Consider the following 54,040-nt stretch of genomic DNA (forward strand, 5'->3'; position numbering starts at 1 on the left):
TTCTGACCCCACCCGCATTGGGGCGCCCGCGCTACTCCCGGTGCTCCGCGGGCTAGCCTACGAGGGCTGGGCCATGGCAGGCGTGGTCAACTGGCTGGCAGAGGGCGGAGGCAGAGGCAGTGCGCGGAGGCAGAGAGCGGAGGCAGAGGCAGTGCGCGGAGGCAGAGAGCCGGGGGCCGGGAGCTTGGAGCGGGGGTCTGCGAGGCGCATGACCAGCCACCAGCCAGTACGCGGAAAGGGCCGGCCGTCACCTGGAGCGGGGCGTGGAGGGCCCTGGACGGGCACCGAGGATCCGGGGTGCCGGGCGGCCGGGTCGCGCGAGAAGCGGCACGAAGAGCCGCACCACGAACAGGAAGAGGGCGCGGCGCGCAGAGTGCGCGACGCGAACCCGCCGAGGGGGGCGGCACGAAGTAGGCGCGACGGGAAGAGGGGGCGGGGCAAGGAGAGGGCGGCGCGACGTAGGCGCGACGTGAAAAGTGCGCGGCGAGGAGGCGGCACGAAAAAGCGGCACCCCCGAGGGGATGCCGCTCAGTCGCGGGAGGGCGGGCCTACCAGCCGCGCTCGGCCAGGCGGTGCGGCTGCGGGATCTCGTCGACGTTGATGCCGACCATCGCCTCGCCGAGGCCGCGCGACACCTTGGCGACGACGTCGGGGTCGTCGTGGAAGGTGGTGGCCTTGACGATCGCCGCCGCCCGCTTGGCGGGGTCGCCCGACTTGAAGATGCCGGAGCCGACGAACACGCCCTCGGCGCCCAGCTGCATCATCATCGCGGCGTCGGCGGGCGTGGCGATGCCGCCGGCGGTGAACAGCACCACGGGCAGCTTGCCGGTCTTGGCCACCTCGACGACCAGGTCGTACGGCGCCTGCAGCTCCTTGGCCGCCACGTACAGCTCGTCCTCGGGCAGCGAGGTGAGGCGCTTGATCTCGCCCCTGATGGTGCGCATGTGGGTGACGGCGTTGGAGACGTCGCCCGTGCCCGCCTCGCCCTTGGAGCGGATCATGGCGGCGCCCTCGGTGATGCGGCGCAGCGCCTCGCCCAGGTTCGTCGCGCCGCACACGAACGGCACGGTGAACTGGTACTTGTCGATGTGGTTGGCGTAGTCGGCGGGGGTCAGCACCTCCGACTCGTCGATGTAGTCGACGCCCAGCGACTGCAGGATCTGCGCCTCGACGAAGTGGCCGATGCGGGCCTTGGCCATGACGGGGATGGAGACGGCGTTGATGATGCCGTCGATCATGTCGGGGTCGCTCATCCTGGAGACGCCGCCCTGCGCGCGGATGTCGGCGGGCACGCGCTCCAGAGCCATGACGGCGACCGCCCCGGCGTCCTCGGCGATCTTCGCCTGCTCGGGGGTGACGACGTCCATGATGACGCCGCCCTTGAGCATCTCGGCCATGCCGCGCTTGACGCGCGCGGTTCCGGTGACGGGGCTGGTAGACACGGTCTTCCTCACAACGGCAGGTCGGTAAGTTCTCAAGCCCATCGTAGGTCCTTAACACCCCACGACCGGACACACCACCATGTCAGGGTCGAGGCGGGATTTTGTACGTTAAGGAATGACGGGCTTGCGGCTGGCGAGAGCGATCCACACCTGGCCAGGCGCGAAGTTCATCGGCTCACCGCTCTCAGTGGTGAACGTCGTCCCCTCTTCCTCCGATTCCCGCGACCACTTGGCCTTGTAGGCCTTGCCGTCGCGGAGCACGATGGCCGATCCCTTGCCGACGGAGTGGACCAGCGGGGTGTAGCTCTGGTTCTTGTCGTGGAACTGCGAGCGCTCGGTCTTGGTGTACTGCACGACGATCGTGGGGGCGCCGAGCTGGCCGCCCTCGGCCGCCATGTCCTTCTTGCCGTCCTGCCAGACGAGCCACTGCTTCTTGGCCTCCGACCAGGCGAAAGTGAAGCGGGCGGCGGGCCATCTGACCGTCCACGACTTCTTCGGCACGCCGCCCTCGGCGGGGGCCTCGCCGAAGGTGAAGCCGATGTCCTTGGCCTGGCTCGCCTTGGGCGCCTTGGCCAGCAGCTGCTTGGTGTTGGCGAACAGGTTGTAGGGGGCGAAGCGGCCCGGCTGGCGGAAGAACGCGCCGGGGTTGCGGGTGTCGCCGACGTCGAACAGCGACGCCTCCGCCATGAACGGCAGCATCTTGGACTGGACGCCGGAGTAGGCGAAGGCCGGCTTGCCGAACTGCGGCGTGATGTGCAGGTCGGAGATGCGGGCGCTGCGGACCGGGCCGACCTTGGGCGGCAGCTTGGAGGAGAAGACCGCCATCAGCCGGGTGAGGCCGGCCTCGACCTGCTCGACGTAGACGATGTCCGCGCTCTTCAGCCCCATCTGGGGCTTGCCCGCCGCGGTGTTCTCGATCTTCACCGCCAGGACCGGTTCGAGCTCCTCGTACGGCAGGCCCGTGAAGGGGTGCTTGCTCACCTCGGGCGTCGGCGTGGCGGAGACGGGGGCCGCCTGCGGAGCCTTCGACGGCGAGGCCGCTCCGCCCCCGCTCGAGCAGGCCGCGACAGGAGCGAGCACCGCCAGCGTCACCGCGATCGTTCGGGCTACCCGCACCTGCTCAACTCCTCCGCTCGGCCACGAAAACGGAAGGAAGCTTACCGGGCTCCCCTAAAACGGGTCATTCGGTTGCCATGGTCTCGGGCGGATTGTCATCGATCTCAAAGAATTCGGGATACTCGGTGCGTCCGGCCAGGCGCAGGCTGCGGGCGAGCCAGCGGCGCTGGGCGGTGCGGGTGACGGCGACCGCGTTGTTGTAGAAGCGGCGGGCGTAGACGACCTTGGCGACGGCGGCGTCGAGCTCCTCCAGCAGCGACAGGCCGCCCGGCGACTCGCTGATGCGTTCCCTGAACCTGTCCTGGTCGACGGCCGCGCGCAGCGCCCTGGACAGGTCGCTCTCGGCGTGCTCGCGCTCCTCCGGGCCGGCCGTACGGGCCTCGTGGGCGGCCGCGGCCAGGACCAGGGAGGTGGCGGGGTCGAGCAGGCGGGATCCGGCCAGTTCGAGCACGACGGCGGCGCGCCGGACCAGCGCGACGTCGAGCGCCTCGCGGGCCAGTTCCAGCCTGATGTGCAGCCGGTCGAGACGCCCGGCCCGCCAGGAGACGTAGACGGCGGTGAGCACCATGAGGATGCCCACGAGCAGGACGATGATCGTGGTGCTCATGCGACGGTGTCTTCCTCCACTCGTCCCGCCGCGGCCGTGACGGTCTCGTAGACGCGCACGACGTCGCGGGCGACCGTGGACCAGTCGTACTTGCGCACGGCGAGCAGCGCCTCGTCGGCCAGCTTGGCCCTGCGCTCGGGGTCGTCGAGGAGGGCGCGCGCCTCGCGGGCCAGGGCGGCCGCGTCGCCGTTGGGGAACAGCGCGCCGGCCTGCCCGTCGCCCAGCACCCGGCGGAAGGCCGGGATGTCGCTGGCCAGCACGGTGGCTCCGGCCGACATGGCCTCGGCCAGCACGATGCCGAAGCTCTCGCCGCCGGTGTTGGGCGCGACGAAGACGTCGACGGAGTGGTAGGCGCGGATCTTGTCCTGCTCGCTGACCATGCCGAGCAGCGTGACGCGGTCGCGGATCGACTTGGGGATCTTCACCTCGCCGGGGCCCGCGACGAGCAGCCTCGCGTCGGGCACCTGCTCCAGCGCCTCGAGCAGGACGGGCAGGCCCTTGCGCGGCTCGTCCATCCTGCCGAGGAAGCCGAGCGTGCGCCCGTCGGGGCCCCAGCCGGGCAGCGGCTCGGCCTGGGTGTAGCGGCTGACGGTCACGCCGTTGGGGATCAGCACGCTGTCGCCGCCGAACTGCTCGACCAGGCTCTTGCGGGCGGCGTCGGAGACGGCGATGCGGCCGCTGAGCTTCTCCAGCGCGCTGCGCAGCATCGGCTCGGCGATCGCGATGGCCCGCGAGCGGTTGAAGGAGGCGTGGAAGGTGGCCACGATCGGCCCCTTGGCCGCCCAGCAGGCCAGCACGCCCAGGCTGGGCACCAGCGGCTCGTGGATGTGGAGCACGTCGAAGTCGTTCTCGCGGATCCAGCGCCGCACCCTGGCCGCCGACAGGAAGCCGAACGACATCCGCGCCACCGAGCCGTTGTACGGCACCGGCACCGCCCTGCCGGTACCGGTCACGTACGGCGGCAACTCGGCGTCCTCCTCGGCCGGGGCGATCACCGAGACCTGGTGCCCCTGGGCCGTCAGCGCCTGCGCCAGGTCGTCGATGTGCTGTTTGACACCGCCCGGCACGTCCCAGGAGTAAGGGCAGACGATGCCGACGTTCACTTCAGGTCCTCCAGCCACAGGCGCTGCAGCATGTGCCAGTCTTCGGGGTGTTCGGCGATGCCCTTCTCGAACACCGTCACCAGGCTCTGCGCCACGGCGGCCGTGCGCTCCTGGAGGGTGCCGGAGTCGGGCACCTCGACCTCCTCGTGGATGCGCAGACCCCAGTCGGGGCCCTCGAACCACATGGTCGCCGGCAGCAGCGCGGCGCCCGTCTTGACGGCCAGCAGCGCGGGGCCCACCGGCACCTTGGTGGTGGCGCCGAAGAACTCCACCTCGACGCCGCCCTTGGTCAGGTCGCGCTCGGCGGGCAGGCAGACGATGCCGCCCTTGCGCACCCGCTGCGCGAGGACGCCGAAGGTGTGCCCGTCGCCGCCGGTCAGCGGCAGCACCTCCATCCCGAGGCCCTCGCGGAAGGCGACGTAGCGGCGGAACAGCGACTCGGGCTTGAGCCGCTCGGCCACCGTGGTGAAGGGGTGCCCGCAGCCGACCAGCCATGCGCCCGACTGGTCCCAGTTGCCCATGTGCGGCAGCGCGAGCACCACGCCGCGCCCCTCGGCCACGGTGTTCCAGATGTGCTCGTCGCCGGTGACGTGGGTGCGCCGCACGACCTCGTCGACGGGCATCTTCGGCAGCCTGAAGACCTCGTGGAAGTAGCGCAGGTAGGAACGCATGCCCGCGCGGCTGAGCGCCCGCAGTTCGGGGCTGTCCTCGGCCAGCCCGGTCACCCTGGCCAGGTTGTGCTCGAGGCGGCGCACGCTCTTGCCCCGCCGGCGCCAGGCCCGGTCGGCCACGAGGGTGAAGGCGGCCGCGGTCAGCCGTTCCGGCAGGTACGGCAGCAGCGTCCAGCCCGCCGCGAAGCCCGCGGCGACCGCACGGTCCTGGAGGGAGGTCATCGGGCTCCAATCTGGCGACGGACGTGGACGATCCGCTGGACGACGGTGACGGCGCTGGCGGCCGCCAGCAGCCACATGCCGAAGGCCAGGATGTACGGCACGCCGAGGCCGGACAGGCCCGCGGACACGAGCCCCACGACCAGCCGCTCGGGCCGCTCGGCCAGGCCCACGTCGCAGCCGACTCCCAGCCCCTCTGCCCTGGCCTTGACGTAGGACACCAGCGCGCCGGCGACCAGGCAGAACAGCGTGACCCCCGCCATGAGCAGGTCGCGCTGGAGGAAGAAGTGGATGATCAGGCCGGAGAAGACGGCCGCGTCGGCCACCCGGTCGAGCGTGGAGTCGAGGAAGGCGCCCCACGTGCTGCCGCCGCCCCCGCCCATCCGCGCCACGACGCCGTCGAGCAGGTCGAACAGCACGAACACGGTGATCGCCAGCGAGCCCCACCACAGCTGGCCCATGGGGTAGAGGACCAGGGCGCACACCACGGTGCCGGTGGTGCCGATCGCGGTGACGGCGTTCGGGCCTATCCCGCGGCGGACGAGTGCCCTGCCCAGCGGGGTGAGTATCCGGGTCATGGCCGGGCGCAGGAGTTTGAGCATCGCGCTCCGATCGTAGGCCATGCAGGCCGCCACCACTTCTTTGCCTCGCCCCCCTTGTGATATTCGCCACACGGGTATTTGGTGAACTAACCGCGTCCTTTGCGGTAATTCCGCTGGGCGGCGGCACTGAATCGAACGACGATTTGGGCGGCGCGCGCCGTACCCTGCGGGCTCCGTCCCACGGAAGCGGAGGCGATGTGGCTGACAAGCACCACGGCGCGGCCATGGGAGCCGCGGGCAGGGCACCAGCGGCCGAGAGGGCGGACGCGATACGCAACGTCGTCCTGGTCGGCCATTCGGGAGCGGGCAAGACCACCCTGGTCGAGCAGTTGCTCGCGGCCACGGGCACCATCCCGCGGATGGGCCGCGTGGAGGACGGCAGCACGGTCAGCGACTTCGACGAGGTCGAGGTGCGCCAGCAGCGCTCGGTGAACCTGTCCGTCGCGCCGATCGTCCACAACGGGATCAAGATCAATCTTCTGGACACGCCGGGCTACGCCGACTTCGTGGGCGACCTGCGGGCCGGGCTGCGCGCCGCGGACGCCGCGCTGTTCGTGGTCGCGGCGACCGACGGCATCGACGGGCTGACGCAGATGCTGTGGGAGGAGTGCGCGCAGGTCGGCATGCCCAGGGCCGTGGTGATCACCAAGATCGACCACCACCGCGCCGACTTCGACCAGGTCCTGGGCGAGTGTCAGGAGATCTTCGGTGACGGGGTCGCGCCGCTTTACCTGCCCGTGGTGACCAACGGGAAGGTGGCGGGGCTGATCGGGCTGCTGTCGCAGAAGTTCTACAACTACGCCACCGGCGAGCGGGCCGAGAAGGAGCCGGGCGCGGAGTACGAGGCACGGATCGAGGAGTACCGCGGCAGCCTGATCGAGGGGATCATCCAGGAGAGCGAGGACGAGTCGCTCATGGAGAGGTACCTGTCGGGCGAGGCCATCGACTCCAAGGTGCTCATCGACGACCTGGAGAAGGCGGTCGCCCGCGGCACGTTCTATCCCGTGCTCGCCAGCGGCGCCGGCATCGGCGCGCAGGAACTGCTCGAGGTGATCACCCAGGGCTTCCCCTCGCCGCTCGAGCACCCGCTTCCCGAGATCACCACCCCGGACGGCAAGCCCGTCCAGGTCAGGGCGTGCGACCCGGACGGGCCGCTGGTGGCCGAGGTGGTCAAGACGACCAGCGACCCCTACGTGGGACGCATCAGCCTGGTGCGCGTCTTCTCGGGGACGCTGCGCCCCGACATGACCGTGCACGTCTCCGGGCACGGCCTGGCCGACAGAGGGCATGAGGACCACGACGTCGACGAGCGCATCGGCACGCTGACGGGCCCCCTGGGCAAGCAGCAGCGCACCATCGCCAAGGGCATGGCGGGCGACATCGTCGCGGTGGCCAAGCTGTCGCGGGCCGAGACCGGCGACACGCTGTCGGAACCGGAGCGGCCGCTGCTCATGACGGCGTGGAGCATGCCCGACCCGCTGCTGCCGGTGGCGATCAGGGCCAGGTCGAAGGCCGACGAGGACAAGCTGTCGCAGGGCCTGGCCCGGCTGGTGGCCGAGGACCCGACGTTGCGGCTGGAGAACAACGCCGAGACCCGGCAGCTGGTGCTGTGGTGCATGGGCGAGGCGCACGCCGACGTCCTGCTCGACCGGCTCGCCAAGCGCCACGGCGTCGAGGTCGAACGGGTCGACCTGCGGGTGCCGCTGCGCGAGACGTTCGGCGGCAGGTGCCAGGCCATGGGCCGCAACGTCAAGCAGACCGGCGGCCACGGCCAGTACGCGATCTGCCACCTCGAGGTCGAGCCCCTGCCCTCCGGCGGGGGTTTCGAGTTCGTGGACAAGATCGTCGGCGGCGTGGTCCCCCGCCAGTTCATCCCGTCGGTGGAGAAGGGCGTGCGCACGCAGATGGAGCGGGGGGTGCTGGCCGGGTACCCGATGGTGGATCTGCGGGTCACGCTCTACGACGGCAAAGCGCACTCGGTCGACTCCTCCGACATGGCCTTCCAGATCGCCGGCTCGCTGGCGCTGAAGGAGGCCGCCGCCAAGGTGCCGACGCTGCTGCTCGAACCGGTCGACGAGATCGCGGTGCTGGTGGCCGACGAGCACGTCGGCTCGGTGATGTCCGACCTGTCCTCGCGGCGTGGCCGGGTGCTGGGCACCGAGCCCGTGGGCACGGGGCGGACGCTGGTGAAGGCCGAGGTGCCGCAACTGGAGATCACCCGCTACGCGATCGACCTGCGGTCCATGTCGCACGGGACGGGCACCTTCCAGCGCACGTTCCTGCGCTACGAGCCCCTGCCCTCGCATCTGACCGAGAAGGTGACGGCTCAGGACTGACGCCCCTCGACGGGGGGAGGGTAACGCCCTCCCCCTGAGTCACACTAGGATCACAAATCCATTGCGATTTTTGGTCGAAGCACCCCGGTGGCGATGTCACACTGGGGGACTATGCGTACCGGACGACCTCTTCTCGCCGCCGCCGCTGTCGCGATCGCCGCCACCGCCGCCGCCTACTCCTTCGGCGGACCAGGAGCCGAGGCCGCTGCTCCCCAGACGAAGGCCAAGCCCGCCACCAAGGCGGTCAAGAAGTGCGTCGCCGACGTCAGATACCCCAAGCGCCAGCTGCGCGGCGTCTGGATCGCCACGGTCAAGAACATCGACTGGCCCTCCGCGACCGGCCTCAGCCCCGCCCGGCAGCAGGCCGAGTACGTCAAGATCCTCGACAACGCGGTCAAGCGCAACCTCAACGCGGTGTTCGTGCAGGTGCGGCCCGCCTCCGACGCGCTGTACCAGTCGCCGCACGAGCCGTGGTCGCAGTACCTCACCGGCACGCCGGGCAAGAACCCCGGCTGGGACCCGCTGCCGTTCCTGACCGCCGAGGCGCACAAGCGCGGCCTGGAGTTCCACGCGTGGTTCAACCCGTACCGCGCCGCCTACGACGCCAACCTGGGCCGGCTGCCCGCCGCCCACCCCGCCCGGCAGCACCCCGACTGGCTGGTGAAGTACGGCGAGCAGTACTACTACAACCCGGGCCTGCCCCAGGTCCGCGAGCACGTCGTCAAGGTCGTCACCGACGTGGTCAAGCGCTACGACGTCGACGGCGTCCACTTCGACGACTACTTCTACCCCTACCCGGGCGCGGCCCCCATGTTCAACGACACCGCCGCGTTCCGGAAGTACGGCAAGGGCGCCAAGCTCGCCGACTGGCGCCGCGACAACGTCAACACGCTCGTCGCCCAGGTGCACAAGGCCGTCCACGACACCAAGAAGGACGTGAAGTTCGGCATCAGCCCGTTCGGCATCTGGCGCAACAAGGCGCAGGACCCGACGGGCTCGGCCACCTCCGGCATGTCCGCCTACGACTCGATCTACGCCGACGCCAGGGCGTGGATCAAGTCCGGCACCGTCGACTACGTCATGCCGCAGCTCTACTGGCCGCGCGGGTTCAAGGCGGCCGACTACAACGTGCTGGCCGCCTGGTGGGCCAACGAGGTCAAGGGCACCGACGTGCGCCTGTACATCGGCCAGGGCCTCTACCGGGTCGGCGCGCGAGACGTCGCGACCTGGACCAAGCCGGGTGAGATGCCCGCGCACCTGGCGTTCAACCGCAAGTACCCCGAGATCGACGGCGACGTCTACTTCAGCGCCAAGAACGTCCTGGCCAACCCGCTGAAGGCCATGGACCGCCTGTCCAAGGAGCACTACGCCCGTCCGGCCCTGCTGCCGGCGCCCAAGGGCGGTGACGCGCCGGCCAAGCCGTCGGGGCTGAAGGCGTCGGGTGCGGCGCTGACCTGGAGCCCGGTGGAGGGCGCCCGTTCCTACGCCGTCTACCGGGTGCCCGCCTCGGGGCAGAGCTGCCAGTCGACCGACTCGCGCAACCTGGTCGCCATCGTCACCGGCACCTCCTACACGGCCCAGAAGCCCGGCACCTACCAGGTCACGGCCCTGGACCCGCTGACCCGTGAGAGCAAGCCCGCCGAGGCGGCGGTCTCCCCGGCCTGATCCGTCCCCGGATCCGCCGGTACGGCCGGCAGGCCGCGCCACGCGCCCGCGTGGCGCGGGAACCCCGCCACGAGAGGCTCCCCGGACGCGCGGGCTGGCCCCGCGCGGCCCGGCGCCCGAGCCGTGCGCGGGGGCGACACCCCGGTGCGCGTGCGCGCCCGCATAGGGTGGCGGTGTGCCGAGCTCGTCACCTGACAGCGACGAGCCGGTGTAGCGTGCCCTCCGACGAAGTCGAGTCTCGGGAGGTCGTGCGTGAGGCGGACCCTGCTGATGCTGGCCGTGCTGGTCAGCCAGATGCTGCTGGGGTGGGCCCCCGCGCACGCGTCGGACCGCGCGCAGGCTCCGGACGGCGAGCGGGTCGCCCTCATCGGCGTGTCCGGCCTGCACTGGAACGACCTGTCCCAGGCCGACACGCCCAACCTGTGGGAGCTGGCCCGCGGCAGCGCCATCGGCTCGATGTCGGTGCGCACGGTCGGCAACATCACCTGCCCCTACGACGGCTGGCTGACGGTGTCGGCGGGCATCCGCTCGGCCTCCGGCTACCGGTGCGGACCGCCGCCCATGCCCGAGCAGCAGGGCAGCGGCGCGGTCATCCCCGACTACGACTACCTGCACGAGGTGGCCGGGCAGCGCTACGCGGGACTGCTGGGCGACACGCTGGCCAAGGCGGGCCGGTGCGCGATCGCCGTCGGTCCCGGCGCGGCCCTGGGGCTGGCCGACGGCAAGGGCGCCGTGGCCACCTACTACGCCTCTCCCCTCGCGGTGAAGGCGGCCGATCTGGAGCGCTGCCGCCTGGTCGCCATGGACGTCGACGACCTCATCAGGCCCTACATCTCCGACGACGGCAAGCTGCCGACCGTCCCGGACAAGCTGTCGGCCCAGGAGCGGCGCGCGGCGCTGCGCCTGGCCGACGCCAAGGCGGGCGCGCTGCTGGCCGTCCTGCCCCAGGACACCACGATCCTGCTGGTGGGGATGTCCGACCACGGCTCCGTGCCGCACCTGCGGGTCGCCGCCCTCCGGCAGCCGGGCGCGCAGGGGCACGCGCTCGGCGCGGCCTCGACCCGGCGCGAGGACATCTCGATCCTGCCCGACCTGACCACCACCGTGCTGACCAGGCTGGGCGTCCCCGTGCCCGACAGCGTCGTCGGCCAGGTCATGCGGGTCAACGGGCCGGGCGCCACGTTCGAGCGGATGGCCGAGTCCGACCAGACGGCCCAGACGATGCGCTCGGTGAAGGGCTACTACTTCATCGCCCTCGCGGTGCTGCAGGTGCTGTTCTACGCGGTGGCGTTCGTGCTGCTGCGCCGCCGTAAGGGCCTGTCCTGGGTACGGCTGGCGGCGGTGACGCTGGCGGCGATCCCCATCACCTCGATCCTGGTCAACCTGCTGCCGTGGTCGACCCATCTGGAGCTGTTCGGCGGCATGCTGGCCTGGCTGGTGGTGATCACGGTCGCGGCCTTCGCCGGGCCGTGGCGGCGCAGCCCGCTCGGCCCGCTGGCGGTGGTCGCGGGCGTCACGGCGGTCACCCTGGCCGGGGACCTGCTGACCGGCACCACCCTGCAGCTCAACAGCTTCATGGGCTTCAGCGCCGAGCAGGGCGCCCGCTACTACGGCCTGGGCAACATCCCGTTCGCGCTGCTGGCCACCGGCACGTTGCTGACCTCCACGGTGATCGCGCACCGGCTGTCACGGCCGTGGGGGGCGGCGGTGGTGGCGGTCCTCGGCACGTTCGCGATGGTGCTGGGCGGCTCGGGCATGGGCAGCGACTTCGGCGGGGTGATCGCGTTCGTGCCCGGCATCGCGGTGACCGCGCTGCTGATCCTCGGCAAGCGGATCTCGCTGTGGAAGCTGGGCGCGTTCTGCGTGGCGGGCGGCGTGACCGTGATGGGTTTCGCGGTGGCCAACTACCTGCGCCCGGCGGCCGAGCAGTCGCATCTGGGCAGGTTCGTCGGGCAGGTGATCAGCGGCGAGGCGCTCGACGTGATCGTCCGCAAGCTGATGGCGATGCTCGGCACGCTGCTCAGCCCCACCCTGATGCCGGTGGTGATCGCCGCGGTCGCCTTCCTCGTCTACGCGATCATGCGGCCGGACCAGGCCACCGCGGGCGTGCTCCCGGCGGCCTTCGACTACTCCCCCGCGCTCAAGGCCGGGCTGATCGGCACGCTCATCAGCGGCGTGGTCGGCACCCTGGTCAACGACTCGGGCGCGGCGGTGCTGTCCATGGCGCTGGCGCTGGCGATCCCGCTGGTGCTGTCCGCGGGCATCGCGGCGCTGCCGGGGGCGGCGGCCGCCGAGGAGCGCCCGCTCGCCAAGGTTTAGGCGGCCACGCGCTCCCCGGGCACCGCCAGGGGAGCGCGTGGCCATCCCGGCTCAGGCGGGGGCGTGCCAGGCGTCGGCGAGCATCGTGCGGGTGTCGCGCAGCAGTTGCGGCAGCACCTTGGTCCTGGCGACCACGGGCATGAAGTTGGTGTCGCCGCCCCACCGGGGCACGACGTGCTGGTGCAGGTGGGCGGCGATGCCCGCGCCCGCGACGTGGCCGAGGTTCATGCCGACGTTGAAACCCTGGGCGCCGCCGGCCCGGCGCAACGCGCGCAGCGCCCGCCTGGTGAAGTCGCCCAGCTCGGTCATCTCCTCGTCCTTCAGCTCGTCGTAGTCGGAGACGTGCCGGTAGGGGCAGACCATCAGGTGGCCGGAGTTGTAGGGGTAGAGGTTGAGCACCGCGAACACCGTCTCGCCCCTGGCGACGACCAGGCCGTCCTCGTCGCTCATCTTGGGGATCTCGCAGAACGGGCAGCCGTCGCCCGCCCCCTCGCCGCTCGGCTTGTTCTCCCCCTTGATGTAGGCCATCCGGTGCGGTGTCCACAGCCGCTGGAAGTTGTCCGGCGACCCCGCCCCAGCCTGCTCCATCGGTTCGCTCTCCTGCATGTTCTGCAGCATATGACCATGGCGGGCAGGGTCGGCGGGGAGCACCGTCCTCCTGCGGTGCGGAGAACCTGGTCGGGATCGTTACGCTTGCCGTACCCCGAGAACAATCATGGAGGAGCCGATGGCCGAGCAGCTGGCACCCATGCCCCAGGACTGGCGACGCGCGCTGGCGATCGTCGCGCATCCCGACGACCTGGAGTACGGCTGCGCCTCGGCCGTCGCCTCGTGGACCGCCGAGGGGCGGGAGGTGGCCTACCTGCTCGTGACGCGTGGCGAGGCGGGCATCGACACCGTCGACCCGGCCAAGGCGGGTCCGCTGCGCGAGCGGGAGCAGCGCGCGTCGGCGGCCGTCGTCGGGGTGGACCAGGTGGAGTTCCTCGACCACCCGGACGGTGTCATCGAGTACGGCCTGCCGCTGCGCCGCGACCTGGCCGCCGCCATCCGCAGGCACCGGCCCGAGCTGCTGATCACCCTGAACTTCGGCGACACGTGGGGCGGGAGGTACTGGAACACCCCCGACCACCGGGCGGTGGGCAGGGCGGTGCTCGACGCCGCGGGCGACGCCGGCAACCGGTGGATCTTCCCTGACGCCGGCCCCGAGCCGTGGGACGGCGTGCGCTGGGTGGCCGTGGCGGGCGCCGACGAGCCCACCCACGCGGTGGACGTCACCGACACGCTGGAGGTGGGCGTGCGCTCGCTGCTGGAGCACCGCGCCTACATCGAGGCCCTGACCGACGAGAACCCCGAGGCGTACTGCAGGGCCTTCCTGGAAGGCGTCGCCCGCCAGGCCGCCGAGCGGTTCGGCGGCCGGCCCGCCGTCACCTTCCAGCTGTTCGCCCGCTGAGCGGTCGCCGGCACGGGACCGCCCCTGCCGCGGGTGGCGGCAGGGGCGGTCGTGGACGCGTCAGTCGCACGGGATGTAGACGAGCGCGGTCGCGTTGTCCTCGTCGTCCTCGAGGTTGACCCGGTCACTGTCGTCGACGGAGACGATCTCCTCGGCGAGTGTGTTCGGTGCGCCGTTGGGCTGGAAGACCGAGAAGAGCGTCACGGTCGAGCCGGTCCTGTTCCTGACCGAGCTGGCCCTGCCGAGATAGCCGGTGCCCAGGCCGTGGACACCGCACTCGCTCTCCTGCCAGAACAGCGTCGCCCCGTTGGCCTTGTCGTACAGGCAGGCGTTGCCGTTCGAGCACTTCCACTTGGGTGCCGCCGTGCTCGACGCCTGCGCGGCGCCGGTCACCGCCGTGAGGACGGCGAGGCCGAGCCCGCCCGCCACCAGGATGCGCGTGAGTCGCATGGATGTTCCCTCCCCAGGAATCGCTTCCCGAGGAGGGTCTCCCGGCGCGGGCGGCCGTGCATGAGTAGACCCCTACTCAGACCTGGACCGCTCAGACCTGGACGCGGCGCTCCACGGCGTTGACGATCTCGGCGACGGCCTCGTCGATCGGGACGCCGTTCTTCTGCTCGCCGTTGCGGTAGCGGAAGGACACCGCGCCGTTGGCGATGTCGTCGTCGCCGGCCAGCAGCATGAAGGGCACCCTCGCCTTCTGCGCGTTGCGGATCTTCTTCTGCATGCGGTCGTCGGCGGTGTCGACCTCCACCCTGATCCCCCGCTCGCGCAGCCTCTTGGCGACGTCGAGCAGGTAGGGGGCGTGGGCGTCGGCGATCGGGATGCCGACCACCTGCACCGGGGCCAGCCAGGGCGGGAAGGCGCCGGCGTAGTGCTCGACCAGCACGCCGAAGAAGCGCTCGATAGAGCCGAACAGCGCCCGGTGGATCATGACGGGCCGCTGGCGGCTGCCGTCGGCCGCCTGGTACTCCAGCTGGAAGCGCTCGGGCAGGTTGAAGTCGAGCTGGATGGTCGACATCTGCCACGAGCGGCCGATCGCGTCGCGGGCCTGCACGGAGATCTTCGGGCCGTAGAAGGCGGCGCCGCCGGGGTCGAGCACCAGCTCGAGCTTCTCGCCCTCGGCGACCTCGCGCAGCGTGCGGGTCGCCTCCTCCCAGACCTCGTCGGAGCCGACGAACTTGTCCGGGTCCTTGGTCGACAGCTCGAGGTAGAAGTCCTCGAGGCCGTAGTCGCGCAGCAGGCTCAGCGTGAAGCGCAGCGCCGAGGCCAGCTCGTCCTTCATCTGCTCGCGGGTGCAGTAGATGTGGGCGTCGTCCTGGGTGAGGCCGCGCACCCTGGTCAGGCCGTGGACCACGCCCGACTTCTCGTAGCGGTAGACGGTGCCGAACTCGAACAACCGCAGCGGCAGCTCGCGGTAGGACCTGCCGCGCGCCCCGAAGATCAGGTTGTGCATGGGGCAGTTCATCGGCTTGAGGTAGTAGTCGGCGCCCTCGACCTCCATGGGCGGGAACATGCCGTCGCGGTACCAGTCGAGGTGACCGGAGACCTCGTACAGGTGGCCCTTGGTGATGTGCGGGGAGTTGACGAAGGAGTAGCCCGCCTCCTCGTGCCTGCGCCTGGAGTAGGTCTCCATCTCCCTGCGGATGATGCCGCCCTTGGGGTGGAAAACCGGCAGGCCCGAGCCGAGCTCTTCGGGGAAGGAGAACAGGTCGAGCTCGGCGCCCAGCTTGCGGTGGTCGCGCTTCTCGGCCTCCTCCAGCAGGTGGAGGTACTCCTCCTGCTTCTCGCGGCTCTCCCACGCGGTGCCGTAGATGCGCTGCAGCTGCGGGTTCTTCTCGCTGCCCCGCCAGTAGGCGCCGCCCGAGCGCATCAGCTTGAAGGCCGGGATGACCCTGGTCGAGGGCAGGTGGGGACCCCTGCACAGGTCCTTCCAGCACAGCTCGCCGGTCTTCGGGTCGAGGTTGTCGTAGATGCTCAGCTGGCCCTCGCCGACCTCGACGCCGGCGCCGTCCTCGGCGGCCGCGGCGCCGCCCTTGAGCCCGATCAGCTCCAGCTTGTACGGCTCGGCCGCCAGCTCGGCGCGCGCGGCGTCGTCGGACACCTCGCGCCGCGCGAACAGCTGCCCCTGCTTGACGATCTCGCGCATCCGCTTCTCGATGCGCTTGAGGTCGTCGGGGTGGAAGGCCTGCTCGACGTCGAAGTCGTAGTAGAAGCCGTTCTCGACCGGCGGGCCGATGCCCAGCCTGGCCTCGGGGAACAGCTCCTGCACCGCCTGCGCCATGACGTGGGCGGTGGAGTGGCGCAGGATGGCGCGGCCGTCGTCGCTGCCGATCTGGACCGGCTCGATCACGTCGCCGTCACGGACGGGTGCGGCCAGGTCGCGCAGCTCGCCGCCGACGCGGGCGGCGATGACGGTGCGGCCGTCGGCCTCGAGCGCCTCGCCGTACGTCGTGCCGGCCGCGACCACACGCTCGGCTCCGGCGAGGGTGATATGCAGCTCGGCTGACACGGTGACTCCTTGAATAGCACGGTTTCGACGGTGAACACCGATGCTATCGCGGGTGATACCCCAGCCTGGTCAGGTCCTGGCGGCTGCCGTGGAAGACGTCGCGGTCCACGGGGACGTTGGCGTACTGGTGGATGGCCCACTCACGCCACGGCCGGGGCACGACGGGCTCCCCCATCGCCTTCCCGGGCGCGGCGATCCAGAGGGGATGGTCGCCCAGGCCGGCGCAGTTGCCCTCGTCGGCGAACCACTGGAAGGTGTGGATGAGGGGCCGCAGGCCCACCTGCTTGTCGATCTGCCGGCACCAGCGCCGGGCGAACCTGGCCACCCGCTCGGGCGGCAGCCCGTCGGCCGACTCCAGGTCGAGCGCCAGCAGGTCGCCCTCGTGCAGCCCGCCGGCCCGCTCGACGGTGCGCAGGAAGTGGCCGGCCTGCTCGACCGGGTCGTCCTGGGGCCTGGCCACGTGGTAGGCGCCGCACACCAGCCGGTGCTCGCGCATGAGCCGCCAGTTGCGGTCGAACGACGTGTCGAGCCCGGTGGCGCCCTCGCTCGCCCTGGCGAAGGCGAAGGCGACGCCGCTGCCGGCGTGAGCGGCCCAGTCGACCGTTTCCTGCCAGTCGGACACGTCTATGCCGTGCAGCACGCGCTTCACCCTGCCGGAGTCTACGAAGGCGGGCCGGGGCCGGCTTCCCACCGCGCCGCCTGCAGGTCATTGAACAGTTCCAGCCCCATGGGGGCAACCGCTTCGGCCGAACGGGCCCGCACGGTCCGTCACGCCCGGCCGGGTTTCGCTCACCGCGCGTGACCGTTCCATGTGAACGGACGCCAACCGGCGAAGCCGGGGAGTTCCGCTTCCGCTCTGCGGAAGGACACTGTGGTGTTGTCGGTGCCGGCTGGAACGGTGAGCGCTATGAGTGTCGGGAAGGTGGTCGGGTCGGCGGCCGAGGCGGTCGCCGGCATCGGTGACGGCGCGTCGCTGGCCGTGGGCGGGTTCGGGCTGTGCGGCGTGCCGGCGGTGCTGATCGCGGCGCTGCACGATCAGGGCGCGAGCGGGCTGCACGTGGTGTCGAACAACTGCGGCCTCGACGGGCGCGGGCTCGGGGTGCTGCTGGCGGCGGGCCGGATCGCGCGGGCGACGGGCTCCTACATCGGCGAGAACAGGGAGCTGGCCAGGCGCTATCTGGGCGGCGAGATCGAGGTGGAGCTGGTGCCGCAGGGCACGCTGGCCGAGCGGCTCAGGGCGGGCGGCAGCGGGATCCCCGCCTTCTACACGCCCGCGGGGGTCGGCACGCTGGTGGCCGAGGGCGGGCTGCCGTGGCGCTACGCCGCCGACGGGAGCGTGGCCGTGGCCTCGCCGGCCAAGGAGGTGCGGGAGTTCGGCGGCGTGCCGTACGTGCTGGAGGAGTCGATCAGGACGGATTTCGCGCTGGTCAGGGCGGCGAAGGGGGACGCCCACGGCAATCTGGTCTTCGACAAGAGCGCGCGCAACTTCAACCCGCTGGCGGCAATGGCGGGCCGGGTGACGATCGCGGAGGTGGAGGAGCTGTGCGAGCTCGACCCCGACGAGGTGCACCTGCCGGGGGTGTTCGTGCAGAAGGTGGTCGTGCTGACGCCCGAGCAGGCGGCGGTCAAGCACGTGGAGAAGAGGACGGTGCGCGGCTGATGGCCTGGTCAAGGGAGCAGATCGCGGCCAGAGCGGCGGCCGAGCTCACCGACGGCACCTACGTCAACCTCGGCATCGGGCTGCCGACGATGATCCCCGCCTTCATCCCGCCCGGCGTGGACGTCGTGGTCCACTCGGAGAACGGCGTGCTGGGCGTGGGGCCCTATCCGCTCGAGGACGAGGTCGACCCCGACCTGATCAACGCCGGCAAGGAGACGGTCACCGTGCTGCCGGGGGCGGCGTTCTTCGACTCCGCCCTGTCGTTCGGGATGATCCGCGGCGGTCACATCGACGTGGCGGTGCTCGGCGCCATGCAGGTGTCGGCCCGGGGCGACCTGGCCAACTGGTCGGTGCCGGGCAAGATGATCAAGGGGATGGGCGGCGCGATGGACCTGGTCCACGGCGCGCGCAGGGTGATCGTGGTCATGGAGCACCTGACCCGCGACGGCGTCCCGAAGATCGTCAAGGAGTGCTCGCTGCCGCTCACGGGGGCGGCGTGCGTCGACCGGATCATCACCGACCTGGCCGTGCTCGACGTGACGCCCGAGGGGCTCAGGCTGGTCGAGACCGCGCCGGGGGTGAGCGTCGAGCAGGTGCGGGCGGCCACCGAGCCCGAGGTTGTGACGGAGCGTTAATATCCGGTCATGCCGCCCGTTAGCGTCGCCGGAAAAGTGATGGCGATCCTCGACGCCTTCGCCCACGGCGACGTACGGCTGACGCTGACCGAGATCTGCCGGAGGGCGGGCCTGCCGCTGACCACCGGGCACCGGCTGGTGGGCGAGCTGGCCAGGGGCGGCTTCGTCGAGCGGCTGCCCGACGGCGCCTACCGGGTGGGCATCAGGCTGTGGCGGATCGGCGCCCAGGCGGCGGCCGCGGCCGACCTGCGGGAGCTGGCGCTGCCGTACATGGAGGACCTGTACGAGATCACGCACGCCAACGTGCAGCTGGCCGTGCGGCGCGGGCTGAAGGCGCTGTATCTCGAACGGCTGCGCGGCCCCGCCTCGGTCCCGACCGTCAGCAGGGTCGGCGGCGAGCTGCCGCTGCACGCCACGGGGGTGGGCAGGGTGCTGCTGGCGTTCGCGCCCGACCAGGTGACCGAGGCGGTCGTCGCCGCCGGCCTGCCCGCGCTGACCAGGCACACGGTGACCGATCCCGACCGGCTGCGCGCCGCCCTGGCCGAGGTGCGCAGGATCGGCGTGGCGGTGACGCGCGAGGAGATGACCCTGGGCACCTGCTCGGTGGCTGCTCCGGTGCGCGGGGCGGACGGTGAGGTGGTCGCGGCCCTGTCGATCGTCACCCGGCCGCGCGCCGACCTGCGCGCGGTCGTGCCCACGCTGGTCACCAGCGCCAAGGCGCTGTCGCGCGACGTCAGCGGCCACTACTGACACGGGCGCCGGCGAGGGAGGTTCCGCTGACCGGAAGAGCGGCGGACGAGCACGGGGGGCCGACCATGAGGATCAGGGCATGCGTACCCAGGTAGCGATCATCGGAGCGGGGCCGGCGGGACTGGTGCTGTCCCGCCTGCTCGAACGGCGCGGCATCGACGCGGTGGTGCTCGAGAGCCGCGACCGCGCCTACTGCGAGCACCGGCAGCGGGCCGGGATGCTGGAGCAGAGCACGGTCGACGTGCTGCGGGCCTCGGGGGCGGGTGCCCGGCTGGATCGCGAGGGGCTCACCCACCACGGGCTGGAGCTGCGCTTCGACGGGGCCGGGCACCGGATCCCGCTGAGCGAGCTGACCGGGGGCAAGGCGGTCACGATCTACGCGCAGACCGAGATCGTGAAGGATCTCATCGCGCTGTCGCCCGAGGGCCGGATCAGGTTCGAGGCGGAGGTCGTGGCGGTCGATCCGGCCACGCCGCGCGTCACCTACCGCGAGAACGGCGTGCTCAAGACCCTCGATTGCGACCTGATCGCCGGGTGCGACGGCTTCCACGGGGTCTCGCGCGCTGCCGTGCCTGACGCGCGGGTGTTCGAGCGTGACTACCCGTTCGCCTGGCTGGGCGTGCTGGCCGACGTCGCGCCCTCGACCGAGGAGCTCATCTACTGCCACCACGAGCGCGGCTTCGCCCTGCACAGCCTGCGCTCGCCCCAGGTCAGCCGCCTCTACCTCCAGGTCGCCCCCGACGAGCAGGTGGCCGCCTGGCCGGACGAGCGCGTCTGGAGCGAGCTGCGCACCAGGTTCGCCACCCGTGACGGCTGGACGCTCAAGGACGGCCCGATCAGGGAGAAGGCGATCACGCCGATGCGCAGCTTCGTCACCGAGCCGATGCGGCACGACAAGCTCTTCCTGGCCGGTGACGCCGCGCACATCGTGCCGCCGACCGGCGCCAAGGGGCTCAACCTGGCGGTGTCCGACGTGACGGCGCTGGCCGCGGCGATCGCCGCCCGCTACGAGGAGGGCTCCACCGCGCTGCTCGACGGCTACTCCGCCTCCAGGCTCAGGGGCGTGTGGCGGGCCGAGCACTTCTCGTACTGGATGACCACGCTCCTGCACACCGACCACTCGGCCGACGCCTTCGCCCGGCGGCTGCAGCTGTCGCACCTGGAGTACGTGGTCTCCTCCAGGGCGGCGGCCACCACGCTGGCGGAGAACTACGTAGGCTTCCCCCCATGACGGCCCCTGACCTGCTGCCGCATCTGCGGCGCGCGCGTGATCTGGCCGACCGACGCTACGCCGAGCCGCTCGACCTCGACGCGCTGGCCGGCGCCGCGGGCTGCTCCCGCTTCCACTTCGCCCGCTCCTTCAAGCAGGCGTACGGCGAGACGCCGGCACGCTACCTGACCTCGCGGCGCATCGAACGGGCCAAGGACCTGCTGCGCGCCACCAACCTCGACGTCACCGAGATCTGCGTCCTGGTCGGCTTCTCCAGCCTCGGCTCGTTCAGCTCCCGGTTCACCGCCATGGTCGGCCGCTCGCCGAGCGCCTTCAGGGAGGAGTCCGTACGGCAGGGCGGCCCTCCCCCGATCCCCGGCTGCTTCGTGCTGATGTGCACCCGCCCGCCGTTCGAGCAATCTGGGAGAAGCGGCCCCGGCGGGACCTCCCCTAGCGTCGGACGAGACCGCCTAGGAGGAGGAACATCATGATCAACGGGCTCTCCCACACCTGTGTCTACGTGCTCGACCAGGACGAGGCGAAGGCCTTCTACACCGAGAAGCTGGGGCTGGTGGTCCGCGAGGACATCACGCTCGGCGACTACCGCTGGCTGACGGTGGGGCCGAAGGACCGGCAGGACATCACGATCGTCCTGTCGGCGATCGGCGCGCCGCACTTCGACGAGGAGACAGCGGCCCAGCTGCGGTCCGTGATCGCCAAGGGGGCGATGGGGCCGGGCGTCTTGACCACCGACGACTGCCACAAGACCTTCGAGGAGTTGTCGGCCAAGGGGGTCGAGTTCGTTCAGGAGCCGGCCGACCGGCCCTACGGGATCGAGGCTCTCTTCCGCGACAACTCGGGCAACTGGTTCAGCCTGACCCAGCGCAGGCGCTGACCCCAGGCCCGCCTCCCCGGCGAGGTCGCCGAGCCGGGGTCCCGGCCGTGTCGTGGCGGCCGAAGCGGGCCCTGGTCGCCGGGCCGTGCCCGCCAGACCGGCCGGTCAGCGGAGGCTCTTGAGGAGTTCCCTGGTGCGCTCGCGCGCGGAGAACTCGGCGGCCACGAAGTCGGTGACCCCGATCCGGCCGAGCGCCTCGATCTGGGCGCGCACCTCGGCCTCGTCCCCGACGATCGCCACGTCGCCGGGTCCCGCCGCGCCCTCCCTGTCGAGCATCGCCCGGTAGGAGGGCAGCCGGCCGTACACCGAGAAGACCTCGGCGGCACGGGTCCTGGCCGTGGCGGGGTCGTCGGTGACGCAGACCGGCAGCGCGCACACCACGCGGGGCGCGGGCCTGCCGGCGCGCTCGGCGGCCCGCGTGATGGCGGGCACGACGTGCTCCTCGACCGTCCTGGGGCCGGTCATCCAGAGCACGGTGCCGTCGGTCATGGAGCCGGCCAGCTCCAGCATGCGGGGCGCGAGCGCGGCGATCAGCACCGGCAGGCCCGTGCCGGCGGCGCCGAGCCGGATGTTCGCCCGCAGCGTCTCGCCGTTGACCTGGGCCTTCTCGCCGCGCGTCAGCGGCAGCAGGATGTCCAGGTACTCCTTCATGTGCCGGGCGGGCCGCTCGTAGCTGTAGCCGAACATGTCCTCGATGACGATCCTGTGCGACAGGCCGATGCCGAGCGCGAGCCTGCCGCCGAGGGCGGCGTTGGCCGTCAGCGCCTGCTGGGCCAGCGCCGCCGGGTGGCGCGGGTAGGTCGGCACGACCGCGGTGCCGAGCTCGATGCCGGGCACCTGGCTGCCCGCCACGGCCAGCGCGGTGATCGCGTCGAGCCCGAAGATGTTGGACATCCAGGCGGAGGCGAACCCGTCGTCCGCGGCTCGGGCCATCGACTCCCGCAGCTCGGCGATGGGGTCCTGGCCCTGGGGCTCGTTGAGGAACAGTCCGACTCGCATCGCAACCGAACTCCATTCTGTTCTGGATGCGGCGAGTCTAACCCGCTAGATGTCGATCACCGCGTCGGCCACGCGGATCCGCCTGTCGATGAGGCCCGCGGCGTGGAACAGGTCGGCGGCGCGCTGCTGCTCGGCGACGAACTCGGGCGTGACCTTCTCCGCCCCGAACGGCCGCCTGCGCAGCGCGTTCTCCCAGTCGTCGACGCTGCCGCCGTCGTCGGCCGCGAACAGTTCGGCGGCGGCGCGGTGGTTGCGGGTGATCCAGTCGTCGGACTCCTGGAGCGCGGCGACGATGGCCTTCACCGCGTCCGGGCGCTCGGTGGCGAAGTCACGGCGGGTGAACCAGAGCGAGCGGTGGCTGAACAGGCCGTCGGTCCGCACGAGCGTCCTGGTCCGGTCCTCGACCCGGCTGAGCGCCGGGTAGGAGCCGACCCAGGCGTCCACCTCGCCGTCGAGCAGCAGCCGGGCGGCGTCGACGCCCGCGTCGACGGGGACGATGTCGCTCCAGGCCAGGCCGGCCTCGTCCAGGGCGAACAGCAGCAGCGTCGTCTGCCACGAGCCGTGCCCGAGCGCCACCTTCCTGCCCTTGAGGTCGGCGACTGAGGCGATGCCGGAGTCGGCCCTGGTCACCAGGCGGCCGTTCTCGTGCCGCGAGCCCGAGATGCCCACGTAGACGATGTCGTGCCCCTTGGCCTGGGCGGTGACCGGCGGCGTCGAGCCGGTGCCGATGAAGTCGTAGCCGCCGTCGAAGAGGTGGTCGCCGTGCAGGGAGGGCAGCCCCTCGGCCGGCGAGGGGCGCTCCCCGGCGGGCAGGTCGCGCAGGTCCACCCACTCGACCTCGGGCAGGGTCCGCTCCAGGACGCCGCGGTGACGCAGCACCCAGAGGGAGTTGTTGGAAGGGAAGTAGCCGACACGGACGGTCATCAGGAGATTCCTTTCACGAGGGGGAGCACGTTCTCGCCGACGCGGTAGGCCTCTTCCAGGTGAGGCACGCCGGCCAGGATGAAGGCGCCGACGCCGAGCGCGATCAGCTCGTCGAGCCGCGCGGCGACCTGCGCGTAGCTGCCGACCAGGCCGAAGGCGGGCCCGCCGCGCAGCAGGTGGAAGCCGCCCCACACGTTGGGCGTGACCTCCAGGTCCCGGTGGCCGGTGACCGGGCCGGTGACGAACGACTGGCTGCGCTGCCAGCCGATCGAGTCGCCGGTGGCACCGCGCAGCACCGAGGGGTCGATGTTGTCCCAGCCCTGCTCGATCTCCGCCCACGCCTCCCGCTCGCTCTCGCGGGCCAGCACGTCGATCCGCACGGCGAACTTCGGCGGGGTGGGGCTGCGCTCGCGCACCCGGGCGAACTTCTCCTCCAGGGCGTGGAACGGCTCCAGCCACGACAGGTAGTAGTCGGCGTGCCGTCCCGCGGCCTCGATGGCCGCCGGCGAGGAGCCGGAGAAGTAGATCTCGGGGAACGGCTGGCCCCGCAGCGGTTCGGGCAGCCGCGCACCTTCGACGCGGTAGAACCGCCCGTCGAAGGAGTACGGGGCGCCGCCCCACACGCCGCGCAGGACGTCGAGGAACTCCGAGGTGCGCGCGTAGCGGTCGTCGTGGCCGACCTTGTCGCCCCACCACAGCTGGTCGGGCCCGCCGCCACCGGAGATCACGTTGTAGACGACCCGGCCGCCGGTGGCCCGCTGCAGCGTCGCGGTCATCCGCGCCGCCTGCACCGGGTGCAGGAACCCCGGCTGAAAAGCGATCATGAACCGGTAGGTGGAGGTCTCGCGGCCCAGGCTCGCGGCCGTCGCCCACGGATCGTCGGTGTTGGGGAAGGACGGCAGCAGCCCGCCTGCGAAGCCCGCCCCCTCGCCGGCCCGCGCCACGTCGGCCATGTGCTCGAGGTAGCTGTAGTCGTCACGCACCCCGGGAGCGAGGTTGCCGGGCGCGAGCGGCGCCCAGTCTCCCCTGGAGGGCGTGCGGCGGCGCAGCGAGGGCTGGTCGCCGTGGGTGCCGATGCGCCAGTAGATGTCAACCGGCATGGACGTCCTCCCTGGCCAGCAGCGGCAGCAGGTGCTCGCCCAGACGGTAGGTCTCCTCCAGGTACGGCGTGGCCTCCAGGTAGAAGACCTCGACGCCCTGGTCGATGTAGTCCCGCAGCCGGCGGGCGATGCTCTCGTAGGAGCCGGCGAGGCCGTCGAAGCCGTCGCGCGCGGCCTCCTTCTCGGTCTCCCTCGCGTGGACGGCCAGGCGCAGGCCGTAGGCGAGGCCCGGCAGCTCGGCGGTGAGGGACAGGTCGTCGCCGTGGTCGAAGACGTGGACGTCGGCGTGCCGCAGCGACAGGGCCAGTGCCTCGGGCGAGGTGCCCGACAGGTGGACGCGCGGGAAGGCCCGCCCCGACAGCGGCGCCGCGAAGCCGCCGGACAGCACCTGGTAGTAGCGGCCCTCATGGGTGTAGTCGCGCTGGTGCCAGACGCCCTTGGCGATGGTCAGGAACTCCTCGGCGCGGGCGTAGCGGTCGGCGCCCTTGGTGAAGTCGCCGTGCGCCCTGGCCACGGCCGGGTCGAGGTCGACGTCGATGCGCCAGTCGAGCCTGTCACCGGAGAATCGCTGCAGGGAGGCGGCGACCTTGGCGGCGTAGACGGGGGTGGCGATGCCGGGGTGGAAGCCGGCCAGCAGCCGCAGGTACCTGGTCTGTCTGAGCAGCCCCGCGGCGATGACCAGCGACTCCTCCCCCTCGGGGTCGAAGGGCGCGTAGGCGCCGGTGTAGCCGGCCAGCTCGGCCGCCCTGCCCACCTGCAGCAGGTGGTCGCCGCCGCGCCGCTGGCCCTTGCTGGGCAGCGTGATGAAGAACTCGGCCATCACGCACCCGCCAGGATCTCGCGCGCCGCGGCCAGCGGCTCGTGGGCGGCCCAGGCGTCGATGTCGACGTCGGCGGCCAGGAACCCGTGCAGGCGCAGGAAGTCCTTCTGCACGCCCAGCAGGTCCAGGCGCTCCGGCGACAGGTCGGGGTGCAGCGTGGTGTGGAAGTCGTCGCGGTAGGCGGTGGTCACGCCGCGCGGGCCCGACCGGGTCTCCCTGCCGAGGATGGCGCGCACCTCCTCCAGGCTGGTGGCCGCCCACTCGGCGGCGCGCAGCGTCTGCACCAGGAACCCGGTGACGACCTCGGGGCGCTCGGCCAGCAGGTCCTCGTGCACGGTGATGGGCCTGGGCGTGCCGTTGTTGACGCGGGTGCGCGGATCGGGGTGGGCGTCCAGGTCCACGGCCACGACCGCGCCGATCCCGGCAGCCTGCTCGGCGGCGCGGGCGCCCTTGACGTACACCGCGTCCACCTCGCCCCTGGCCAGCTCCTCGATGCCCGGCCATGACCACGGGCCGGCCCCCGCCCCGCGCCCGACGCCGGGCCCGGCGATCTCCACGTCCACGAACGTCACGTCGTCGAGCGTCAGACCCGCCTGCGACAGCGCGCCCTTGGCGCCGTGCAGCGCCATCGCGCGGGGGAAGCTCTCGGCCCTGGTGGCGGCCCACGCAGGCAGCGCGAAGCGGGCGCCGCGCAGGCCGGCCGCGTCCTCGATCCCCGACCCGGGCCGGACCAGGATCGACTGCCACTCCTCGATCCAGGTCAGGCCGATCAGCCGGGTGCGGGCGCCCTCCGCGCGGGCGGCCAGCGCGGGAACGTTCCCGCCCTCGCGGAACAGGCCGAGCAGGTCGTGGTCGAAGTGGTGCCTGGCGATCTCGGGCGGGGCGTCCTGCAGGATGCCGATCTCGCCGAGCTCCTGCTCCAGCCAGCCCAGGTTGTGCGCCAGGCCGGAGGCCGTCGGCACCGGGCAGCGGGTGTACCAGATCTTCATGCGTGCACTCCAAGGTGGGAGAGGAACAGGCCGCGATGGGCGAGGAAGCGGGGGTCGTCGCGCTCTCGCGGGTGGGGCAGGTCGATGCGGCGGTCGACGGCCAGCTCGCCGTCGCGCAGGACGGCGACGCGGTCGGCCAGCCGTACCGCCTCGTCCACGTCGTGGGTGACCAGCACGACGGCGGGCCGGTGGCGGGCGCACAGCTCGGCGACGAGGTCCTGCATCTGCAGCCGGGTGAGCGCGTCGAGGGCGGCGAACGGCTCGTCGAGCAGGAGCAGCTCCGGCTCCCTGACCAGGGCTCTGGCCAGGGCGACCCGCTGGGCCTCCCCACCGGACAGGGTGGCGGGCCACGCGTCGGCGTGCCCGGCCAGGCCCACCTCCGCCAGCGCCGCCAGTCCCGCCTCGCGGGCCGAGCGCGGCAGCCCCAGCGTGACGTTGGCCAGCACCCTGCGCGCCTGCACCAGCCTGGGCTCCTGGTAGACCGTCGTACGGCGGCGCGGCGCCAGCACCGTGCCCGCGTCGGGCCGCTCCAGCCCCGCCAGGACGCGCAGGAGCGTCGTCTTGCCCGTGCCGCTCGGGCCGAGCAGGGCGAAGAACTCCCCGCGCGCGAGCTCCAGGCTGACGTCCTTCAGGACGGTCCTGCCGCCGAAGAACTTGCCTAGCTCCTTGACGATCACCGCCGCCACGGCATGCTCACCCTCTCGACGCCGCGGACGGCCAGGTCGATGGCCAGCCCGAGCACCGCGTAGATCACCACGCAGAGGATCATGTAGTCGTTGCGGTAGTACTGCTGGGAGAGCGTGACGAGGTAGCCGATGCCCTCGGTGGCGCCGATCTGCTCGGCCGCGATGAGGCCGGTGAGCGCGACCGACAGCGACACGCGCAGGGCCATGAGGATGTTCGGCAGGGCGGTCGGGACGACCACGCCGAGGGCCAGCGCCGGCCCCTTCAGGCCGAAGCCCCTGGCCGCCTCGACCAGCTTGCGGTCGACGCCGCGCACGCCGAGGTAGGTGTAGGCGTACATGGGGCCGGCCGCCGCCACGGCGATGAGGACGACCTTGAACGTCTCCTCCACCCCGAACCAGGAGATGAACAGCGGCACCAGCGCGAGGAAGGGCACGGCGCGCTTCATCTGCATGGTGGGGTCGACCAGCTCCTCGCCGAGCGCGGACAGTCCCGCGACCACGCCGAGGAGCAGGCCGAGCCCGCCGCCGAGCAGGACCCCGAGACCTGCTCGGTGGGCCGAGGCGAGCAGGTAGTCGCCCAGCTGGCCGGTTCCCGCCAGCTCGCCGAGCGCGCCGGCGACCTGCTCGGGAGCCGCCAGCACGTCGGAGGGGATGGCGCCGCCGGCCGAGCCGTACCACCAGGCGGCCAGCAGGAGCAGCGGCACCGACCCCCTGACGGCCGCGCTGAGGGCAGGCGGGCGCCGCCTCGTGCCGAGGAAGCGCGGCTCCTCCAGCGCCGCGACCGGTTCGGCGCCGGTCAGCGTGGTCGTCATCGGCTCGCCTTCCGCTCGAAGATGACGTCGGCCGGGTTCGGCGCGGCGGGCAGCACGCCGTACTTGTGGAAGACGGCCGCCACGTCCTTGACGTAGGCGCCGTCGGCGGCGGTGGCCGGGCGCGGAGGGAGGGCGTACCTGGCCTTGGCCAGCTCCTCCTGCAGGCGCGCGCCGGACAGGGCGGTGGGGCCCTGGGTGAGGAAGACGTTCTGGAACCTCTCCGGCTCCGTCTGGGCCTGTGTGGTCAGCTCGCGCAGCACGTCGAGATAGACCCGCACCGCCTCGGGGTGCCGCTGGAGCAGCTCCACCCGCGCGGCCTGGATGGACAGGTCCCGGTCGGGCAGGTCATCGCTGTGCACCAGCACCTTGGCGCCCTTGGCCACGACCTCCGGGTAGGCGCGCACGATCGCCCACCAGGCGTCGACCTTGCCGGTGGCGAAGGCGGAGGCGGCCTGGTCGGGGTTGAGGTAGACGCGGGTCACCTGCTCGGGGCGCAGGCCCGCCCGCTCCAGCGCGAGCAGCAGCAGGTACTCCCCCCGCCCGCCCTTGTTGACCGCGACCTTCCTGCCGGCGAGCTCCTTGACGTCCCTGACCGGGCTGCCGGCGGGCACCACGAGGCCGTCCGTCTTCGGCGCGGCGGGGTCGGTGACCCGGTCGGTGATCGAGAAGATCTTGATGTCCTTGCCGTTGGCGAGGTAGCCGAGGGCGGGTGAGATCGCGCCTTCCAGGACGTTGACCGAGCCGGAGCGGACGGCGTCGACGGTGGCGGTGAAGGAGGCGTAGGTGCCGCCCCACTCGACCGTGGCGCCGACGGCGGCCAGGCGCTTCTCCAGGATCCCGTGCTTCTTGGCGTAGGCCAGCGGGCCGGCGTTGCCCGGGTCCTTCAGCTTGAGCACGGCTCCCTCCTGCGCTTTCGCGGCGGGGGAGGCACAGGCGGACACGGCGAGGAGCGTCGCGACCGCGAGGCTCGCCAGACGAGGACTCATATTCCCTATAATTCAGGTAGGTTTAGTCTGCGTCAAGCCCGGTCTGTAGGGTGGATCTCATGACGCATGAGCGCGCCGGACAGCCCGCCCGGCCATCCGACCTGGTCGACGTGGCCCGCCTGGTGACCGCGTACTACACGCTGCACCCCGACCCCGCCGAGGTGTCGCAGCGCGTGGCGTTCGGCACCTCGGGTCACCGGGGCTCGTCCCTCGACACCGCCTTCAACGAGGACCACATCCTGGCGACCAGCCAGGCGATCGTGGAGTACCGTGCCGCGCAGGGCATCACCGGGCCGCTGTTCCTCGGCGCCGACACCCACGCGCTGTCGGAGCCGGCCAAGGTCTCGGCGCTGGAGGTGTTCGCCGCCAACGACGTGACCGTGCTCGTCGACAGCCGCGACGGCTACACGCCCACCCCCGCCGTCTCCCACGCGATCCTGACCCATCCAGGTTCCGACGGCGTCGTGGTCACCCCGTCGCACAACCCGCCGCGCGACGGCGGGTTCAAGTACAACCCGCCGAACGGCGGGCCGGCCGACACCGACGCCACCTCCTGGATCCAGGACCGCGCCAACGCGCTCATCGCGGGCGGCCTGAAGGAGGTACGGCGGGTGCCGTACTCCCCCGCGCTCGGCGAGCGCTACGACTTCCTCGGCGCCTACGTCGACGACCTGCCCAGCGTGATCGACATCGACGCGATCAGGTCGGCCGGCGTGCGCATCGGCGCCGACCCGCTCGGCGGGGCGAGCGTGGCCTACTGGGGCGAGATCGCCGCCAGGCACGGCCTCGACCTCACGGTCGTCAACCCGCTCACCGACCCGACGTGGCGGTTCATGACGCTCGACTGGGACGGCAAGATCCGCATGGACTGCTCCTCCCCTCACGCCATGGCGTCGCTGATCGCCAACCGCTCCACCTACGACATCGCCACGGGCAACGACGCCGACGCCGACCGGCACGGCGTCGTCACCCCCGACGCCGGCCTGCTCAACCCCAACCACTACCTGGCCGTGGCCATCTCCTACCTGTACGGTCACCGTCCCTCATGGCCGGGCGACGCGGGCGTCGGCAAGACCCTCGTCAGCAGCAGCATGATCGACAGGGTGGCGGCGTCCGTCGGGCGCAAGCTGTACGAGGTGCCCGTCGGGTTCAAGTGGTTCGTCGCCGGGCTGCTGGACGGCTCGCTCGGGTTCGGCGGCGAGGAGAGCGCCGGGGCCTCGTTCCTGCGGCGCGACGGCTCGCCGTGGAGCACCGACAAGGACGGGATCATCCTGGCGCTGCTGGCCTCGGAGATCCTCGCGGTGACCGGGTCGTCGCCGAGCGAGCACTACTCCTCGCTGACGTCGCGGTTCGGCTCGCCCGCCTACGCGCGGGTGGACGCCCCGGCCACCCGCGAGGAGAAGGCGGTGCTGGCCAAGCTGTCGGCGTCGCAGATCACCGCCGGCACGCTGGCCGGCGAGCCGATCACCGGGGTGCTGACCAACGCGCCGGGCAACGGGGCACCGCTGGGCGGGGTGAAGGTGACCACCGAGAACGCCTGGTTCGCGGCCAGGCCCTCGGGCACCGAGGACGTCTACAAGATCTACGCGGAGTCGTTCAAGGGGCCCGAGCACCTGGCCCGGGTGCAGGAGGAGGCCCGCGCGGTCGTCTCGGCCGCGCTCGGCTGACCGCCGGCCGCGTCGGCGCGCCGGACGGCCCACCCGCCCGGCGCCTCACGCCGGCTCCGGTCACCGGTCACCGGTCCACCGCGTCGCGCCGACTCCCATCACCGGTCACCGGTCACCGGTCCAGCGGGACCGCCGGCTCCGGCCGTACGGCGGTGCGGGCCAGGTCGGCGCGGCGCCCCGCGGCCACCCCGTCGCGGTAGCCGGTGCCGCTCATCCGCGGCACGCTGCGCCTGATGCGCGGGTACACCTCCGCCACCGCCCGCTCCACCTCGGCCCTTCGATCGGCCAGCACCAGCTCGGTGCCCGGCGCGCCGGACGCGGCCGCCCGCGACTCGGCCGCCACCAGCAGCCGGTACACCTCGTCGGTGAACCCCAGCATCCACGAGCGCCGGTAGGCCCGCACCCGGTCGGCCGGCACCGGCACCCTGGCCAGCCCCGAGGCCATCTGCAGCAGCAACGAGGTGGCCAGCAGGTCGGCCCGCTCCAGGTCCGACGCGAACCCGAACACGTGCACCCGCTGCCCGCCGTCCCCCTTGCCGATCAGCACCGGACGGCAGCGCACCGCCTCCGACACCAGGTACACCAGCCTGGCCTTCTCCCGCGCCCACGGATCGCCGAGCGTGACGACCCGGCCGGCGGGCACGCCGCGGGCGGACGAGGGCGCCGACGGCGCCGCCCGCTCGATGCCGTACTTGGCCATCAACGCCGTCGCCGCGGCCATGAACGTCTCGCGCTCGTGCTCGTTGTCGGTGCCCTCGGCCTTGGCCAGCAGCTTCCGCACCCGGTCGAGGGTGCGGCTCATCGCGGGTTCGCTCACCCGGCGAGGATACGGTCCTCCTGCGCGATGACGGGGAAGGTGCCGGTGTCCACGATGCCGTGCTCGTGGTAGAGGGCCTCGATCAGCGCGTGCGCCTGCGGTTCGAGCTTCCACAGCGCCCGGTACTCCCTGGCGGTCGCCAGCGAGATGCCGATCTCCTGGGCGATGTCGACCGTGCGCGGCACGATCCGCTTGGCGATCTGCCGGTCCCAGTACTCGCGGGCGGCCCGCATCAGGGCGGCGCGCTGGGCGGTGTCCATGACCTGCGGGGTGGTGTCGAGGACCGCGACGTCCTCGTCCTCGTCCTCGACCAGGCGGGCCAGCGCCGGGGGCAGCGCGGGCCTGGCGGGCACCGGCTGGTGGTCGGTCTCGGCGGCCCACGGCACGCGGGGGTCGGCGTCGATGAGCTTGGCGGTGTTGTAGAGGGCGGCGATCTGCTGCAGCAGCGCCTCCTGGCGGGCCGGGTCGACGGCCAGCCCGGTGTGCTCGACCGCCTGGTCCATCGCCCGGTCGAGGCGGGCCATCGCCACGCGCAGCTTGCGCTCGGAGGCGCCCTGCTCGCGCAGGCTGCGGGCCTTCTTGGCGGCCAGCGCGACGCGGGTGAGCCTGCGGTGGGCGTCGACCTCGCTGGCCGTACGGTCGGACACCTCGGCCAGCCCCATGCGCACCAGCACCCGCTCCGGCGTGAAGCGCCAGTTGATGCGGCCGGTGCCGCGGATGCGGTGCCGTTCGATGGCCATGCCGCGCTCCCACAGCCACGCGGCCACCAGCGGCGCGGCCAGGCGGAAGACCGCCTCGGCCAGGCTGCGCGCGTCCATGCTGGACAGCACCGCGGTCAGGCAGGTCAGCGCCCACACGGCGATGCCGTCGATGCCCGCCGAGAAGTTCTCCCTCATGTTGCGCCGGGCGCGCACGGCCGAGGTGACGATCGCCACCTCGATGAAGGCGAACAGCAGCAGCCTGAGCGGCCCGTCGAGGCCGAGCACGTCGCCGGAGAAGCGCCACATGCCCTGGGCGGACACGCCCGTGGCGATGGAGGCGGCGACGACGGTGAGGATGTCCTCGATCGGGCGGGGAGCTATCACCTGAAGGTAGAAGCGCGCCCCCACCCGGAGGACGACGCGAAGGGCCAGGAAGGCGAGCGCCAGGGCGATCAGGGCCAGCAGGCAGACCAGCGCCGCGCTGACCGGGTGCTCCGACGCGAAAGTGGCGGCTTGCTCGATGAGAGGCATCAGTCACTTTCCGTCAGTCTCGATGTCCGACTGTATATCGACGAGATCATCGCAGAATGTCGGCTTCTTGTATGCGAAACCGAGGTGTTGGGGTGTGCGGCCGGCGGTTTCGCCACCACGTCGGGACTTCCGCCCTCGCCCGGGGGTAGGGAGCGGGCATGTCGAACCTCGCACCAGAAGACGAGCCGGACTTCGCCGACGAGCACAGCCCCTCGCCCAGCGACCCGGCCAACCAGCCGGAGCAGGACCCGGACCAGGAGGTGTACGGCGGGGACGAGGGCTACGAGCGGCCGACCGATCTTCCGCCCCCGGGATGAGCCGCAATTCCTACCAGGGGATCACATAACCGACGACCTGCCCCCCTACGCTGTCACACGTGTCTGATAATGAGTTCCCGCTCGTGCAGTTCATGCGCGAAGGTTTCGATCCGGTCGCCGAGCTGGCCCGCATCCGCACGGAGCAAGCCGCCTACCCCATGCGGATCCCCGGCGGGCAGACCGTGTGGCTGGTCACCCGCTACGAGGACGTGAAAGCCGTCCTGGGCGACGCGGGAAAGTTCAGCAACGACTTCGGCAACGTGATCGGCATGGGGGCCACCCAGGAGGATCCCGGCGGTCTCGGCTTCCGCGACCCGCCCGAGCACACCAGGCTGCGCCGCTACCTGACGCCCGAGTTCACGATGCGCCGCCTGCGCCGCCTGGAGCCGCGGATCGAGGAGATCGTGACCGGCTGCCTCGACACCATGGAGCGCAAGGGCTCGCCCGTGGACCTGGTGGAGGAGTTCGCGCTGCCGATCCCGTCGCTGGTGGTGTGCGAGCTGCTCGGCGTGCCGTACGAGGAGCGGTCCGACTTCCTGCGCCTGAGCACGGACCGGTTCGACTTCTCCGCGGGCCCGGAGGCCTCGCTCGCGGCGGTCAACGAGTCGATGGCCTTCCTCACCGAGCTGGCCAAGAGGGAGCGCAAGAACCCCGGTGACGGGCTGCTCGGGCAGCTGGTGCGCGACCACGGCGACGAGATCTCCGACAAGGAGCTGGCGGGGTTCGCCGACGGCCTGCTGACCGGCGGGCACGACACCAGCACCAGCATGCTCGCGCTGGGCACGCTGTGGCTGCTGCAGAACCCCGACGAGCTGGCCAGGGTGCGCGAGGGCGGCGAGCACGTCACCAGGGTGGTGGAGGAGCTGCTGCGGTACATGAGCGTGGTCCAGGTCGCCTTCCCCCGCTTCGCCCGCGAGGACCTGGAGCTGGCCGGGCAGCCGATCGCCAAGGGCGAGATGGTGCTGTGCTCGCTGGCCGCGGCCAACCGCGACCCGGCGCTCGGCACCGACATCGACACCGTCAAGCCGATGCGGGAGGCGCCCTCCCACCTGGCCTTCGGGCACGGCATCCACCGCTGCATCGGCGCCCCGCTGGCGCAGATGGAGATGCGCATCGCCTACCCGGCACTGCTGCGTCGCTTCCCTGAGCTGCGGCTCGCGGTGCCGTACGACGAGGTGCCCTTCAGGGAGATGGCCATCGTCTACGGGCTGAAGCGGCTGCCCGTCGCCTTCTGAGCGCGGCCGGTCTCCGGCCCGGTGTGGTCGCCGCGCCCGACCGCACCGGCCGGTTCCTCGTCAGGGGCTCCTCCGCGGGCTCCTCGTCCTGGCGACTCACGAGCCCGCTCCTCGTCCCGGCGACTCATGGGTCGGTTCCTCCTCCGGGCGGCTCACCGGCCGGCTCCTCCTCCGGGTGGCCGGAAGTCGGGAGGCCGGAAGTCGGGAGGCCGGAAGTCGGGAGGCTGGATGAGGATCAGGAGCGAGACGGCGGCGGCGGCGAGCACGCCGAGCGTCATCACCACGACCGTGATCAGCAGCACGCGCACCTACCAGAGATGGCTCTCCCCTGGGAGCGTGTCAAGGCGTAGCGTCACAGATGTGGCAGCGATCGATCTGAGCGGTATCAGGGCCGTGGTGTTCGACACCGACGGGGTGGTCACCGACACGGCCCGGGTGCACGCCGCGGCGTGGAAGAGCGTCTTCGACCCCTACCTGCGCGCCGTCTCCTCGACGCCGTTCGACGTGCGCGAGGACTACCTCTGTCACGTCGACGGGCGCACCCGTCTCGACGGGGTCCGCACCTTCCTCGCCTCGCGCGGGATCAGGCCCGGCGAGGAGGAGGTGGCCGCGCTCGGGAGCGCCAAGGACCGGATCTTCGTCGAACAGATCGAGCGGTACGGCGTGGCGGCCTTCCCGTCGGCCGTCGGCCTGCTGCACGAGCTGCGCCACCGCGGCTGCCGTACGGCCGGCGTCTCGGCGAGCGCGCACTGCCGCAAGGTGATCACGGCGGCGGGGCTCATGCACCTGTTCGACGTCGTCATCGACGGCCGGCACGACCAGCCGGGCCCCGCCTCCTTCGAGGAGGCCGCCAGGCTGCTGGACGTCCCGCCGGAGCGGGCCGCCGTGGTCGGCGACACGCTGCCGGGGATCGAGGCGGCGGCCCGCGCCGGTTTCGGGCAGGTCGTGGCGATCGACCGGGCCGGGCTGGCCTTCAAGGAACTTGGCGCCCACGTGGTCATCACGGATCTCGCGGAGCTGGACGTCACCGGCCGTGTTCCTCTATAACGTGCGGTTATGACGGACAACCTCGACCTCGCCGCGCGCGCCCAGGAGCTCGCCGACCGCGCGCCCGCCGGGTCGCTCAGCCGTACCGCCGCCCACTCCGTCGCCATCACGCTGGCGACCACCAGGGACGCCGAGCACGCCAGGAACGTGCTCGACGGCCTCGATCCCGTCGACGTCCGGCAGGCCGCCCTGGAGCTCTTCGGCGAGCTCACGGCGGGCGAGCCGGACATCGCGCGCTAGCGGCGGCGGCTCCGGCCGTCCGGAAGCCGCGTTACGGACCGGGCGGGGGGAGGCACCGACGGGCAGGCGTCATATCCTGGATGAACCCTTGTCCGCCGACCCCAAACGGTGATCTGTATGTTCGAGGTCTTCTCGGCCCTCGCGCCGCCCGCGATCGTGGCCACCGCCTTCCTGCTCGGCGTCCGCGCCCTGCTCAAGCACGAAAAGGCGGCCAGGGCGCAGGAGCGCCGCGAGGCGATGGCCGAGAGGCGGGCCGCCGCGGGCGGGCAGTAGGGGTCAGGCGGCCTTCTTCTGCGGTTCGATGCCCGCCGGCAGAGTCGCACCGCCCCCTCGATCAGCGCCCCCTCGCGTGCGCTTACGGCTGGGGTGGGGCGCGCTGGGGGTGAGCGCCGCCTGCGGCTGGGATGGGTGGGCTCGCGACCGAGGGCGCCGATGGATCCTGCCGGCCCCATCCGCGAGGGCCTCTTGCTCTCCGCCGTCACAGGACGGTCGCGGGGATGTTGCCCTCACGCGGCCGCGGCGCGGATGATCTGCCCGTGGACCGGAAACAGCGGATGCCGAGACCCGTGGACATCGCCTGCCTGCTTCTGACGATCCAGTCGGCGCTGGCCGCCGTAGGCGCGGTGTTCATGGGTGGGCTGCTCGTGGGGACGTCCGACGCGCCGTGGATCGCCTGGACGCTGGTGTCCGCGGCGCTCGCGGCCGGGGTCTGCGGCTGGATCCTGGCCGACCGGGTCTCCTCCCGCAGGCGGCGTGTCCTTCTCGCGGTCGTGGCGCTGGAGGCCGCGGTCTTCGCCGCGGGGCTGGCCAAGACGCTCGCGGAGTCCGGCGTCGACGTCTTCACGCTTGTCAACCCGCAGCTGGTCGTGCCCGTCGTGGTGGTCGGCCTCCTGCTGGGCCCGCCGTCGGGAAGGGCCTGGTTCGACCGCTGAGGGCCCACCGACTCCCCCACTTCCGGCCTGCCGCACCCGCCCTTCCCGCTCCCCGTCCCCGGGCCTGCCGTACCCGGGGCTGGCCCTTCCCGGGCCCTGCCCTTCCCGGGCCTGCCGTACCCGAGCCTGCCGTATCCGGGGCTGGCCTGCCGTACCCGGGCCTGCCGTACCCGTCGCTTCCCCTTACCCCGGCCTGCCGTACCGGCTGCTTCCCGCTCCTCCGCTCAGGCCGCGGTACCCGCTCCCCCCGCTCAGGCGGCGGCGATGATCTCGATCTCGACCAGCCACTCGGTGACGAGGGTCTGCGCCACGATCGCGGTCGTCGGCACGGGACGGCCGCCGAGCGCCGCTACCCTCGCCTTGGCGTTGGCTTCGGCATAGGAGGGGTCGCGCAGGTAGCTGGTGAGCCGCACGATGTTGTCGACGGTCATCCCGGCGGAGGCGAGGATGGCGCGGATGTTGGACCAGATGAGCTCCAGCTGGTCCTCCAGGGTGGCGCCGGGGACGCCCTGAGGGTCAAGGCCCATCGTGCCCGCGACGAACAGCAGCCGTTGGGCCCCGCTGACCTCGATGGCGTGCACGTAGTCGGCGGTGGCGGGGTAGACGCCTTCGGTCGGGTTGCGCGGGGTGATGTCCATAGCGCCGCAATGTATCCGACGCGTCCTGGCGGGGGCTCGCCGTTTTCGCCCTGCCCGGCACTCGTCCCACCCTGACGGGGGCTCGCCATTTTCGTCCTGCCCGGCACCGATCGTCCCACCCGGGGCGTCCCCGGCCGGCACGTGCCGTCGCCGTCCCGTTACCGTCGACTCCACACCCTTGACGCTGCCGAGTCAGGCGATGTAGAAAGCTCGCGAAGATCACAAACAGGGGTGGGACAGCGAACGTGTTCTGACGATCACAGGAGATGTCTGATGACGGACGACCGCAATCTCACCGAACATCTCGCGCGAACCGCTCATGATCAGGGATGGCTCGACCGCCCGGCATATCTCACCGCAAGCACCGTCCACCGGTACGCCGACGTCTTCGCCGGGGCCGAGCGGGTGGCCGGGTTCCTGTCCGCCTCCGGCGTCCGCAGGGGAGACCGGGTGCTGGCGTCGCTGCCCGACGGCATCGACCTGATCTGGACCATTCTCGGCACGCTCCGTATCGGCGCGATCGTCGCGCTGGTCAACGCCGACCTCCACCCCGACGAGCTGCGGCAGACGGCCGAGCTCGCGCGGCCGAAGCTCACCATCGCCGACCCGCGCATCGCCGACGTCTTCGACGGCGCCACGGTCACACCGGCCCTGATCCCGGCCGAGCCCGGACAGGTTCCGGCGCCCGCCGCGGCCGCATGCGGCCCGGACACCCCCGGCATCGCCCTCCTCACCTCGGGAACGACCACCGGACGCCCCCGTCTGTGCTTCCACACGCACGGCGACCCCCACGTCTTCGCCTCCGCGTTCGGCCGGGTCCTGGACCTGCGGCCCGACGACGTGAGCCTGTCCGTGTCCCGCATGTACTTCTCGTACGGGCTCGGAAACACGCTCCTCTACCCGCTGCTCAGCGGGAGCGCCGCCGTACTCGCGGCGGAACGGCCTGCGCCCGCCGCCGCGCTCGCCGCGATGCGCGACCTCGGCGTCACCGTGTTCTACGCCCAGCCGAGCTTCTACGCCAGGCTGCTCGCCGAGCCGGACCTGTCGCCACTGGCCGGCCTCCGGCTGGCCGTCACCGCCGGCGAGGTGCTCGCCCCGGGCCTGGCGGCCGGCCTGCGGGAGGTGCTGGGGGGACGGCTGCTCAATGTCCTCGGCACCACGGAGGTGGGGCAGGTGTTCGCCGCGAACAGCCTCGCGGAGGCCAGGGAAGGCACGGTCGGCCGCTGCCTGCCCCCGTTCCGGGTACGGCTGGTCGACGACGCGGGCGAACCCGTGCCCGCCGGGGCGGAAGGCAACCTGGAGGTCGCCGGGCCCACCATCGCTCCCGGCATCGGCTCCCCGTCGGACGTGCCCCGGCACGGCGAGGGCACGTGGTGGCCCACGGGTGACACGGCGACCATGGACGACGACGGCTACATCCGGATCCACGGCAGAGCCGACGACATCGAGATCGTCGGCGGGCAGAACGTGCACCCCGCGGAGATCGAGGACGTCCTGGCGCAGCATCCGCTGGTGATCGAGGCGGCGGTCTGCTCGACACGGGCCGAGGACGGCACGTCGAGGCTGCTGGCCTACGTCATCGCCAAGGGCGACGAGAGCGATCACGCCGCGATACGCAGCGACTTGTCCGACTCGGCCAAGGAGCGGCTGACCTGGTACAAGGTGCCATCGGAGATCGTCTTCGTGACCGAGCTGCCGCGAACCTCCACGGGCAAGCTCAGCCGGCGGCGACTACGGGCTCAGGCGGCACGCTGACCGGCGGGAGGCGGCGCACATGACGACACACCCGAACGGACTCCACTGCCGATTACTCCCTTCCGGCGAACCGGCGCCCTCCGGACGTCACGTCCTCGGCCGGATCGCGTTCATGGACCACCACCGTGCTCCCGCGATCCGCGCAGGCGTGGCCGACATGGGTGTCCACCTGGCCAAGGACGGGAACAGCCACGTCACCGAGGTGTGGGAGACGGATGCTCCCGTCACGTCAGGCATGTACCAGGACCTGGTCTACGCCCACGACGGCGAGTACCTCTTCTGCGCCGGCCAGGTCCCGGCCAACAGGTCGTACCGGGAGCCGGTCCGCGACGCCTACCGGACGGCCTTCGATCTGCTCGCCAAACTCGACTACCCCACCGTCATGCGGATCTGGCAGTTCATCACCGACATCAACCGCCCCAACCCGGACGGCCTGGAGGTCTACCGGGACTTCTGCCTCGGCCGGGCAGAGGCGGTGGATCGCCTTCTCGGGCGAGCCGAAGCCATGCCGGCCGCGACCGGGGTCGGCGCGCTGGGCGGCGGCATCAGCTGGTACCTGTTGGCGTCGCGGAGCGGGCGGGCGCGCAACATCGAAAACCCGCTGCAGGTGCCCGCCCCGTCCTATCCGCACCGGTACGGTCCTCGCCCGCCGAAGTTCGCCCGCGCCACCTGCTTCACTCCGAGCGGCCTCGGGGGCGCCGGTGACCTCTTCGTCGCCGGTACGGCCGGCATCCTCGGCCACCGGACGGTTCACGCGGGCGACGTCGAGAAGCAGTGCGACGTGACCCTCGGCAACATCGCGACGGTCATCGGCCGGGAGAACCTGCTGGCCCACGGGATCGATGACGGCCGGACCCTGAAGGACCTCCGCTTCGTCAAGGTCTACGTCCGTCACGAGGAGGACGTCCCGCTCGTCGCCGCCAAGTGCGAGCAGGCCTTCTCCGACAGGGCGGAGATCGCCTACTTCACCGTCGACATCTGCCGGTCGGACCTGCTGGTGGAGATCGAAGGCATCGCCCCGCGCCCCTGACACGCCTCCGGCGCCCGGGCTACGGGTGACCCGCCAGTGCTCGGCCCGCTTGTCCGAGGTCGCGCGGTCGTCCGGTCAGGGCGCCGGTCTCGGCCCGGGTCTGCTCGACCTGGCGGATCTGCGCCACCGCACCGCGCACGACAGCGCGGCGTCGCCGTCGCTCAGGCGATGATCTTTCTGATCTCGGCGACCAGTCTGGCCACGAGGGATTCCGGTGCCCGCGGCGTCCACACGACGGCCAGCTCGTAGGGCTCGGCGCCGGTGAGGGGGAGCCACCGGACGCCGGGCGCCGGAGCCCATCGGCTCAGCGGCTCGGGTGCCGGCCAGATCCCGCGCCCGCGGGCGACCATCAGCAGGCAGCCCTCGATCTGAGCGACGGCAGGGCCGCGCGGAGCGGGGGTGCCGTCGGGGCGCGGATCGGCGATCCAGTGGCGTTCCGACTCCGCCGAGACGGAGACGTCGGGGCAGATGACGGGCTCGCCGGCCAGGTCGGCGAGGGACACCGTGTCGCGTCCGGCCAGCGAGTGGCCGTCGGGTAGCGCCACGACTCGCGAGTCGGTCCTGTGGTTCGGTGCGCTCCTCGCGGTCCTCACGTCCCTGGTCGTGGCCCGTGTACGCGCGTCCTAGAGCTTCCGTCCGCTTTCGCGGTTCAGGCGGCAGGCGAGAGCCGGATGACCACCTTTCCCAGCGCGTCATCCGAGGCGTAGTAGCGGTAGGAGTCGGGGGCGTCGTCGAAGGAGAACACACGGTCGATGACCGGGTGGATCCGGTTGACGTCGATGACATGGTTCATCGCGAGAAACTGTGCGCGGCTGCCGACGGCGACAGCACGCACGGTCGCGCCCACGGCGAACAGCACCCGGGAATCGAGTGGCGCCGCCGTATCGGCGACGAAGCCCACGCAGGCGACATGGCCTCCGATCGCCACAGCTTGAGCGACTGGTCCACCAGCCCTGCGACGTCGACGACACGGTCGGCGCCCTGCCCGCCGGTCAGCTCCCGAACCCGCGCGGGCCAGTCAGGCGTGGCCCGGTAGTCGATGACATCGTCGGCGCCGATCTCGAGCAGGCGGGCGGCCTTGGCAGGACCGCTGGTCGTGGCGATCACCCAAGCGCCGAGCGCCTTTGGCCAGCTGGAGCGCGAACAGCGACACCCCGCCCGAGCCCTGGACGACCACGGTCTGGCCCGCACGCAGCCCGTCGCCGTCCCCGGTCAGGGCGTTCCAGGCCGTGACCGCGGCACAGGGCAGTGTGACGGCCTCCTCGTACGACAGATGCCCGGGGACCGGCACGAGCGCGTGCTCGTGTCGACCAGCGCGAGCTCGGTGAGCATGCCGTCCAGCGAGCCGCCGCGCTGTGGCAGGTGCTGAACGCCGAAGGGGCCGTCCTGCCGGCTCGGGAAGAGCGTGGCCGTGACCCGGTCGCCGACGCGTGCCGTACTGACGTCGGGGCCTCGCATGGGAGTCCGCCTGGGCGACCGAAACAGGCGGACAGATGCCCTTGGACTTGGTGAAGTAGGCCTCACTTGCTCTCATGTAGGGCGCAGAACAGGCCGACTGGCCGACCTGCAGGGTCGTCTGCGTCACTGAATTCCGTGATCATGGCTCGAAGTGCTTGCTGGAATTCGACGTACCGCTCAGGCGTCAATCTGACCTCGATGGACGCCAGCAGCGGCTCGGTGTCGGTGGAGTCTGCGGCTGCCGCAAGGTAGCTATCGCGGGCGCGGTCGAAGCTTGCGGCGTCCAGTGCTCTGGACTGCTGCCTGCCTTGCGGGCCCAGCAAGCTCGCGTCCAGGTACAACAAGACCTGGCATGCTCGGTAGCTTCGCTCGGCAATCCCCGAGACCAATCGGGACGCGGCAACTTCGATCAGCCCGCGCGATTCCAGCATGTTGATGTGGCGGTACAGCTTGGTAACCGGCTGTCCCAGCTCGGCAGACAACTCCTTGACCGTTCGCACTGGCATTTCGTCGCCGGCGCCTGGCGTCAGCACCCTCAGGATCGCGAGGCGCGTGGGGTGGGACAACGCCTTGAGCGTCTCCACGTCGCTGACGGGGTTTGCGGGTGAGTCCATCACACATCCTGAGGCAGCTTGTCGGATAGGCCTTGCCACCCATTCACGGACCTGACAGCATTCACCATAACGTGAATAGCTCCGTCAACACTCGACGATGAGGACCATGAGCATGGACATCACAGAGTCACGTACGGTTCCGCTGAGGCGCAACTGGCGCTTCCAAACGTTATGGATCGGCTCCACCACCGGCTTCCTCGGCATGGAGGCCGCCGACGTCGGCTACCCTCTCGTCATCCTGGCGATCACCGGGTCGCCGGCCCACGCCAGCCTGTTCGGGTTCGTCCAGCTCTCGGCCTTGATAATGCTCGGCCTGCCGGCTGGCCGAATCATCGACCGACGAGATCGGCGTCGTGTCCTACTCCTGGTCGAAGGCGTCCGGTTCCTTGCGGTAGCCAGCGCTGCCATCGCGCTTGCCATGCAGGAGCTGACGCTGGCGCACCTTCTCATCGTCGCCGCGATCCTCGGCGGCGGCGGAGCGTTGAGCGGCCCGGCACGCATGTTGATCGTGCGGGAGATCGTACCGCCGGAGCAGCTCACAGCGGCACTCACTCAGGAGGAGGTACGCGACAACCTGGCGACTCTCCTTGGGGCGCCGTTGGGCGGGTTCTTGTTCGGTGTCCGGCAGTTCCTCCCGTTCGCACTGTCGGCTGTGACCTTCGCTGTTTCGTGGATTGCGGTATTGATCGTGCGGGTTCCGGCCAAGGGTGCGGCTGAGGGGAGTGCTCCCAGTGGCTGGCTTGACGGGGCCCGAATGCTCTTTCGGGATCCGGTCCTGCGTGCTGCAACGCTGGTGGTCGCCGCGCTGAACACGGTGGGTGCGCCGCTCATGCTGATCACGATCGTGGTGCTCCGCGATCAGCAGATCCCGCCGTGGCAGACCGGGTTGGCGCTGAGTGGACTCGCTGTTGGCGGACTGCTTGGTGCGCCTCTTGTGCGGCCGCTCCATAGGCTTCGGCCGGGCATCGTGCTGTTAGGTGTGCTGCTGAGCCAGGTGCCGGTGTTCGCGCTGCTGGCGGTGCCGTTGGGACCATGGTGGGTGTTCGCCCTGCTGTTGTGGGCAATGCTCGGGCTTCCCGCGTTGGGCGTGCTTATCGACGTGCTCATCTTCCGCCAGGTACCGGACGACCGCCGGGGCAGCGTGATCGCCGCGACCACGACGATCGCCGGAATCGGCGCACCTGTCGGCAGCGCGGCCGCTGGTCTCCTCCTGCAGTTTCTGGCGCCGAGTATCGCTCTGCTGCTCGTGGCGGTGGTGCTCGCGCTCGCCGGAGCGTACCTCGCGAGCAACCCAGGGCTGCGGCAGGCTCGATGGCCGGAACAACGATGAGCGATCAGGGCTCCGGCTCAGGGAAGGCCGCGCCATCGAGACCATCGCCGATCTCGTCGGGCACGCGGGCACCAGCGTCACGGAGACCGTGTACCGGCACCAGCTCAGGCCGGTGATCACCAAGGGCGCTCAGACGATGAACATCATCTTCGGCGACAGCCGACACGGGTAGAGCGTCCGAGTGAGATGGCTCCCCGATTGGCTCCCATCGACCCCCAGACAGCGAGAAGGGGCCCCGGATCTCCTCCGGAACCCCTTGTCACCTGGAACTTCGTGTGGGCGATACTGGGATCGAACCAGTGACCTCTTCGGTGTGAACGAAGCGCTCTCCCGCTGAGCTAATCGCCCGCCCTGTCCGGCCCCTTGCGGCGCCGACGTGGAAAACCATACCGCACTTCCCGACCACGCGCGAAGCGGCGCCGATCGGCAGGGGATTCGGGCCAAACGCGGCGGTTGCCCATCAGCATGGTGGCTCTGTGGCATACCATCGAGCTGTTCCGGAAGGCCCCGATCGCCCGAAAGGTCGCGCGGGGCGCGCCGGATCGACGCCGGCAACCGCAAAACCCTCGCAAACATCATCCAAGTTAATGATGTTTAGCCAGGTAGATGCCCAAATGTCCAGCTGTGAGTTGCGTTACAGAAGGGCCTGGAGGCGGAATCTTTCCTACAGGTTTCTTCGTTCGGCGTCATAGCTCAGGACGAAGTCCGTCAGAGCAGTGAAAGCCCCGAAGAGGGGACCGTACGACGAAAAGGTTTGGCTGACGATGAACAGCACCACCGTCTCCGCCGAGCTTGGCCTTCGGCTTGTGGTCCCCGACCGTACCACCGTCCCCCTGCTCGCCGGGCTGAGCTATACAGCCGACGACCCGTACGCCATCCGCATGGCCTTCCACGTAGGGAACGACGAACCGGTCGAGTGGATCTTCGCCCGTGAACTGCTGACTGTAGGCATCGTGAGACGTGTCGGCGACGGCGACGTGCAGGTGTGGCCCGCACGCGCCGACGGCGAGCGCACGCTTCACATCAGCCTGACGTCGCCGTTCGGACAGGCGCTCTTCGAAGTCCCCCTGGCACCCCTGACCGAGTTCCTGCACCGCACGTACGAGCTCGTACCCGCGGGCAGGGAGACCGATTTCATGGACCTGGACTCCGAGCTGACCAACATGCTCTGGCCGTCCTGACCTGTCCCTCCTCCCCCGCCGGCCACCTCGTCGTCGGACGACCCGTCGGCGCGCCTCCCGCGGCGCTCGGCCCGCACCGTTCCTGGTGCGGGCCGTTTCGCGTCTCAGAGCCTGGCGAGGGCCTCCTTCATCCGTGCCACCTCGATGCCCTGGCCCGAGTAGACGTCCTTGGCCATCAGCCGCATGCGCTGGTCCTGGCCGCCGGACAGCTCCTCGCCTGCCATCCGCATCGCGCCCTCGTGATGCCTGATCATCAGCTCGAGGAACAGCCGGTCGAAGGCCGGGCCGCGCGCGGCCCGCAGCCTGTTCATCTCCTCCAGCGACGCCATCCCGTAGGTGCCGGCGGCGTGCGAGCCGTGATCGGGTACGGCCCTGCCGAGCGCGCGCAGCCAGTCGCGCATGACGTCGATCTCCGGCCGCTGGGTGAGCGCGATCTGCCGCGCCATGCCGAGCACGCCCGCGGTCGTCGTGCGCGACCCGGCCAGGTCGGCCATCTCGAGCGCCTGCCGGTGGTGCGGGATCATGCCTTCGGCGAACCGCACGTCCGCCGCCACGGCCGACCAGTCGCGGGAGGGGAGCAACTCCCCCGGCGCGGCCGTACGGCCGGCCCCGCCCGGCGTGTCAGGCACGATCACCGGAGCGCCTGAACCGACCGCCGAGGGCCCGTCGTGCTCCGCCGCGGCGCAACCCGTCAGCGCCGATGTCACCAATACCGTGACGATAAGTCCGCACGTTCGGAACCTGGCTGGCATAGCTTCCATACTGGGCCACGATTCCGAAGGGGGCGCGTGTGAAGGTGACCAGGCTGGGTGCTGTGGTGACGATGATGCTGGTGGTGTCGGCGTGCGCGTCGGCGCCACCGCCCGTGCAACCCCCACGCGCCGCCTCCTCGTCGTCGGCTCCGGCCTCCGCCCCGGCGGCCTCCACCCAGGGCTCCGGCGGCGACGAGGTGACGACGAGCGCCAACGTCAGGCTGGTCGCCAACGTGCCGCGCGAGGCCCCGCTCAACGGCAGCACGAACTGGAACTCCGACCTGGCCTTCCAGGGCGACTACGCCTTCGTCGGCAACTTCGGCGGCTTCACGATCTACGACATCAGCGACCCCACCAAGCCGAAGACGGTCAGCAAGGTCGCCTGCGAGTCGCAGCAGAACGACGTGTCCGTCCACGGGAACCTGCTGTTCCTGTCGGTGGACGAGGTCCGCTCCGACCCGACGTGCGCCTCGAAGCCGGCCGGCCTGGGCTCCTCGGACGGCGGCACGCCGTGGGAGGGCATCCGGATCTTCGACATCACCGACAAGACGGCGCCCAAGTACGTGAGCTCGGTGGCGACCGACTGCGGCTCGCACACGCACACCATGGTGCCCGGCAAGGACCCCGACACCCTCTACATCTACGTCTCCTCGCCGGGGCCCGAGCCCAGCTCCAAGACCTGCCCCGCGCCGCACGAGCTGATCCAGATCGTCGAGGTGCCGGTGAAGGACCCGAAGCAGGCCAAGGTGGTCGCCTCGCCCAACATCTTCCCCGAGGGGCAGGGCAGCGACTCGTTCATGGCGGGCTGCCACGACATCACCGCCTATCCTGAGAAGAACCTGGCCGCCGCCGCCTGCTTCGGCGACGGGGTGCTCCTCGACATCACCGACCGGGTGAAGCCGAAGGTGCTGCAGCAGATCAAGGACAAGGAGAACTTCCAGATCTGGCACTCGGCGACCTTCAACAACGACGCCACGAAGGTGGTCTTCGGCGACGAGCTCGGCGGCGGCGGGATGGCGACCTGCGACTCCAGGACGCCCAGGACCAAGGGCGCGAACGCGATCTACGACATCGTGAACGGCAAGCTGGAGCGGCGCGGCTACTTCAAGATGCCGCGCGAGCAGGCCCCCAAGGAGAACTGCGTCGCGCACAACGGGTCGCTGATCCCGGTCAAGGGCAAGGACATCATGGTCCAGGGCTGGTACCAGGGCGGGGTGTCCATCTGGGACTTCACCGACTCGAACGCGCCGAAGGAGATCGGTTTCTTCGACCGGCCGGCCGAGCACTCGCAGATGATCGCGGGATCGTGGTCGGCGTACTACTACAACGGCTACATCTACTCCAGCGACATACTGCGCGGCCTGGACGTCATCGCGATCGACGACCCGCTGACCGATCCCGCCAAGTCGGTGAGGATGGCCGACTTCAACGTGCAGACCCAGAAGACCTACTGAGTCCTGGCCGGCGGCGGGGGCGAGCCTGGCCCCCGCCGCGTCACCGTCACGCGACCGCCGGGTGACATGGCGGCGGGGACCGGAGCCCGAGAGGTCAGCGCGGGTCGGTGTCGGCCGCCGAGCGGACCGCGAAGACCTCCTGGGCCTTGGCCGTGACCGGGCCCGGCGCGGACGGCAGGACGGTGCCGTCGACCAGCCTGATCGGCTGGATGTCACGCGTCGTCGAGGTCAGGAACGCCTCCTCCGCCTCGTAGAGCGCCGAGAGCGGCACGTCGGCCTCCTCCCCGCCGCACCACTCCAGGGTCAGCGCGCGGGTGACGCCCGCCAGGCAGCCGGAGGCGAGCGTGGGAGTGATGAGGCGGCCGTCCTGGACGAGGAAGATGTTGGATCCGGTGCCCTCGCACAGGTTGCCGGCCAGGTTGCCGAAGATGGCCTCGCCGCCGCCACGGGCCTTGGCGTAGGCCAGCGCCTTGGCGTTGTCGCCGTAGGAGGTCGACTTCACCCCGGCCAGGGCGCCGCGCTCGTTGCGCGGCCACGGGACCACGGTCACGTCGGCGGTGAGCGGGAAGGCGGCCTGCTCGCCCACGATGACGATCGCGGTCGTGCCCTGGTCGCCGCGGTCGGAGCCGAGGGGGCCAGGCCCGCTGGTGTAGGTGATGCGGATGCGGCCGAGCGGCCAGGCGGGCGCCTCGGCCAGGCAGCGCCGTACGCCGTCGGCGATCGCCTCGAGGTCCGGCTCGGGCAGGTCCATGCGCTGGGCCGACAGCTTCAGCCGGTCGAGGTGCCTGGTGAGCGCGAACGACTCCCCGTTGACGCACTTGACGGTCTCGAACACGCCGTCGCCCACCATCAGCCCGTGGTCGAACACCGAGACGCTGGCCTGCGCCGGATCCAGTAGTTCCCCGTTGACCCAGACGGGAACGTTCATCGATTTCCTCCTGAGGACGCCAGTTGGATGAGCCTCGACGCCTTGAGCTCGGTCTCGCGCCATTCCCCGCGGGGGTCGCTCCCCCAGGTGATGCCTGCCCCCGTGCCGAAGCGGATCTCCCCTTCGGTGATCCAGAACGTGCGGATGCCGACGGCCAGCGCGGCCGTGCGCCGGTCGGCGTCGACCCAGCCCACCGCCCCACAGTACGGCCCGCGAGGCTCGGTTTCGAGCTCATTGATGATGCGCAGGGCCGAAGATTTCGGCGCTCCGGTGACCGAGCCGGGCGGGAAGGTGGCGGCGAACAGCTCGGCCCATCCGGCGCCCTCGGCCAGCGTGGCGCGCACGGTCGACACCAGGTGGACCAGTCCGGGGTGCTCCTCGACCGCGCACAGCGCCGGCACGCTCACCGAGCCGACCTCGGCCACCCTGCCGAGGTCGTTGCGGACCAGGTCGACGATCATGACGTTCTCGGCGTAGTCCTTGTCGAGCAGGTCGGCGGCGGTGACGCCGGTGCCCTTGATGGGCCTGGACTCGATGGTGGAGCCGGCGCGGGAGAGGTACAGCTCGGGCGAGGCCGACACCACGCTCAGCCCCGGCACGCTGACCACGGCGGCGTAGGGCGCGGGGTTGCCCTCCTGGAGGCGGGCGGCGAGCGCGAGGGGGTCGGCCGCGGGGTCGAGCGGCGCGGACAGGACGCGGCACAGGTTGGCCTGGTAGACCTCGCCCTGCTCGATGTAGTCGCGGATGCGCTGCACACCGCGTTCGTAGGCGGCCTGGTCGAGCGAGCTGCGCCATTCCTCGGGCGCGGGGCCGCGCCATGCTCCGGCGGCGGGCAGCGGGGCCGGCCGTACGTCGTCGAAGCCGGCGCAGGTGACCTTGCCCTCGTAGTCGACCACGACCGCCCACCAGCCCGCGCTGTCGAGCGCGGCCAGGTCGGTGGTGAGGTCCCTGAGCCTGGTCGCCAGGAGGCCGCCGACATGGGCGAAACTGTCTTGCACGCCCCTATTGTCCCAGTATTCCGACGAGCGCCAGCGCGGACGGCAGCGGCACGTCCGGCAGCGCCGCGTAAACCTTCCTGCGCGGCCCCTCCTCGGAGATCGGCCGCACCACCAGATCGCCGGGTACGGCCCGCGCCGCCAGCTCCGGCACCAGCGTGACGCCGAGGCCCGCCGCGACGTAGCCGAACTTGCCCGTCCATTCGGCCACCCGCAGCCCGCCCCGCGGCGTGAAACCCGCCCGGGCGCAGGCCGCGGTCAGGATCGTCGGCCGGCCCGGCGGCGCCGCCTCGATCCAGGTCTCCTCGGCCAGGTCGCGCAGGTCGACCACCTCACGATCGGCCAGCCGGTGATGCGCGGGCAGCGCCACGAGCAGCCGCTCCTCCAGCAGCAGCACGGTCTCGGCGGCCGCGGGCAGGCCGGCCGGGTAGTCGCTGACCACGGCCACGTCGAGGGCGCCGCCGTTGAGCTGGTCGAGCAGCAGCCCGGTCAGCCCCTCGGTCAGGCGCACCTCGACGCCGGGGAAGCGCTCGCCGAAGGTCTTGAGCGCCTGCGGGACCAGCCACACGTTCGCGGTGGCGAAGGCGCCGACGCGCAGCGTGCCGCCCTCGCCCCGGTGGATCGCGGCCAGTTCCTCCCCGGCCCGTTCCAGACGGTCGAGGACGGCCACGGCGTGCCGCTGCAGCGCGACGCCCGCCGGGGTGAGCCGGACGCCCCTGGCCAGGCGGACGAACAGCGGGCCGCCCGCCGCGCGCTCCAGCGCGGCGATGCGGCGCGAGACCGCCGACTGGGTGTAGCCGAGCAACTCGGCCGCGCCGGTGAAGGAGCCCTCGCGGGCGACCTCGGTGAACAGCCGCAAGTCATTCGTTTCAAGCATGGCTGGCATGCAGCCTAGTCGGTGGTGGAATGGCTCGTATCACTATTGAATGCGGACGTGATTGCCTTTCTCGGACAGGGACGCATGGGCGTCCCCATGGCCCGGCGGCTGCAGGCGGCCGGGCACCAGGTGACGGTGTGGAAGCGCGGGCTCGGCCCGGTGACGGCGGCAGTGGAGGGCGCCGACCTGGTCATCACCATGCTGCGCGACGGCCCCGCCGTCGAGGAGGTGCTGACCGGCGCCCTCGAAGGGCTGCGGCCGGGGACGACAGTGGTGGAGATGTCCACGATCGGCCCCGATGCGGTGCGGCGGCTGCGCGACCTGCTGCCCCCGTCGGTGGCGCTCGTGGACGCGCCCGTCCTGGGCAGCGTCGGCCCCGCCGCGGACGGCACGCTGACGGTGCTGGCCGGCGGTGACGTGTCGGCCTGCAGGACGGTGCTGGCGGAGTTCGGGACCGTGCTCGAACTCGGCCCGCTCGGCGCGGGCGCGGCGATGAAGGTGGCCGTGATGGGCGCGCTGGTGCCGGCGCAGGTCCTGCTGGCGGAGACCTTCGCGTACGGCGAGGCGCACGGGGTCTCCCGTGAGGCGCTGGCCCAGGTGCTGTCGGGCACGCCGCTGGGCGCGCTGGCGGCGCGGGTCGCGGCTCCGGCGCAGGAGACCAGGTACGCGCTGGGGCTGGCGGCCAAGGACGTGCGGCTGGGGGCGTGGGAGGGAACGACGATGGCACGCGCGGCGCAGGCCCGGCTGGAGGCGGCGGAGGCCGCCGGCCACGGCGAGCGTGACGTGACCGCGATCGCCACGCACGTCGCGGCCGGAGTCGCTGCGCCGTCGCGCGCGGTGCCCGTCAACCCGGGCAGCGTGCCGGCCACCAACGGGTTCTACTCGCACGCGGTCCGCGTGGGCGGCATGCTCTACGTCTCGGGCCAGGCCGCCTTCGACGAGCGCGGCCAGGTGGTCGGCGAGGGCGACATGGCGGCGCAGGCCGAGGCCGTCTTCCAGAACATCGGCAAGATCCTCGCCGACCAGGGGGCCGGGTTCGAGGACATCGCGTTCATCAGGACCTACCTGACGGACATGGAGCAGAGGTTCGCCTACGGGCAGGTGCGCCGGAAGTACATCACGGGAACGCCGCCGGCGAGCACGACCGTGGAGGTGTCCAAGCTGTTCATGCCGGGGCTGCTGCTGGAGATCGACCTGATCGTCGCCCTGCCGTAGAGGCACGAAGGCGGCGGGCCGCCGTCCGCGCCGCGCGAGGCGGGCCGTGCGAGATGGGCCGCCGGTGGGCGGCGGCCCGTCTCGGGGCGAGCGGCTAGGCCAGCGGGCCGGTGACGGACTCGACGGCGGACACGACCGTGCCGTCGGCGACCAGGCGGACGACGGACTCGATCTCGGGCGCCAGGAACCTGTCGGTGCCGGGCCCCGGCACGCTGTCGCGCAGCGCCCCGACCACGGCCCCGGTTGCGGGGGCGGGCTGGAGCGGAGCGCGCAGGTCGATGGCCCGCGCGGCGGTGAGCACCTCCACGGCCAGCACCCGCGTCAGCCCGTCGACCGAACGGCGCAGCTTGCGCGCCGCCGACCAGCCCATGGAGACGTGGTCCTCCTGCATGGCCGAGCTCGGGATCGAGTCGACGCTCGCGGGAGCGGCCAGGCGCTTCATCTCCGACACGATGGCCGCCTGGGTGTACTGGGCGATCATGTGGCCGGAGTCGACGCCCGGGTCGTCGGCCAGGAAAGCGGGCAGGCCGTGGTTGCGGGCCACGTCGAGGAACCGGTCGGTCCTGCGCTCGGACATGGAGGCGACGTCGGCGGCGACGATGGCCAGGAAGTCGAGGACGTAGGCGACGGGCGCGCCGTGGAAGTTGCCGTTGGACTCCACCCGGCCGTCGGCCAGGACGGCGGGGTTGTCGACGGCCGAGGCCAGCTCCCAGGTGGCGACGTTGGCGGCGTGGGCGACGGTGTCACGGGCGGCGCCGGCCACCTGCGGGGCGCAGCGCAGGGAGTAGGCGTCCTGGACGCGGGTGCAGGCGTTGGGGTCGCGGTGGCTCTCCATGATCCCGGAGTCCTTCAGGACGCGGACCATGTTCGCCGCCGCCAGCGCCTGGCCCGGCTGCGGGCGCAGCGCCTGCAGCTCGGGCGCGAACACGCGGTCGGTGCCGAGCAGCGCCTCCACGCTCATGGCGGCGCTGATGTCGGCGGTCTTGAGCAGCCTGGTGAGGTCGTGGATGGCGAGGATGAGCATGCCGAGCATGCCGTCGGTGCCGTTGATGAGAGCCAGGCCCTCCTTGGCGGCCAGCTCGACGGGCTCGATGCCCGCCTGCTTGAGCGCCTCGGCACTCGGCCCGACCTTTCCGGACTTGTCCCTCACGACGCCTTCGCCCATCAAGGTGAGGGCGACATGGGCGAGGGGGGCGAGGTCTCCCGAGCAGCCCAGGCTGCCGTACTCGTGGACGACCGGGGTGATGTGCGCGTTGAGGAGAGCCGCCATGGTCTTGGCGGTCGTCGGGCGGATGCCGGTGTGACCCGTGGCGAGAGTGTGCAGGCGCAGCAGCATCAGCGCGCGCACCACCTCGGTCTCGACCTCGGGCCCGCTGCCGGCCGCGTGGGAGCGCACCAGCGAACGCTGCAGCTGGGCGCGCAGCGAGGGGTCGATGTGCCTGGTGGCCAGCGCGCCGAACCCGGTGGAGACGCCGTAGGCGGGGGTCGGGCTCTCGGCCAGTTCGTCCACCCGCTGGCGGGCGGCGGAGATGGCGGCGATCGCGTCGTCCGTGAGGTGGACGGGGGCGCCGTGGCGGGCCACTCGGATGACGTCGTCGAAGGTCAGCGGCTCAGGACCGACGTTCACGACTTCGTTGTCGCGCATGTTGCACTCTCTCGCTCAGGTAACCGGCGTATGTGATGTTAGCTCCTTACAGGGCAACCGACCGCACCGTCTCTCCTGCCCCGGCATGGGAGGAATCACCACGGGGGGCCGTCGGGCTCGGCCTGGTCGGCGTGGAGCGCGGAGAGCGGTGCGGGACGGGCCGCACAAGCGACGGCTTGCGCGGCCACGCCTCGGCCGACACCCACGGGGCCGGCCTAGGCACCCGCCACCGCGCACAGCAAGCGGTTGTTGCCGCGCTGCCACAGCGTGCCGATCTCGGCGAAGCCGGCGCCGCGAAGGGCGTCGACGTGCGTGGAGAGCAAGTTGGACTCCGCGCCGCTGTGGCTGCTGCCCGCCGTGGTGCGGGCGGTGTTGAGCGCCGCCAGGTCGGGGTCGGCCGCCACCGCCTCCCACCACTGCTTCCAGCCCTCGGGCAGGTCGCCGCCGAAGTAGCGCTCGGTCTCCCTCTCGTGTACGGCACGCTCCAGCCTGGCGAGGGACGGCGTGGCGTCGTCGGAGTCGAGGTGGTCGCCGTTGAGCAGCAGCCCGCCGGGCCGCAGGACCGCCGCCAGCTCGCCGTACAGGGTGGCCAGGTCGGGACCGGCGATCCAGTGCAGCGCGGTGGTGCTCACCGCCGCGTCCGCCTGCCGGTCAAGGCCGAGCTGCCGGGTCCATCCGGGAGTGCGCAGGTCGAGCGAGAGGAAACGGAGGTGCGGATAGGCGGCGCGACCGAGCCCGAGCAGCAGCGGGTCGGCGTCGACGGAGATCACGGTGGCCTCGGGCAGGCGCTCGACCAGCCTGGCCGACAGCGAGCCGGGGCCACATCCGAGGTCGATCACGAGCGGGTCGGGGCGCCCCAGAGCCTCCACAGCGTCGATCAACGCGGTGAAACGCTCCTCCCGGTCGGGCAGGTAGCCCTCCTGCTGGCGGTCCCAGCGTGCGATCCACTCCTTGGCGGCAGCGTTGGTGAGCACGAAGATCTCCTTGTGACCGTCGTTTACAATTTCGGCAGTCACAACGTAGAGCGCGAGGGAGTAACTGGTCAAGTGGAATTCAACAGTCACAATGATGGCGTCGTGCGGGTCGCCGTAGGACTGATCAACTCCCTGACCCCGGGAGAGCGGCGGGGCCGTCCCTACGCCCTCCCCGCCGACCTGGCGCCGGCGGCAACCGACGGGCTGCGCGCCGGCTACCCGCGCCACCAGGAGGCGAGCCCGACGGAGGCGACGGAGCTGGCCGCCGTCGCGCGGCGGCTGCGCGCCGTCTTCGAGGCCGTCTCCTCGGGCGACATCGACGCGGCGGCCGGGCAGATCAACCGGCTGCTCGAGGAGACCAACGCGCGGCCTCGCCTCGACCGGCACGACGGGGAACCCTGGCACCTGCACTTCCACGGCCCCGGCGGCACGATGGCGGGCGACTGGGCGGCCAGCTGCGCGACGTCGCTGGCGATCGTGCTGGGCAGCGAGTTCCACGACCGGCTCGGCGTGTGCACGGCGCCGCACTGCGACCGGGTCTACGTGGACGTCTCCCGCAACGGCACCCGCCGCTTCTGCTCCACGGCCTGCCAGAACCGGGTGAAGACCGCCGCGTTCCGCGCCCGCGCCAGGACCTGACCGCCACCGCGTCGGACGGGGCCCGCGACGCTGTCCGGCCCGCCGGGCTCCGCCGCGGCGGCCGGGATCACTCCGTGCGCGCCGCTTTCGGTTTGGGGACTCGGCAAGGATTCGGTACAGTTCTCTTCGTCGTCGCGAACGAGCGGCAACGCGGAAGTGGCTCAGTGGTAGAGCATCACCTTGCCAAGGTGAGGGTCGCGGGTTCGAATCCCGTCTTCCGCTCGGAAGTACCGAGGACGATTAGCTCAGCGGGAGAGCGCTTCCCTGACACGGAAGAGGTCACTGGTTCAATCCCAGTATCGTCCACCACATCGACACCCCAGGCCGTCCCGGCCTGGGGTGTCGTGTTTACGCAGACCCGCGCCCGCCCGTGGGGGCGGGCGCTCCTCGCGGCTGAGTCAGGTGAGAGCGGGTCAGGTGAGCGGCGGGTAGACGTGGTCGCCGGGGTGGCCGGGCGGCAGGACGCAGCGGCGGCCGCGGTCGGTGCTGGGACAGCGTTCGGCGTCCTCACGCATCGGCAGCCGGCCAGGGGATTCGTCGTTCATCATCGCCTTCAGTCG

At 71.5% G+C, this 54,040-nt stretch carries 57 protein-coding genes and 3 tRNA genes (1 of these 60 cut by a window edge); 26 read left to right on the forward strand and 34 right to left on the reverse strand.

All coding sequences use genetic code 11. The features are described from left to right. Window positions 1-548: 548 nt before the first annotated feature. The 6 genes from pdxS to pgsA all read right to left on the reverse strand — a co-directional run bounded on the left by pdxS (window position 549) and on the right by pgsA (window position 5,781). Window positions 549-1,484: a pyridoxal 5'-phosphate synthase lyase subunit PdxS gene (gene pdxS, locus ACWEVS_RS13660; protein ID WP_449926327.1), complete on the reverse strand. Its 936-nt coding sequence runs from the start codon at window positions 1,482-1,484 to the stop codon at window positions 549-551. Between the two features lie 66 nt (window positions 1,485-1,550). Next, window positions 1,551-2,558 carry a DUF3048 domain-containing protein gene (locus tag ACWEVS_RS13665; RefSeq protein ID WP_449926324.1) on the reverse strand — a complete coding sequence of 336 codons (1,008 nt, stop codon included), beginning with the start codon at window positions 2,556-2,558 and terminating at the stop codon, window positions 1,551-1,553. Between the two features lie 64 nt (window positions 2,559-2,622). Further along, window positions 2,623-3,165, reverse strand: a complete 543-nt coding sequence (locus ACWEVS_RS13670) for a hypothetical protein (RefSeq protein ID WP_354912168.1) — start codon at window positions 3,163-3,165, stop codon at window positions 2,623-2,625. Continuing rightward, window positions 3,162-4,268 (reverse strand): glycosyltransferase family 4 protein, encoded by a 1,107-nt coding sequence (locus ACWEVS_RS13675; RefSeq protein ID WP_452416589.1) that lies wholly within the window; start codon window positions 4,266-4,268, stop codon window positions 3,162-3,164. The genes ACWEVS_RS13670 and ACWEVS_RS13675 overlap by 4 nt, the downstream gene beginning before the upstream one ends. Continuing rightward, on the reverse strand, window positions 4,265-5,161 hold the full coding sequence (locus ACWEVS_RS13680) for a phosphatidylinositol mannoside acyltransferase (RefSeq protein ID WP_449926317.1): 897 nt from the start codon (window positions 5,159-5,161) through the stop codon (window positions 4,265-4,267). The genes ACWEVS_RS13675 and ACWEVS_RS13680 overlap by 4 nt, the downstream gene beginning before the upstream one ends. After that, window positions 5,158-5,781 carry a phosphatidylinositol phosphate synthase gene (gene pgsA / locus ACWEVS_RS13685; protein WP_449926314.1) on the reverse strand — a complete coding sequence of 208 codons (624 nt, stop codon included), beginning with the start codon at window positions 5,779-5,781 and terminating at the stop codon, window positions 5,158-5,160. The genes ACWEVS_RS13680 and pgsA overlap by 4 nt, the downstream gene beginning before the upstream one ends. 176 nt (window positions 5,782-5,957) lie before the next feature. Here pgsA and ACWEVS_RS13690 point away from each other — a divergent pair, with 176 nt between their 5' ends. The 3 genes from ACWEVS_RS13690 to ACWEVS_RS13700 all read left to right on the forward strand — a co-directional run bounded on the left by ACWEVS_RS13690 (window position 5,958) and on the right by ACWEVS_RS13700 (window position 12,080). Beyond that, the gene (locus tag ACWEVS_RS13690; protein ID WP_449926311.1) at window positions 5,958-8,096 is read left to right on the forward strand and encodes an elongation factor G-like protein EF-G2; all 2,139 of its coding nucleotides are present in this window, start codon (window positions 5,958-5,960) and stop codon (window positions 8,094-8,096) included. Window positions 8,097-8,207: 111 nt separating this feature from the next. Next, the gene (locus tag ACWEVS_RS13695) at window positions 8,208-9,761 is read left to right on the forward strand and encodes a glycoside hydrolase family 10 protein (RefSeq protein WP_449926309.1); all 1,554 of its coding nucleotides are present in this window, start codon (window positions 8,208-8,210) and stop codon (window positions 9,759-9,761) included. A gap of 252 nt (window positions 9,762-10,013) precedes the next feature. After that, on the forward strand, window positions 10,014-12,080 hold the full coding sequence (locus ACWEVS_RS13700; RefSeq protein ID WP_354912181.1) for a hypothetical protein: 2,067 nt from the start codon (window positions 10,014-10,016) through the stop codon (window positions 12,078-12,080). A gap of 51 nt (window positions 12,081-12,131) precedes the next feature. Here ACWEVS_RS13700 and ACWEVS_RS13705 read toward each other — a convergent pair whose 3' ends face one another. Beyond that, window positions 12,132-12,686 (reverse strand): HIT family protein, encoded by a 555-nt coding sequence (locus ACWEVS_RS13705; protein WP_449926306.1) that lies wholly within the window; start codon window positions 12,684-12,686, stop codon window positions 12,132-12,134. Window positions 12,687-12,807: 121 nt separating this feature from the next. Between ACWEVS_RS13705 and ACWEVS_RS13710 the strand changes: the two genes are divergently transcribed. Beyond that, a complete protein-coding gene (locus ACWEVS_RS13710) occupies window positions 12,808-13,530 on the forward strand; it encodes a PIG-L deacetylase family protein (protein WP_449926304.1) in 723 nt (240 codons plus the stop codon). 60 nt (window positions 13,531-13,590) lie between these two features. Here ACWEVS_RS13710 and ACWEVS_RS13715 read toward each other — a convergent pair whose 3' ends face one another. The 3 genes from ACWEVS_RS13715 to ACWEVS_RS13725 form a co-directional block, all read right to left on the reverse strand. Then, a complete protein-coding gene (locus ACWEVS_RS13715) occupies window positions 13,591-13,980 on the reverse strand; it encodes a peptidase inhibitor family I36 protein (protein ID WP_452551678.1) in 390 nt (129 codons plus the stop codon). A 91-nt stretch (window positions 13,981-14,071) separates the two neighbouring features. Beyond that, entirely contained in the window at window positions 14,072-16,042 is a 1,971-nt protein-coding gene (thrS, locus tag ACWEVS_RS13720; RefSeq protein ID WP_452551680.1) for a threonine--tRNA ligase, read from the reverse strand. Between the two features lie 43 nt (window positions 16,043-16,085). Continuing rightward, window positions 16,086-16,682: a glycoside hydrolase family 25 protein gene (locus ACWEVS_RS13725; RefSeq protein WP_449926300.1), complete on the reverse strand. Its 597-nt coding sequence runs from the start codon at window positions 16,680-16,682 to the stop codon at window positions 16,086-16,088. A gap of 267 nt (window positions 16,683-16,949) precedes the next feature. Here ACWEVS_RS13725 and ACWEVS_RS13730 point away from each other — a divergent pair, with 267 nt between their 5' ends. From ACWEVS_RS13730 to ACWEVS_RS13755, 6 genes are all read left to right on the forward strand, one after another. Further along, the gene (locus ACWEVS_RS13730) at window positions 16,950-17,702 is read left to right on the forward strand and encodes a CoA transferase subunit A (protein ID WP_452551682.1); all 753 of its coding nucleotides are present in this window, start codon (window positions 16,950-16,952) and stop codon (window positions 17,700-17,702) included. After that, window positions 17,702-18,337, forward strand: a complete 636-nt coding sequence (locus tag ACWEVS_RS13735; protein ID WP_449926296.1) for a CoA transferase subunit B — start codon at window positions 17,702-17,704, stop codon at window positions 18,335-18,337. Before ACWEVS_RS13730 ends, ACWEVS_RS13735 begins: the two co-directional genes overlap by 1 nt. Before the next feature lie 9 nt (window positions 18,338-18,346). Next, a complete protein-coding gene (locus tag ACWEVS_RS13740) occupies window positions 18,347-19,087 on the forward strand; it encodes an IclR family transcriptional regulator (protein WP_354912204.1) in 741 nt (246 codons plus the stop codon). A gap of 79 nt (window positions 19,088-19,166) precedes the next feature. After that, window positions 19,167-20,318, forward strand: a complete 1,152-nt coding sequence (locus ACWEVS_RS13745) for a 4-hydroxybenzoate 3-monooxygenase (RefSeq protein WP_452551685.1) — start codon at window positions 19,167-19,169, stop codon at window positions 20,316-20,318. Beyond that, window positions 20,315-20,788: a helix-turn-helix transcriptional regulator gene (locus ACWEVS_RS13750; protein WP_452416596.1), complete on the forward strand. Its 474-nt coding sequence runs from the start codon at window positions 20,315-20,317 to the stop codon at window positions 20,786-20,788. The genes ACWEVS_RS13745 and ACWEVS_RS13750 overlap by 4 nt, the downstream gene beginning before the upstream one ends. Then, window positions 20,785-21,192: a VOC family protein gene (locus ACWEVS_RS13755; RefSeq protein WP_354912213.1), complete on the forward strand. Its 408-nt coding sequence runs from the start codon at window positions 20,785-20,787 to the stop codon at window positions 21,190-21,192. Before ACWEVS_RS13750 ends, ACWEVS_RS13755 begins: the two co-directional genes overlap by 4 nt. Window positions 21,193-21,297: 105 nt before the next feature. On the opposite strand, the gene ACWEVS_RS13760 is transcribed toward ACWEVS_RS13755, so the two are convergent. Genes ACWEVS_RS13760 through ACWEVS_RS13795 form a run of 8 tightly spaced genes read right to left on the reverse strand, consistent with a single transcriptional unit; the run spans window position 21,298 to window position 28,508 of the window. Next, entirely contained in the window at window positions 21,298-22,191 is an 894-nt protein-coding gene (locus ACWEVS_RS13760) for a TIGR03564 family F420-dependent LLM class oxidoreductase (RefSeq protein ID WP_452551687.1), read from the reverse strand. Between the two features lie 45 nt (window positions 22,192-22,236). Then, window positions 22,237-23,115: an ABC transporter substrate-binding protein gene (locus ACWEVS_RS13765; protein ID WP_452551689.1), complete on the reverse strand. Its 879-nt coding sequence runs from the start codon at window positions 23,113-23,115 to the stop codon at window positions 22,237-22,239. Continuing rightward, window positions 23,115-24,215 carry an LLM class flavin-dependent oxidoreductase gene (locus ACWEVS_RS13770; RefSeq protein WP_449926281.1) on the reverse strand — a complete coding sequence of 367 codons (1,101 nt, stop codon included), beginning with the start codon at window positions 24,213-24,215 and terminating at the stop codon, window positions 23,115-23,117. Before ACWEVS_RS13770 ends, ACWEVS_RS13765 begins: the two co-directional genes overlap by 1 nt. After that, window positions 24,205-25,035 carry an LLM class flavin-dependent oxidoreductase gene (locus ACWEVS_RS13775; RefSeq protein ID WP_452551691.1) on the reverse strand — a complete coding sequence of 277 codons (831 nt, stop codon included), beginning with the start codon at window positions 25,033-25,035 and terminating at the stop codon, window positions 24,205-24,207. Before ACWEVS_RS13775 ends, ACWEVS_RS13770 begins: the two co-directional genes overlap by 11 nt. Beyond that, the gene (locus ACWEVS_RS13780) at window positions 25,035-26,024 is read right to left on the reverse strand and encodes an ABC transporter substrate-binding protein (protein WP_452551693.1); all 990 of its coding nucleotides are present in this window, start codon (window positions 26,022-26,024) and stop codon (window positions 25,035-25,037) included. Before ACWEVS_RS13780 ends, ACWEVS_RS13775 begins: the two co-directional genes overlap by 1 nt. Continuing rightward, a complete protein-coding gene (locus tag ACWEVS_RS13785) occupies window positions 26,021-26,710 on the reverse strand; it encodes an ABC transporter ATP-binding protein (RefSeq protein WP_452551695.1) in 690 nt (229 codons plus the stop codon). The genes ACWEVS_RS13780 and ACWEVS_RS13785 overlap by 4 nt, the downstream gene beginning before the upstream one ends. Next, entirely contained in the window at window positions 26,698-27,522 is an 825-nt protein-coding gene (locus ACWEVS_RS13790; RefSeq protein ID WP_452551697.1) for an ABC transporter permease, read from the reverse strand. The genes ACWEVS_RS13785 and ACWEVS_RS13790 overlap by 13 nt, the downstream gene beginning before the upstream one ends. Further along, window positions 27,519-28,508, reverse strand: a complete 990-nt coding sequence (locus ACWEVS_RS13795; RefSeq protein ID WP_452551699.1) for an ABC transporter substrate-binding protein — start codon at window positions 28,506-28,508, stop codon at window positions 27,519-27,521. Before ACWEVS_RS13795 ends, ACWEVS_RS13790 begins: the two co-directional genes overlap by 4 nt. A 59-nt stretch (window positions 28,509-28,567) precedes the next feature. On the opposite strand from ACWEVS_RS13795, the gene pgm reads away from it, so the two are divergent. Continuing rightward, the gene (gene pgm / locus ACWEVS_RS13800; protein ID WP_449926265.1) at window positions 28,568-30,175 is read left to right on the forward strand and encodes a phosphoglucomutase (alpha-D-glucose-1,6-bisphosphate-dependent); all 1,608 of its coding nucleotides are present in this window, start codon (window positions 28,568-28,570) and stop codon (window positions 30,173-30,175) included. 112 nt (window positions 30,176-30,287) lie between these two features. On the opposite strand, the gene ACWEVS_RS13805 is transcribed toward pgm, so the two are convergent. Continuing rightward, window positions 30,288-30,992 (reverse strand): DUF2786 domain-containing protein, encoded by a 705-nt coding sequence (locus ACWEVS_RS13805; protein WP_449926262.1) that lies wholly within the window; start codon window positions 30,990-30,992, stop codon window positions 30,288-30,290. Further along, window positions 30,989-32,224 (reverse strand): hypothetical protein, encoded by a 1,236-nt coding sequence (locus ACWEVS_RS13810; RefSeq protein WP_354912244.1) that lies wholly within the window; start codon window positions 32,222-32,224, stop codon window positions 30,989-30,991. Before ACWEVS_RS13810 ends, ACWEVS_RS13805 begins: the two co-directional genes overlap by 4 nt. Before the next feature lie 158 nt (window positions 32,225-32,382). Between ACWEVS_RS13810 and ACWEVS_RS13815 the strand changes: the two genes are divergently transcribed. Beyond that, on the forward strand, window positions 32,383-32,541 hold the full coding sequence (locus ACWEVS_RS13815) for a hypothetical protein (protein WP_449926258.1): 159 nt from the start codon (window positions 32,383-32,385) through the stop codon (window positions 32,539-32,541). Between the two features lie 59 nt (window positions 32,542-32,600). Beyond that, the gene (locus tag ACWEVS_RS13820) at window positions 32,601-33,776 is read left to right on the forward strand and encodes a cytochrome P450 (RefSeq protein WP_452551701.1); all 1,176 of its coding nucleotides are present in this window, start codon (window positions 32,601-32,603) and stop codon (window positions 33,774-33,776) included. Window positions 33,777-33,928: 152 nt separating this feature from the next. Here the strand turns inward: ACWEVS_RS13820 and ACWEVS_RS13825 are convergent, their stop codons facing one another. After that, window positions 33,929-34,084 (reverse strand): hypothetical protein, encoded by a 156-nt coding sequence (locus tag ACWEVS_RS13825; RefSeq protein ID WP_452551703.1) that lies wholly within the window; start codon window positions 34,082-34,084, stop codon window positions 33,929-33,931. Window positions 34,085-34,136: 52 nt separating this feature from the next. Here ACWEVS_RS13825 and ACWEVS_RS13830 point away from each other — a divergent pair, with 52 nt between their 5' ends. The 4 genes from ACWEVS_RS13830 to ACWEVS_RS13845 all read left to right on the forward strand — a co-directional run bounded on the left by ACWEVS_RS13830 (window position 34,137) and on the right by ACWEVS_RS13845 (window position 35,995). Continuing rightward, window positions 34,137-34,823 (forward strand): HAD family hydrolase, encoded by a 687-nt coding sequence (locus ACWEVS_RS13830; protein WP_449926249.1) that lies wholly within the window; start codon window positions 34,137-34,139, stop codon window positions 34,821-34,823. Window positions 34,824-34,832: 9 nt separating this feature from the next. Beyond that, window positions 34,833-35,063, forward strand: coding sequence for a hypothetical protein (locus ACWEVS_RS13835; RefSeq protein ID WP_354912257.1), 231 nt, complete (start codon window positions 34,833-34,835; stop codon window positions 35,061-35,063). Between the two features lie 117 nt (window positions 35,064-35,180). Next, complete coding sequence (locus ACWEVS_RS13840; protein WP_354912260.1) at window positions 35,181-35,336, forward strand: hypothetical protein; 156 nt, start codon at window positions 35,181-35,183, stop codon at window positions 35,334-35,336. Between the two features lie 263 nt (window positions 35,337-35,599). Then, the gene (locus tag ACWEVS_RS13845; protein ID WP_452551705.1) at window positions 35,600-35,995 is read left to right on the forward strand and encodes a hypothetical protein; all 396 of its coding nucleotides are present in this window, start codon (window positions 35,600-35,602) and stop codon (window positions 35,993-35,995) included. A gap of 251 nt (window positions 35,996-36,246) precedes the next feature. Here ACWEVS_RS13845 and ACWEVS_RS13850 read toward each other — a convergent pair whose 3' ends face one another. Then, window positions 36,247-36,633 carry a RidA family protein gene (locus tag ACWEVS_RS13850; RefSeq protein WP_449926240.1) on the reverse strand — a complete coding sequence of 129 codons (387 nt, stop codon included), beginning with the start codon at window positions 36,631-36,633 and terminating at the stop codon, window positions 36,247-36,249. A 273-nt stretch (window positions 36,634-36,906) separates the two neighbouring features. Between ACWEVS_RS13850 and ACWEVS_RS13855 the strand changes: the two genes are divergently transcribed. Together ACWEVS_RS13855 and ACWEVS_RS13860 are read left to right on the forward strand one after the other, a co-directional pair. Then, window positions 36,907-38,388, forward strand: coding sequence for a class I adenylate-forming enzyme family protein (locus ACWEVS_RS13855; protein ID WP_452551707.1), 1,482 nt, complete (start codon window positions 36,907-36,909; stop codon window positions 38,386-38,388). A gap of 19 nt (window positions 38,389-38,407) precedes the next feature. Next, window positions 38,408-39,418 (forward strand): FkbO/Hyg5 family chorismatase, encoded by a 1,011-nt coding sequence (locus ACWEVS_RS13860; RefSeq protein WP_452551709.1) that lies wholly within the window; start codon window positions 38,408-38,410, stop codon window positions 39,416-39,418. A 161-nt stretch (window positions 39,419-39,579) separates the two neighbouring features. On the opposite strand, the gene ACWEVS_RS13865 is transcribed toward ACWEVS_RS13860, so the two are convergent. From ACWEVS_RS13865 to ACWEVS_RS13880, 4 genes are all read right to left on the reverse strand, one after another. Continuing rightward, window positions 39,580-40,011 carry a LysR substrate-binding domain-containing protein gene (locus ACWEVS_RS13865; RefSeq protein WP_452551711.1) on the reverse strand — a complete coding sequence of 144 codons (432 nt, stop codon included), beginning with the start codon at window positions 40,009-40,011 and terminating at the stop codon, window positions 39,580-39,582. A gap of 56 nt (window positions 40,012-40,067) precedes the next feature. Beyond that, complete coding sequence (locus ACWEVS_RS13870; RefSeq protein WP_452551713.1) at window positions 40,068-40,319, reverse strand: zinc-binding dehydrogenase; 252 nt, start codon at window positions 40,317-40,319, stop codon at window positions 40,068-40,070. After that, window positions 40,208-40,609, reverse strand: coding sequence for a zinc-binding dehydrogenase (locus ACWEVS_RS13875; RefSeq protein ID WP_452551715.1), 402 nt, complete (start codon window positions 40,607-40,609; stop codon window positions 40,208-40,210). The genes ACWEVS_RS13870 and ACWEVS_RS13875 overlap by 112 nt, the downstream gene beginning before the upstream one ends. A gap of 329 nt (window positions 40,610-40,938) precedes the next feature. Next, on the reverse strand, window positions 40,939-41,460 hold the full coding sequence (locus ACWEVS_RS13880) for an ArsR/SmtB family transcription factor (RefSeq protein WP_452551717.1): 522 nt from the start codon (window positions 41,458-41,460) through the stop codon (window positions 40,939-40,941). Window positions 41,461-41,596: 136 nt separating this feature from the next. Here ACWEVS_RS13880 and ACWEVS_RS13885 point away from each other — a divergent pair, with 136 nt between their 5' ends. Then, window positions 41,597-42,820, forward strand: a complete 1,224-nt coding sequence (locus ACWEVS_RS13885) for an MFS transporter (protein WP_452551719.1) — start codon at window positions 41,597-41,599, stop codon at window positions 42,818-42,820. Window positions 42,821-43,096: 276 nt separating this feature from the next. Here the strand turns inward: ACWEVS_RS13885 and ACWEVS_RS13890 are convergent. After that, window positions 43,097-43,168 (reverse strand) — tRNA-Val (locus ACWEVS_RS13890). Window positions 43,169-43,584: 416 nt separating this feature from the next. Between ACWEVS_RS13890 and ACWEVS_RS13895 the strand changes: the two genes are divergently transcribed. After that, entirely contained in the window at window positions 43,585-44,001 is a 417-nt protein-coding gene (locus ACWEVS_RS13895; protein WP_354912278.1) for an SsgA family sporulation/cell division regulator, read from the forward strand. 104 nt (window positions 44,002-44,105) lie between these two features. Here the strand turns inward: ACWEVS_RS13895 and ACWEVS_RS13900 are convergent, their stop codons facing one another. Beyond that, entirely contained in the window at window positions 44,106-44,708 is a 603-nt protein-coding gene (locus ACWEVS_RS13900) for a DUF305 domain-containing protein (RefSeq protein ID WP_452551721.1), read from the reverse strand. 83 nt (window positions 44,709-44,791) lie between these two features. On the opposite strand from ACWEVS_RS13900, the gene ACWEVS_RS13905 reads away from it, so the two are divergent. Continuing rightward, entirely contained in the window at window positions 44,792-46,207 is a 1,416-nt protein-coding gene (locus ACWEVS_RS13905; protein ID WP_452551723.1) for an LVIVD repeat-containing protein, read from the forward strand. Between the two features lie 94 nt (window positions 46,208-46,301). Here ACWEVS_RS13905 and ACWEVS_RS13910 read toward each other — a convergent pair whose 3' ends face one another. From ACWEVS_RS13910 to ACWEVS_RS13920, 3 genes are read right to left on the reverse strand one after another with little or no spacing between them, the layout of a single operon-like run. Next, complete coding sequence (locus ACWEVS_RS13910; protein WP_452551725.1) at window positions 46,302-47,135, reverse strand: aminotransferase class IV; 834 nt, start codon at window positions 47,133-47,135, stop codon at window positions 46,302-46,304. Further along, the gene (locus ACWEVS_RS13915) at window positions 47,132-48,133 is read right to left on the reverse strand and encodes a chorismate-binding protein (protein ID WP_449926219.1); all 1,002 of its coding nucleotides are present in this window, start codon (window positions 48,131-48,133) and stop codon (window positions 47,132-47,134) included. The genes ACWEVS_RS13910 and ACWEVS_RS13915 overlap by 4 nt, the downstream gene beginning before the upstream one ends. A gap of 4 nt (window positions 48,134-48,137) precedes the next feature. Next, entirely contained in the window at window positions 48,138-49,007 is an 870-nt protein-coding gene (locus ACWEVS_RS13920; protein ID WP_452551727.1) for a LysR family transcriptional regulator, read from the reverse strand. A 57-nt stretch (window positions 49,008-49,064) separates the two neighbouring features. Between ACWEVS_RS13920 and ACWEVS_RS13925 the strand changes: the two genes are divergently transcribed. Further along, on the forward strand, window positions 49,065-50,222 hold the full coding sequence (locus ACWEVS_RS13925; protein ID WP_452551729.1) for a Rid family hydrolase: 1,158 nt from the start codon (window positions 49,065-49,067) through the stop codon (window positions 50,220-50,222). Between the two features lie 94 nt (window positions 50,223-50,316). Here the strand turns inward: ACWEVS_RS13925 and hutH are convergent, their stop codons facing one another. Together hutH and ACWEVS_RS13935 are read right to left on the reverse strand one after the other, a co-directional pair. Beyond that, the gene (gene hutH / locus ACWEVS_RS13930; protein WP_354912300.1) at window positions 50,317-51,867 is read right to left on the reverse strand and encodes a histidine ammonia-lyase; all 1,551 of its coding nucleotides are present in this window, start codon (window positions 51,865-51,867) and stop codon (window positions 50,317-50,319) included. 215 nt (window positions 51,868-52,082) lie between these two features. Continuing rightward, the gene (locus ACWEVS_RS13935) at window positions 52,083-52,841 is read right to left on the reverse strand and encodes a class I SAM-dependent methyltransferase (RefSeq protein WP_449926208.1); all 759 of its coding nucleotides are present in this window, start codon (window positions 52,839-52,841) and stop codon (window positions 52,083-52,085) included. Window positions 52,842-52,943: 102 nt separating this feature from the next. Between ACWEVS_RS13935 and ACWEVS_RS13940 the strand changes: the two genes are divergently transcribed. The 3 genes from ACWEVS_RS13940 (at window position 52,944) to ACWEVS_RS13950 (ending at window position 53,789) form a co-directional block, all read left to right on the forward strand. Beyond that, on the forward strand, window positions 52,944-53,480 hold the full coding sequence (locus tag ACWEVS_RS13940; protein WP_449926205.1) for a CGNR zinc finger domain-containing protein: 537 nt from the start codon (window positions 52,944-52,946) through the stop codon (window positions 53,478-53,480). 150 nt (window positions 53,481-53,630) lie between these two features. Further along, window positions 53,631-53,702: transfer RNA gene (locus ACWEVS_RS13945), tRNA-Gly, on the forward strand. A 12-nt stretch (window positions 53,703-53,714) separates the two neighbouring features. Further along, a tRNA-Val gene (locus ACWEVS_RS13950) sits at window positions 53,715-53,789 on the forward strand. 104 nt (window positions 53,790-53,893) lie between these two features. On the opposite strand, the gene ACWEVS_RS13955 is transcribed toward ACWEVS_RS13950, so the two are convergent. After that, on the reverse strand, window positions 53,894-54,040 hold the 3' portion of the coding sequence (locus ACWEVS_RS13955) for a hypothetical protein (RefSeq protein WP_452551732.1). 12 nt of this gene lie beyond the right edge of the window; 147 of the gene's 159 nt are visible here — the last part of the coding sequence; its start codon lies beyond the right edge, outside the window — the gene reads right to left on this strand; its stop codon occupies window positions 53,894-53,896.

Source organism: Nonomuraea sp. NPDC003754, assembly GCF_053605785.1.

Bases quoted from the DNA above. Each gene is read 5' to 3' on its own strand.
- ACWEVS_RS13670 (WP_354912168.1), bottom strand. From the start codon at position 3,165: ATGAGCACCACGATCATCGTCCTGCTCGTGGGCATCCTCATGGTGCTC.
- ACWEVS_RS13835 (WP_354912257.1), top strand. From the start codon at position 34,833: ATGACGGACAACCTCGACCTCGCCGCGCGCGCCCAGGAGCTCGCCGAC.
- ACWEVS_RS13790 (WP_452551697.1), bottom strand. From the start codon at position 27,522: ATGACGACCACGCTGACCGGCGCCGAACCGGTCGCGGCGCTGGAGGAG.
- ACWEVS_RS13775 (WP_452551691.1), bottom strand. From the start codon at position 25,035: ATGGCCGAGTTCTTCATCACGCTGCCCAGCAAGGGCCAGCGGCGCGGC.
- ACWEVS_RS13855 (WP_452551707.1), top strand. From the start codon at position 36,907: ATGACGGACGACCGCAATCTCACCGAACATCTCGCGCGAACCGCTCAT.
- ACWEVS_RS13810 (WP_354912244.1), bottom strand. From the start codon at position 32,224: ATGCCTCTCATCGAGCAAGCCGCCACTTTCGCGTCGGAGCACCCGGTC.
- ACWEVS_RS13895 (WP_354912278.1), top strand. From the start codon at position 43,585: ATGAACAGCACCACCGTCTCCGCCGAGCTTGGCCTTCGGCTTGTGGTC.
- ACWEVS_RS13795 (WP_452551699.1), bottom strand. From the start codon at position 28,508: ATGAGTCCTCGTCTGGCGAGCCTCGCGGTCGCGACGCTCCTCGCCGTG.
- ACWEVS_RS13740 (WP_354912204.1), top strand. From the start codon at position 18,347: ATGCCGCCCGTTAGCGTCGCCGGAAAAGTGATGGCGATCCTCGACGCC.
- ACWEVS_RS13680 (WP_449926317.1), bottom strand. From the start codon at position 5,161: ATGACCTCCCTCCAGGACCGTGCGGTCGCCGCGGGCTTCGCGGCGGGC.
- pgsA (WP_449926314.1), bottom strand. From the start codon at position 5,781: ATGGCCTACGATCGGAGCGCGATGCTCAAACTCCTGCGCCCGGCCATG.
- ACWEVS_RS13885 (WP_452551719.1), top strand. From the start codon at position 41,597: ATGAGCATGGACATCACAGAGTCACGTACGGTTCCGCTGAGGCGCAAC.
- ACWEVS_RS13765 (WP_452551689.1), bottom strand. From the start codon at position 23,115: ATGACCGTCCGTGTCGGCTACTTCCCTTCCAACAACTCCCTCTGGGTG.
- ACWEVS_RS13840 (WP_354912260.1), top strand. From the start codon at position 35,181: ATGTTCGAGGTCTTCTCGGCCCTCGCGCCGCCCGCGATCGTGGCCACC.
- ACWEVS_RS13815 (WP_449926258.1), top strand. From the start codon at position 32,383: ATGTCGAACCTCGCACCAGAAGACGAGCCGGACTTCGCCGACGAGCAC.
- ACWEVS_RS13760 (WP_452551687.1), bottom strand. From the start codon at position 22,191: ATGCGAGTCGGACTGTTCCTCAACGAGCCCCAGGGCCAGGACCCCATC.
- hutH (WP_354912300.1), bottom strand. From the start codon at position 51,867: ATGCGCGACAACGAAGTCGTGAACGTCGGTCCTGAGCCGCTGACCTTC.
- ACWEVS_RS13780 (WP_452551693.1), bottom strand. From the start codon at position 26,024: ATGAAGATCTGGTACACCCGCTGCCCGGTGCCGACGGCCTCCGGCCTG.
- ACWEVS_RS13735 (WP_449926296.1), top strand. From the start codon at position 17,702: ATGGCCTGGTCAAGGGAGCAGATCGCGGCCAGAGCGGCGGCCGAGCTC.
- ACWEVS_RS13710 (WP_449926304.1), top strand. From the start codon at position 12,808: ATGGCCGAGCAGCTGGCACCCATGCCCCAGGACTGGCGACGCGCGCTG.
- ACWEVS_RS13705 (WP_449926306.1), bottom strand. From the start codon at position 12,686: ATGCAGGAGAGCGAACCGATGGAGCAGGCTGGGGCGGGGTCGCCGGAC.
- pgm (WP_449926265.1), top strand. From the start codon at position 28,568: ATGACGCATGAGCGCGCCGGACAGCCCGCCCGGCCATCCGACCTGGTC.
- ACWEVS_RS13860 (WP_452551709.1), top strand. From the start codon at position 38,408: ATGACGACACACCCGAACGGACTCCACTGCCGATTACTCCCTTCCGGC.
- ACWEVS_RS13695 (WP_449926309.1), top strand. From the start codon at position 8,208: ATGCGTACCGGACGACCTCTTCTCGCCGCCGCCGCTGTCGCGATCGCC.
- ACWEVS_RS13850 (WP_449926240.1), bottom strand. From the start codon at position 36,633: ATGGACATCACCCCGCGCAACCCGACCGAAGGCGTCTACCCCGCCACC.
- ACWEVS_RS13755 (WP_354912213.1), top strand. From the start codon at position 20,785: ATGATCAACGGGCTCTCCCACACCTGTGTCTACGTGCTCGACCAGGAC.
- ACWEVS_RS13750 (WP_452416596.1), top strand. From the start codon at position 20,315: ATGACGGCCCCTGACCTGCTGCCGCATCTGCGGCGCGCGCGTGATCTG.
- ACWEVS_RS13715 (WP_452551678.1), bottom strand. From the start codon at position 13,980: ATGCGACTCACGCGCATCCTGGTGGCGGGCGGGCTCGGCCTCGCCGTC.
- pdxS (WP_449926327.1), bottom strand. From the start codon at position 1,484: ATGGGCTTGAGAACTTACCGACCTGCCGTTGTGAGGAAGACCGTGTCT.
- ACWEVS_RS13920 (WP_452551727.1), bottom strand. From the start codon at position 49,007: ATGCTTGAAACGAATGACTTGCGGCTGTTCACCGAGGTCGCCCGCGAG.
- ACWEVS_RS13730 (WP_452551682.1), top strand. From the start codon at position 16,950: ATGAGTGTCGGGAAGGTGGTCGGGTCGGCGGCCGAGGCGGTCGCCGGC.
- ACWEVS_RS13910 (WP_452551725.1), bottom strand. From the start codon at position 47,135: ATGAACGTTCCCGTCTGGGTCAACGGGGAACTACTGGATCCGGCGCAG.
- ACWEVS_RS13770 (WP_449926281.1), bottom strand. From the start codon at position 24,215: ATGCCGGTTGACATCTACTGGCGCATCGGCACCCACGGCGACCAGCCC.
- ACWEVS_RS13745 (WP_452551685.1), top strand. From the start codon at position 19,167: ATGCGTACCCAGGTAGCGATCATCGGAGCGGGGCCGGCGGGACTGGTG.